This is a genomic window from Photorhabdus aegyptia (assembly GCF_000612035.1).
Lineage (GTDB): Bacteria > Pseudomonadota > Gammaproteobacteria > Enterobacterales > Enterobacteriaceae > Photorhabdus > Photorhabdus akhurstii.
Genome location: NZ_JFGV01000038.1, coordinates 1 through 50,954 on the forward strand (window position 1 = coordinate 1; position 50,954 = coordinate 50,954).

Here is a 50,954-nt window from a genome sequence, read left to right on the forward strand (position 1 = left end):
AACTATGTGACCGGGGTGAGCGAGTGCAGCCAACAAAGAGGCAACTTGAAAGATAACGGGTATATGAATATTGCTATCAAGGAGCCTGGTTAATGCTGGATATGATTATACAGTGGTATCGCCGTCGGTTTACTGATCCGCAAGTTATTGCGTTATTTGTCATCCTTTTAGCAGGGTTTTGCATTATTTATTTCTTACATGGCATTTTGGCGCCTTTGCTGGTAGCGATTGTTCTTGCCTACTTGCTGGAATGGCCAACGGCTAAACTTGAAAGATTGGGATGTTCGCGCACAGTGGCTGTTTGTATTGTGCTGATTATTTTTTCCGGTATTAGTTTGTTGGTTATCTTTATTGTAGCGCCAACCGCATGGCAGCAGGGGATTAATCTGTTGTCAGATATACCCAATATGCTTAATCGGTTTAATGAATATGCCCAAACATTACCGGCCCGTTATCCGGTTTTGGTTGATGCTGGCATCATTGATGTGATGGCTGAAAATCTGCGTAGTAAGATTTCAACTGCCGGGGAATCTGTGGTGAAGTTTTCGGTGGCTTCATTGATTGGTTTATTAACGCTGGCTATCTATCTGATTCTGGTGCCGTTGATGGCCTTTTTCTTGTTAAAAGATAAAACCCAGATGCTGCAAGCATTGCAACGGGTCCTGCCGCGTAACCGCATTTTGGCCGGGCAGGTATGGCGCGAGGTGAATCAACAAATTACTAACTATATTCGGGGTAAAGTCACCGAGATGGCGATCGTCGGTATTTGTACCTACGCGGTGTTTGCATTTCTTGGATTGGATTATTCATTGTTGCTTTCTGTTTTGGTCGGGCTATCAGTGTTAATTCCCTATGTGGGGGCGCTTATTGTCACGATTCCTGTTGTATTGGTCGCGCTATTTCAATGGGGAGTCGGGACAGATTTCTGGACCTTGATTATTGCTTATTTGGTCGTTCAGGGGCTGGATGGTAATTTGCTGGTGCCGATTTTATTCTCCGAAGCGGTGAACTTGCACCCTTTGGTAATCATTCTTTCTGTGATTACTTTTGGTGGTTTGTGGGGATTTTGGGGCGTATTTTTTGCTATTCCGCTGGCGACGCTGATTAAGGCGGTGATCCATGCATGGCCGGAAGAGATAGTTATAACAGAAGACGATGAAATAAAAGAGTAAATCTATTTTTAATGATACTGGTACCCGTATTAGAAGAAGCACGGGATGGGGATATCCCTCCCGTACTTGCCTTTGGCATCTTGAGCTGTTAAATGAGCGTGATTAAATTTTGAAGCATTTTCTATTTAAGGATGCTGTTTCAGATAATCCACCACGACTTGGTGGTGATCACTGGTCTTAAATTTATCAAAAACGTGCTCAATATTGCCGTTGGTATCGATCAGGAAACTGATACGGTGCATACCGTCATAGGTTTTTCCCATAAATTGTTTCTCGCCCCAGACACCAAACTGTTCAGCAACTTGATGATCCTCATCGGACAACAATGTGAAGTTCAGCATTTCTTTCTCCACAAAGCGTGACAATTTACTTGGGGTGTCTGTGCTGATGCCTAGCACTTCAACACCCGATGCCTTTAATGTATCCATTTCATCGCGCAGACCACAAGCTTGTACAGTACAACCAGGAGTCATTGCTTTAGGGTAAAAATAGACTAAAACACGCTGACCTTCGAAATCAGATAAATTGATTGTTTCTCCATCTTGGTCAGGAAGGCTGAACTGAGGGGCCTTATCACCGGCTTTCAGTGGGTTCATCCCGTATTCTCCGTTTAATCTTTCAACTAAAGTGGTTCAAGAATACTAATACTGCCTTGTGCATTTAGATCTGTACATAGCTTATTAAACGCCTGCTTAATAATTATGCCGTCATCCTCTAATAGACTATGGGCAGTAATCTGGATCTGCAACCGAGCAGGGATATTGCTTTCCGGTGGATGTGTTTTTGATACCAGTTCAGCAATATTAAAATCTTGTGTGGTAAATAGATTGGTAAACTGCTCGACAATGCCGGGTGAATCATCAACATCGACCTTAACGGAAACCGTGGAAGGAAATGTTGTATGGGCATCGCACTTTGTGCGTTTCATGACGATAAGAAGATCGAGCTCGGCTCCTTTCTGTGGCAGTGAAGATTCAATCATTGTGATAGCGTTCCAGCTACCGGAAAGCAGCATAATGAAGGTGAATTCCTCACCAAACATGGCTAAGCGGCTATCTTCAATGTTACAACCACACTCACTCACAAGACGAGTAATGGTGTTGACGATACCAGGACGGTCAGCGCCTAAAGCGGTTATAACGAGAAAATGTTGTTGTGATTGTGGCAAAGTCACTTTTCCTTCTCTGCTATGGTTTCGTTAAGGTAAACATAAAAAGGCTATACTGCCAAGGCCAATTGCACCAAAGTTGTTCTATTGTGTTCCCATATTGTGTTCCCATATTGTGTTCCCATTCACTGACATTGAATTTCAACAAATTACTTTGATTATCACTTCTTTTTAATGGGGGTTATCTGGTATTAACAAAATTCATTGAAATTCCGTGTTAAATAGTTTCCTTCTGGATGACTAAAAAGTACCATTGAGTTCTTGTTTGTATAGGGGGTAATGTAATGTCTAGCGGGAGATTTGAATTTACAGGTAGCATTGTTGCGCTGGTAACACCAATGGATGCAAATGGTCAGGTTGATAAGGTCAGTTTGAAAAAGTTAATCGATTACCATGTTGCTAGTGGGACATCAGCGATAGTCTCGGTCGGGACAACCGGAGAATCAGCCACATTGAGTCATGATGAGCACGGTGGTGTTGTTTTGACAACCGTAGAATTGGCGGATGGGCGTATTCCGGTTATTGCCGGAACAGGTGCAAATGCGACTGCTGAGGCAATATCCCTAACGAAACGTTTTGAAAACAGTGGTGTTGTTGGTTGCCTAACGGTAACGCCTTATTATAATAAGCCGTCGCAAGAAGGTTTATATCAGCATTTTAAAACGATTGCTGAAAATACGGATTTACCACAAATTCTGTATAATGTGCCTTCTCGTACCGGGTGTGATCTGCTGCCGTCAACTGTAGCGCGTTTGGCGAAAATTAAAAATATTGTCGCAATTAAAGAAGCTACAGGGAACTTAAATCGTGTCAGTCAAATCCAAGAATTGGTTAATGATGATAGTTTCATCTTATTGAGTGGTGATGATGCAAGTGGGTTGGATTTTATCCAACTTGGTGGTAAGGGGGTTATTTCTGTTACTGCAAACATTGCAGCGCCTGATGTTGCTAAGTTTTGTGAATTGGCATTAAACGGCCAGTTTGCAGAGGCGCGTAAGGTGAATAATCGCCTGATGGATTTACATCGTCAGCTATTTGTTGAACCTAATCCGATTCCAGTTAAATGGGGATGTTACAAATTGGGTTTGATTGCTGATGACACCGTGCGTTTGCCGATGACGCCATTGACAGATGCAGGAAAAGTCTCAGTTGAAAAAGCCTTGAAAACGGCCGGATTACTGTAAAATTTAGGGAATTTTAATGGCAATATTGTTGCAAAAATCGAAGGTGATAAAGGTTGCTGGTATGTCACTTGTCGTGTTACTGGCCGCCTGTTCTAATGACCAGAGCTATAAACGCCAAGTCAATGATGATGACACATATCTTGAAACACCTCCCCTGAAGGCGTTGAAAGTTCCTGCGGGTATGGCATTGCCATTGCAGAATGGTGAATATGATATTCCAGCAATAGCCTCTAAAGGGCAGGTTGGGAAAGCGCTTGATATTCGCCCGCCATCTCAAGCATTGGCCCTGTTGAGTGGTTCCCGTACTGAAAACAGTGCCAAGAGCAGTAAGTTGCTACTTGAAGACACGCCTGAGAATAGCCATTTGTGGTCACAGATTAACAATGTTTTGTTGAAAAAAGGTTATCAAGTTAGCCAACGCGATGATGCTAGCCAGACATTGACAACTGATTGGATCGATTGGCCGCGTGCAGATGAAAATGTTTCCTATCAGACTCGCCATCGTATTAGTGTTGCACGCCAGAGCTATCAAATTGAGTTATCCGTGACTAATGAAGGGCTGAGACAAGGTGATCAACAGGTCACTGATCCTATTGAAATCCAGCGTTATAACTCACTGATGCTCAATGAATTAATTGAAGGTGTAAACCAGCAGCGCGAACGCGTTAGCGATGATGCTGTGGCGCGTAGTCAAGGTCCATTGGATGTACAGAGTGGCGGTGATACTTCTGGATTACCTCAGATAATTGTTCGTGCGCCATATAATATTGTTTGGGATAGATTACCGGCAGCACTGGAAAAAATAGGCATGAAAGTGGGTAGCCGCAGCCGTTCAACAGGGGCTATCACTGTGACTTATAAAAGCCTCAGTTCATCTAGCTGGAAATCAATGGGTGTTAGTGAACCATCCATTAGTGAAAGTGATTACAAATTACAGGTTGGTGATTTGAATAACCGGAGCAGTTTACAGTTTATTAGTGATAAAGGTAAACCGTTGACCCAATCACAAAATGATGAATTAGTTGCAGCGTTGAAAGCCGCTTTTAGCCAGACAACGGGATTATAGGTTTAATAAAGGGGTGAAAAGCCCTCGGATTATTGACAAAGCGCTGGCTGTCTAGCTAGCGCTTTGATTTTATTGTAAATTTATATAAAAACGAGTTTGAAGTGCGATTAAGAAGAGCCTGGTGCAATTCTCACTGATGGTAATGGCAGGATAGGACGCCTCCACTATGCGCTGACAGAACTGAGAGCGGGTCAATTCATCCTCCTTGCTGTCAAGACAGAAAATGCTTTGCATGGAATCCATTGAAAAAATGCCTGCGTATGTATGCAGGCCAGCTTATTGACTTGGCGTTGTGTTAAGAATATTCCCTTCATGTAATTTCTTCCTGAAAGATTAGGAAATTCAAATTAATGTCGCTTACCACCGCTGATTACCATACTGCTAAGGTACTCGCGATATTTTGGCTTTGTAACTGCTTAGAAATGTAGAATCGATTAATTTTTTTATTAGCTTTACTTACCGGATGGCCTTTTGGGGTAAGTTTTTCGAAGGTCATCAGCTTGCTTTGGAACTGATTAGGGAAGGGGGAAAGTTTTTTAGCATGATGTTTGGCTGTTTTTTAGACTAACCAGATAACTATAGAAAAAATCAGCCCTTTGGACAGGATTTTATCGACAATCTGTTTTATTATTTATCTATGGTATTTATACAGTAGTAATATCTCTGGAGTATATAAGATGCAAAAAAAAGCTGAGTTGTATCGTGGAAAGGCAAAAACGGTGTACACCACGGATGATCCTGATTTGTTAGTGCTGGAGTTCCGTAATGATACATCAGCATTGGATGGCGAACGTATTGAACAGTTTGATCGTAAAGGGATGGTGAACAATAAATTTAACCATTTCATTATGAGCAAATTGGCAGAAGCAGGGATTCCGACACAAATGGAACGGCTGTTATCGGACACTGAGGTATTAGTTAAAAAGCTGGATATGGTGCCGGTTGAATGTGTTATTCGCAATCGGGCTGCGGGCTCATTAGTTAGACGCCTTGGTGTTGAAGAAGGTTTGGTATTGAATCCACCTCTGTTCGATCTGTTTCTGAAAAATGATGCTAAGCACGATCCAATGGTGAATGAGTCTTATTGTGAAACTTTTGGTTGGGTTAGCAAAGAACATCTGGCTGAAATGAAGGAATTGAGCTACAAGGCCAATGAAGTATTGAGCAAATTGTTTGATGATGCGGGTTTGATTTTGGTTGACTTCAAACTGGAATTTGGTTTGTTCAAAGGCCAGGTAGTTCTGGGGGATGAATTCTCTCCTGATGGTAGCCGTTTGTGGGACAAAGAGACTTTGAACAAAATGGATAAAGATCGCTTCCGCCAAAGCCTTGGTGGCCTGATTGAAGCGTATGAGGAAGTAGCGCGCCGTATCGGCGTTATTTTAGACTAATTGCGCAAACGATTACTTGGGCCGAAAGGCCCTTTTTATTGGCCTCTTATGGCCAAATCTCATCCGACTACTAAGTAGTTAATATGAATTAATCCAATTATAGAATAGACTAGCCCTTTGCAAGAGATAATTTGCTTAAACTTAGAACAATTTAAGGCATGTTAATATTGAATAGGAATTCATTTATATAATCGCTATATATTTTAAAATTACTATAATTCATTGTAATTATTGGTATTATTTATCCCATCTACGATTCTTCGTTTGGAATAAGTTACTTATTATTCATATTGGCGATATATTTTTCAATTAGTGCATTAAATAACCTAACAAAGGTATTGATATTGTCGGATAAAGTATCAATTTTATTTTTCGGCTATTTTCTTGTGATAGCGTTTATAAACATTTCAATCAGATCGTGATAAATGCGGGTATTTTGCGATAATTACATTTTGCTAAATGTGAACCAGATCTTGCTGTTGTGATCGATCTGTTATTAATAACCTTGATGTTGGCTGCATACACTGATGTTGCAAATAACATCGCTAATTTTGATGAGGTGCCATAACCTAAAGATGAAAAGCGTGATGTCAAAGAATTTAACTGTATGGCGGATATTGCTACAGAGTGCCATACCATTTAAGGGGACTGTTTTATGTGCGTTTTTGGCCTTAGCTGTTACATTATCGTGCGATCTAAGCGGTCCTTATATTATCAGGAATTACGTTGATAAGGCGACATCAGGGACGACTGTTGATCAACTTATCATGTTGGCAATCATTTATGTTTTTATTGCGTCGATTGGTGTTATCGGTAGTCTGGTAACCAGTTACATGAGCACCAAGGCCGGTTGGGGGATTGCTGATACTATTAGATATAAGCTATTTCGCCATGTGATGACAGTTTTACCTGTATTGGAAATAGAACGGCGATCGCAGGGGGAGTTGCTGGAAAATATCGAAGGTAATGCTGATATTATAGGAAAAACGATTTCTAAAGCAGGCTTCAAAGCCATTGCTAATTTAGCGCTGACATTAGGGACATTGATCATTATATTCAGCGTCATGCCTCAGGCAGGTATTGCCATAGCAATCGTCGTCATACTGGTGGCGTATGTGTTGATTCAGTTAACCAGACTTTCTGTTCGTCGTTGGCTAATTGCGAGAAATGAAAAAGCCAAAATCTTTGGTTTTGTTGGTGATTCATTACATGCAATGGATGATTTACAGCCATTGTCGCAGGCGCATTGGCCTGCCATTGCATTTCGTAAGATGCTGTCAATGTTGCTCAAATTTGAACGCAGTGCTTATATTGGCGGCAGGGTTTTTTGGCCAATTACCCAGATCTTCTTTGCACTCTGTTTCGGTATAGGTTTTGGTTTTGGGCTACAGTTACTTGGTGTGGGCAGCTTAAGCATCGGTACATTAACGATGGTTTATCTCTACGTTGATAAACTTCGGGAACCGGTGGAGGATATGTCATCAGAAATAGAGCTGATACAGAAATTATTTGCTGCTTTGTCACTTTCGGCAAAAATGTTAAATGAAGGTACCCCAGATAAATTATCGAATAATTTATTGCCTGATGGTCCTCTCTCTATCCATTTCGATAATGTTGATTTCAGTTATAACGGAGAAGAAACGCAAGTTTTGCATGGCGTTAATTTTTACGTCGCTCCGGGGAGCAAAATTGGCATTATTGGTAGAACGGGAGCGGGAAAAAGTACCATTCTTAATTTGATGTGTGGATTTGCGCGACCCGATTCAGGAAGAGTGACCATTGGCAATGTCGATGTCTCAACCATTCAGCCGGAAGAGTTTGCGAAAAAGATTGCTGTTCTTAGTCAACGTTCTCATCTGTTCTCCGCAACGTTGCGGGAAAATTTAACGCTTTTCAGTAATGAAATATCTGACGATCAAATTTGGGAGGTTCTTCAAGAATTAGATGCGCTTGAATGGGTTAGGGCACTGCCAGATGGCCTTGATACACAGGTTGGTACTAATGGTCTGATGCTATCAGCAGGAGAAATTCAAATGATAGCGGGCGCCAGAGTGATGTTACAGCATTGCTCGTTAGTGATTATTGATGAAGGAACTTCTCAGCTTGATCCCCGAACGGAAAAGAGTTGGCTGAAATTGCTTGAAAAGTTAAGCCGCAATTGCACCGTAGTGATGGTTGCACATCGCCTTCACACGCTTTCGGTCGTTGATGAAATTATCATTATCGATGATGGACGGATTCAACAACGAATCCCTGAAACAGAAGTCGCAATGTTAACGAGTAATCATGGGCTTATGGTATGACTATATCCAATGTATCAACTAAACTTAAAATGTTACCGGCTTTGACTGAGCTGATAAAAAAGTTTGCTCCTCTCTATTTCATTACCATGTTTGTGTGGACACTAATGCATGGTTTTCCTCTGTTGATTGGTTACCAAATCAGCAAATTACTCGATAGAGCGATGAATGAGCCAACTAACCCTATCGTCTGGTGGTTGCTGGCCTCTGCGATTGCGACTATGGTCTTGCGATCACTATTTCTATTCTTGGGATTAACCTTTGATTTTACGTTGATTTTTAAGGTCAGTGCTTACCTGAAAGAGCGAGTTTTGTGGGGAGTGAGCCATTGCTCCCATAATCAGAGACAGGCTTTTTCTCAAGGCGATATTCTGAACCGTATTCGTGATGATAGCGATGAAATTGCGGAATTTCTGAGTTGGACCTCTGATTTTATTTACCGTGCATTACTTTTAATTATCGCATTAGTTGTGCTTATCAACACTGACATAATAACCACACTTGCTCTTATGCCTATGATTGTGGGCCTTTGGGTCGGGGCGGTACTTAAACGCAAGGTAGGGAATTTACAGAAGAGTAAGCGTCAATCGCAAGGGGACATTGCCGGCAAGATTACTGATGTCTTAACGGGGATACGCGACTTGCGTCTTGGCAACAAAATGGAAGGGCAGATTGAGCGGTTATCGCAGAAATTTGTCAATCGACGGGCTATTCAAGCCAAACATCAGGTATTTACTGACCTTCTTTCTGGGCTGTTCAAAAATATTGTCATACTTGGGACGTCGGCTGTTTTATTGATAGTGAGTAAACGAATCGTCGATGGCAGTTTTACGGTAGGTAATCTGGCATTATTTTTGACTTATATCGGCTGGATCAGTGAACAAATACTTTTCTTTGGTCGGTCAGTTGCCTATTACAAAAATGCTGATGTGTGTTATGGCCGAATCAGGCAGTTTCTGGCAAATAGTAAAAAAGAAACCAAAGAATATGGGCAAGATGAAATCCTACATAAGCTAAGTGTTAATCATCTAGCTTACTCAAAAACTCAGCCTCCTGTTTCGTTTGAGGCAACGGCTAATCAGGTTATTGGCATTGTCGGTGATATTGGTTCGGGTAAAACCACCTTTTTGCGTTACCTGATTGGTCTGGAAAAATCCAGTTCCGGCAGTGTACTGTGGAATAACCGAGAGGTTCTGGGCAATGAAAACTGGTGGCGGAATCCACGTATCGGATATGCCAGACAGAAAGCGGGTTTTTTTGGTGGAACTGTAAGGCAAAACCTCGCGTTGGGTGATAAAGATATCGATGATGATGTCATGGTACGGGCGCTGGAGGCGGTAGGTTTGACGCCTGGTTCATATGAATTGCCGGAAGGGCTTGATACCGTTATTAATTCTGGCAGTGCTGGTCAATTATCTGGCGGCCAGCGTCAACGTTTGGCATTGGCCCGGATGTTATGTCGTCCCGCTGATGTTTATATTGTTGATAACTGCGATTCGTCATTAGATACGGATACGGCTCGTCGTTTATGGACTGTTTTACCTGAGCACTGGCCAGGTTTGTGGATTGTTGTCTCGCATAATGCCGATCTTCTCGCTAAAGCGGATCATATTGTCACCGTTCAACAACGGAGAGAGTTGGCATAATCCATTGGATATCCACTCCTGGCTAAGTCGGTAGGAGTGGATGTCAATAATGAAATGGTATATATTTTTTTATATCAAACGAGGAGGGGCTATGGGTAAACAAGCTGTTTTTACTATGAAACTTGAATCAGATCTGCGTGATCACTTTATGGCTGCTACGGCGGCAGAACACCTCCCAGCTTCTCAAGTTGTCCGTGAACTGATGCATGAATGTGTCCAGCGTCATAAAGGTACATACATCGCGGTTGTGGCCGTAAGAAGTTGAGTAATTGCATGCTTATTAAGAACTTAATTACCACATTGGAAGGTGAAATACAGATATTAATAACCACATTGCTTAATGAGCAATGGGAAGCAGCCAGGGAATTAATGAATGAATCATTGCGTATGGCGGCTGATGATTTAGCTTTAACTGTATTGGCAGACAATTTGTGTAACTCAGATATCGATATTATTTATCACCAGCAAGGTGCTTGTCATCTGCGGCTAAATACCCTCAATGGAAAGTTTAATCTTTATATTGGGATTAAAGATCGGCAAATTGATTCTCTCACGCTATCTCGATGCCCAATACCTGATGCGTATGCAAAACAGGGTATTTTTATCGAAAAAACGTTAAAGACGTTTGGTCTTGGAGATGTCCCGGATGGTTTGATATGTTTGCCATCACCACATAATGTCAAAGCAGTTGTACTATTGCTAGCGGGTTCTGGTCCGCATTCGATGGATTATGATGTTGGGCCTAATCCACTGTTTCGTATGTTGGCGCATGAATTAAGTCAATATGGGATTGCGAGTGTGCGTTTTGAAAAACGTTATTACCGCATCCGGCAGGGAAATATGAACTCTGAGGTTATCGATCTTAATACGGAAATTGTTGACGATGCTTGTAATATTCTGACCGGTTTGATGGGACATATTGAATTTTACGATGTGCCAGTATTTCTGGTTGGGCACAGTTTCGGCGGATATGTCAGCCCATTAATTGCAAAAAACTTACGGCAAAAATCGGGTTTAAATGTTGCGGGTATTGCGATGTTGGCGGCGCCTTTCCGTAATTTACTCCGGGTGATTTTATCCCAATTATCCAGTGGGAAAGAGAAAGATACAGTATCTCTTGAGAGCTTTTTGTCAGTGCCGGAGAGTTATCTCAAACAGATTGAGAATTATCATGCATTTGACTGCTTAAACAGCTTGCCTGCAATGCCGTTATTCTTTGCCCAGGGAGATCAGGATTTCCAGATTTTGCATAATGTTGATTTCACGATGTGGAAAAACGCACTGCAAAATAATAGGCAGGCAGAGTTCAAACTCTACACTGGATTGAATCATATTTTATTGCCCACAATGGGGTGCGATGGTGGCGAGGATTATCTGCAACCAGGTCAGATCCCGGTGCAGGTAATTGCAGATTTGGCTGCATGGATCATCCACCATTCGTCATGAAATAGACAGCGCTATTTATCTTTTGCGAGCAGTTTGATCCAATCGTTGATTGTCGGCCAGCGAGCTAAATCTGCAAAGTTGACTGGGTACCCTGCATAATTTAGCCGATCAACCAGCATCAGCATTTTTACCGAATCGAAACCGATATCGAAAAGATTTTCATCCTCCGGTATTGTCTCTACTTCTGGGTAAAGCGCTCTGATTTCTCGATGTAAAATTTCATAGATAAGCTGATTTTTCATTGTATCTCCAAAAAGTTTTATGAAACGGAACAAGCTACAATTCTCTGATACCTTCGATTGGCGCTGATGCGGCTGCGCGATGTGATGGATATACACCAAATACTACGGTGATAAAGCAGGCTGCGAAGGAAGCGAGTAAAAAGGAATATAAAGAGAAGCCAACCGCGATATCAAATAGTAATAAAATTCTGAAACCGATAAATGAGAATAACAATCCTAATAGTGTTCCCAATAGTGAAATCAAAAATGCTTCGGTAAGAAATTGGTAAAAAATATCGGAATAACTTGCTCCTACAGCAAGCCGTATACCAATCTCTCTTCTACGTTCTCTGACACTAATGAGAATGGTATTCATGACACTGACACCCGCGACAAAGAGGGTTACTGATGATATTGACAGCAGGAAAAGATTAATTTTTGATTGAGTTTCATGCAACGTTTTTAACAATTCCGTGGTATTACGTATCTCATAGCTTTGTTGATGTTTAAACCGTGATAATCGTTGTTCAACAGCGTATTTAACCGGCTCAATATGAGTGGCGTCTTTGGCTTTCAACACCATGCCGCTAGGAGGTGTGTGGCCGAACAGCCGTACCAGATAGCTGTTGCTTGGCAAAAATGCGGCATCATCGACACCGGCATCCATGCCTTCGCCTTTCTGTGTCAGGATACCGATAACTTGCATTGAGATGTCATTGATCTTGATGTTCTGCGCAAATGCGGTTTCTTTTTGTGGAAAAAGTCGTTCGGCCAGAGATGCTCCCAAAACAACGACATTTGCCAGAGCTGCATCGTCTTGTGGTGTATAAAAACGTCCACGATCAATCACCAGATTACGGATAATCGCGATATCTGCATTGGCGCCAATCAATTGAACATCAGCAGATCCTTGTGGAGAAACTATCGTTCCTGACGCGGTGTAAAACAGGGTGCTGTGACTAATATGGGGGTTATCTGCAAGTGACGTTATATCCTCTTGCGTCAGATAATTATTATGGGAATCGAAAGCGCCGTTTTTTTGTCCCTTGTATTTTACTGAAATGATATTGCTTCCCATTGAAGAAACCATCTTAACAATATGATGCTTGGTTTCTGTGCCAATTGCTTGCATGATCACAATCGAAGCTACCCCGATGGCAATGCATAATAGGGTCAAGAAGACTCGTGTTTTATGAGCGGTAAGAGAGCGTGCCGCCATTTTGAGATTGAACAGGATAACGGTTAAATACGCATTGAATTTTAAGGTTATTTTACTCATGCTCATTGAGTCACCAAACAACCATTATCCAGATACAACTTGCGTTTGGCGTATTCGGCGACAGCTTGATCATGTGTTACCAGAATGATACCGCGCCCGTTATGATGTAGTTCAGTAAAAAGCTGCATGAGATTGGTCGCATTAGTGCTATCTAACGCGCCGGTAGGTTCATCGGCAATAATAAACTTTGGATTGTTAATTAAAGCGCGAGCTACAGCAACCCGTTGCTGTTCTCCTCCTGACAGATGGCGCGGATATTTATCTAATAAATTATTAAGCTGGAGGCGATCAATTAAGTAATGGAAATGTTCTCTGTCATAATCGAAGTTTCTTTTTAAGTAATACATGGGCATCAAGATATTTTCATCAATACGGTAGTTTTCCAGCAGACTATAATTCTGAAAGACAAAGCCAAAATATTTCCGCCGTAAAAGCGCCAATGAGTGAATCTTTTGCTGAGTCACCGTGAGATCGTTAATAAGATATTCTCCCGCACTGGCGATATCCAAAAGCCCTATTATATTCAATAAAGTACTTTTCCCTGAGCCAGAACGACCAAGAATAGCAACATAATCATTCTGGTCTATGGTTAAGCAAATATCTTTCAGGACAAGATGCCGTTTACTCTCATTGCCGTAGGTTTTGCAGATATTATTTAGCGTCATCATTGTTACTACCCCCGAGATTATCTTGTTTAGCAAGTACAACGATTTGCTCATTATTCTGCAATCCACTGACAACGACTGAACGTCTTCCGTCGTTATGGCCGATCAGCAATTTTCTTACTACGATGTTTCCATCTTTCATCTCACGTAAAAAATAGGTAGTTAGATCATCGTTCAAAGGTTGATGCCGTTTATTATTCAGTATTTCGTTGGGTATGGTCACTACTCCGGTGCTTTCGTGGGTTACAATAGTGACATCCGCACTCATACTGGGTTTGAGCAGGAGATTATCATTAGGGACATCAAATAGCACTGTATAATAGACGGCATTATTAATGAGATCGGGTTTATACATAATCTTCTTAACATTGCCGTGCCATATATGTTGATTTGCACCATAGATCTTAAAGGCGGCTTTTTGCCCTGTCACAATTTGGTTAATATCTGCTTCGGAAACTTTTGCATAAACCGTCATATTTTTGAGGTCGGCAATTTGCATGAGAACCGGTGTCTGTTGATTGACATTCAGCGTTTGCCCCGGATCGACATGGATTGCAGTCACTACACCGGCAATGGGTGAATAGATTTGGGTATAACTGAGGCTGACTTCTTCGCTGTGTAAGATATGTTGATTCTGCCTGATATCTGCCTTGAGGCTTTCAATTCTTGCCTGGCTTTTTTTGACGCCAAAAGCCGCTTCATCCAGTAGTTGCTGACTGGTTGCGGAGCGCAGGTTAAGCTCTCTTTGGCGTTTTTCCGTGATGACCAGAAGTTGATAGGCGTATTGTTCCTCCTGCAACATGGCCCGCAATTTTTCTAGCCGTGCACGGCTGGCCTCAACTTTAGTGCGATAAAAAGTATCATCAATGCTGGCGACCAGTTTACCTGCTTCAACGATATCCCCGACCTCAACATATAACTTGGTTAGCTGGCCTGAGATTTGGCTGCCAACATTGACCTGTCTGGTTGGTTGTATAATGCCGGCGGCACTTACCGTCGTAATAACGTCACCTAATGTTCCGGTGACAATTTGTTCTGCCGTAACCGCAGACGTCTCTTTTTGGCGAGAGTTGTTATAAAGCACGGCAAGAAAAACGATCATGACGATAGTGATAACAACCCATTTCTTTTTCTTAACCAGCACAATCAGCATCCATTTTAATACTTGTTATCGTTCCGTATCGCCAGGCATCAGGTCATGCTGAGTGCCCATGCAATCCAATAAATCAATCAAAAATAGCCCCATATCACTGATGATATCTTCTGAGAAAATATCATCATCGTATAGCCATTCCAGACCTATCCCGGTTGGTAAATTGATCAGTTCGAGCGCAATATCTCCTTTAGGTTTGAGTCCCTTGATTTTTTCCTTGGTACAACGGGTTTCACCAAGATATAAACTGGTTTCAAATCCTATTTGAGAAGAAAAATAGTAGGTAATTTCCGGCAATTGCATACTGTGGTGGTGATGAAAGTGTTGTTTTAAATACGCCAGTGAGATATTGGAATGAGTATTCGCGTCTGCCAGAAAATCGCGGACATACCGGGATACGTTAATCAACGAAGTTTCCGTGGTAACGTAGGGCAGCAGTAGTGTTGTTGCGAAGCTACCAACACTGTCAAACGATATGGGAGGAACGCGGTTGGCACAAGGAATACCGACGATAATCTCATCTTTATTGAGTAATGAATTAATGGTCATCAGAAATGCGCCAATCACAATATGTTCCAGAGTCACCGCATATTTTTTCTGCGTGCTGGATAGTACGGTAATTAATTGAGGAGACAATGGCATTGAATAACGTCGTCCCCGGCTCCTCTGATGAGCTCCTGATGTATCATTACGTTGTCCGGCAGCCGAAAGTACATTGAACAATTTTTCTGTCCAAAAATTTAATGTTTCGTCTGACATGCGCTGATTGATGACATTAATACCTGTTTTCGTAGCGGCTTCAATCTTTGGTACATTATCGGCGTAAGCGGAAGATAATTTTTGCAGCACATGAGCAATCGACATCCCGTCACAAAATGCATGATGGAAATTTAATAAAAGGTAGTGCTCGTGCTCTGCTATTTTTAATAACTTAAAATATACCGGCGGATTATCTTGCAACGCCATCGGCTTAAATGCCATATCATTTAAGATTTTGCGTAATGAAATCTCAATATTAATGCCGGTAGCATGAGTTAAATCGATATATTCGAAAGGCAGATTCTCTTCGGCAGCAGGTGAGAAGGTTAAAGAGAGTTGCCCATCTGTTATGGTGACTCGTTGGCAGAGGGCAGGAAAATATTGCATGATATACAGCAAAGCGTAACGTAATTTCTTTAAATCAATCTCGCCGGTCAGATGATAATATAGCGGGATATTATGAGCGCCGGATCGATTAGAGATGGTATCGATAATCCAATAATATTGGTCGTGTTGCTCTGTCAGGCAAGTGCTATTTTTATCGGTTAAAACCGGTATTTGCCCTTGTTGAATGATAGATTGTAATAGATAACCTACTCTTGGGGCGTGATAGAAATCTTCCAGGTGGAGAGAACAATTAAAGCGTTGCTGGATCTTATTAATTAACAATAATGCTTTGAGAGAAGTACCGCCTGCGTCAAAGAAATTAGTCTCTTCATCAATAACGCTATCACTATCGCCAAAAACTTCCCGCCATAAAGTAAAAAATATTTCTCGTTTTTCCCCTTTAATCTGCGAAATATTATCTTTTTTATTCAACTCCGACACTAGAGCAACATCGTTGGATGCTGCTAATTCGACAATAAAAGGTACCTGCAATTTTGGATAACATCCACGCAAGAATGAGACGATTTCGTGGCGTGTAATTGAGTAGGAACCATCAGGTATAAATATATTAATATATTGGTACCCAGTCTCATTTTCTTTGATAGTTAAATGAATGTCATCAATATTAATTGCCGTTGTAAGTAATCTTTGCATTTCATCCAGATCAACACGTTTCCCGTCAATTTTACGCTCTTTATCCAGGCGGCCAATGAAATTTAAATTCCCTTGGTCATCGTAAAATCCACGGTCTCCGGTTAAATAATAGATTTCTCCATCGTTCAACGGTAAGAACTTACGTGAAGTTGACTGATTATCGTTAATATATCCAGTACAGATAGAATCGCCACGAATGCATATTTCTCCACTATTGCCACTAATGATCTTATCAGTTCCATATTCCCGAATAACGATAGTGCTATTTGTTAGCGCTTTACCAATGATATTGCCGGGTTGAAATTTATCATCTATGTTGTGACAGCTAGCTACAACGCAACATTCTGTTGGGCCGTAAGAATTAGTTAGGGAAATACCACATCCTACTTTTTCCAACCAATGATGAATGGCTTTATCCATTGCCAGATCGCCACCGATAATTGTCATTCTAATCGAAGGGGCGAGTTCTTTAATCGCTGCATGTAGGAAAAAGACAATTTGATGCCAATAATTGGTAGGAAAGTTAACTATAGTGACTGATTGTGCGTGGCAAAATGAAAATAGCGCATCAAGCTCAACGATCATGTGATCGTCGGCAATCGCCAATGTAGCGCCTTGATAAAAACAGCCGAACACCTCTTCAATATAAGCATCAAAAACCGGTGTGCTGAAATTGAGAATAACGTCATCTTGTTTAATACCATACTGCGTTGTCATCGCAGCTAAATAAGCATAAAGCCCCTTAAATGTTATTGGTACTGCTTTCGGTGCGCCAGTGGTGCCTGAGGTAAAAAAGATATAGGCTTCGTCCTCTTGAGTCGCGGGACGTTTTATATCGTTCCCCAGGAATATCTCGGAAGGACGAGTCTCTATATCTTCAATAAAGAGAAGATGCGTATTATTAATACTGTTTACTTTTTCATGATAACGTCGGGCAGTAATTAATAAAGAAATATTCAGGCCATCTAATATGCTGTTAATTTCCTCTTGACTGAATGTCATATTGATTGGGACAAAACATAATCCCGCAGTATGGATTGATAATATAGATAATAATGACTCTACCCCTCTGGGTAATAATACAGCTACCCTTCGGTTTTGTAGCGGGCAGGATAGTAGTAGTTGACTGAAAGTTAATAATTTGTGGTAAAGTTCGTGATAATTAAGGCAATGCACACTGCTTATTTCTGCTTGATTCCCATAAATGACTGATTTTTTATCCGGCGATATTTCAACGACTTGTGCTATTCTGGCAAGAATACTCTCTTTGATCGGATGATGAGTGAAAATATTTTCTGGGTTCCACAGGACGGAGGTAATATTATCTATTGGTTTAATTTCTTTATATTTTTTCCAATATGCCTCGACCGTTTCATTAATATTTTCTGCAATAATGCTATAAATACGTAAATAATCGTCGATCAGAACATCAGCGGCAAAATGACTGTACAATCGGCTCCCCACATCCAATTCAACTAATACTGATTTCTCATTAGGAGAAAACCGGATGTTAATACCATAATTATTGACTGCGCCGGAAGTCATACAACCGCGAATAGCGCGATTATCTTTCATGAGATCATGTTCAAGCTCATGCAGCAGATTAACATAAGGAGCGGCAGTGAATTGATCTGCTCGATTGATTGCCTCATCGTTTAAATCGTTTATATCAATACGGCTATGCTTGCTATGCAGACTCATTTGCGACTGCATTGCTACAAGGATCTGTTTTATTGTTGCCTGAGGAGTTAAAGAAACCATCAGAGGTAACGTGTTCATTGCCGGGCGATAATAACAGTATTCTCCTTTGTCGCGTCGGTTAGAGAAAGGTAAATTAATGATACTTGTTGATAAGCGACCTCGTTTGCTCATTTGCAGACATAAAGCCAGTATCATCATGAATTTATCATTAAAGGTAAAACTACCGTTGTTTGCAGTGAGCGGCCGGCTTACCTTAATTGCTTTTGAAGGAAATAGGCGTTTACGGGCGTAATCCTCTAATTTGGGCAGTTGGTTGAGATAATTATTCCAATACTCTTTGTTGTTGGCATAATGCGCGTTTGCTTTATATTTAACATCGTTAAGGTAAGCCTGATAGGTAAAAACAGGCGCTGATGTTGGGTGGAATGTTTGCCGTTCATAGCAAGACAAAACATCGTGAATCAACTGACCTATGCCCCAATAATCTGTGGCGATATGGTGAGCGATGATTCCCCAAAAACAGCACCCAACATCATTAAAGTAAAGATAATGTCTTATCGTCACCCCTTTTTCAGGCGCTAGCGGTTGAGTTGTTCTCTTTGCAAAATCAGCTTTTGCCGCTGGTTCTACTGCTGGATCTGACAGTTTTATTGGTATAACTTCGACCGGCGTAGCGCTCTTTTCCTGAAAAATATTGTGTTCGGCAATACGGTAACGTAAGGAAAAACCATCATTGAATTGGTGAATGGTAATAATGGCCTGCTTCAATTTTGCCAGGCTAATATTATCACTGAAGCTGACGAATTCACCGACATTAAAGACAGATTTATCGTCAGCAACAGTATTAGCGATAGCTAAGCGGAGCTGTGTATAATTCAACGGCCAATGATTGTCACGGTATTCCATTATCTTGTGGCTCCACGCTATATTTTATCTTGCAACTCGCCTTTTATTTTTTCAAAAATAGATTCATCTATGCATAATCCAATATTACCTTCTGAGTTAAAGCAAATCAGAGGGCGTTTGCTTACACGTAGAATGAAATATTTATTTTTTCCCTTGTGATAGTATCCAGACGAATAATGGATGATATGTATACCATTACTGCGACTGAAATCTTCCAGGGAAACGCCTTCTTCCCGGCGTAATGAGGAAATAACCCATTCGTGTGAATATACCCCGGACTTCATCAATAATTTTTCTTCCTTGACCACGGCTTTATTTGATAACAGTTGATAGCCTACAAATAAGGCAATGATGACAAAGAGAGTCGTCGCGATACTTGCCGCCAGCTTATTGGGATTATTGTTACTGAGCCAGTATGGTACAGGCAGAAAAACTAAAGCGATCAGGACGAGCATAGCGACATTCATTAATATGACTTTGAAGTCTGGATTTAATCCCACGATATTATTCATGCTGCTGCCATTCCTAAAGATAATTCGGTAAAGAGATGAATCACTTCTTTGCGTTCTTCACGTGTTGCGGGCAGATTGATATAACCACACTTTTGCGCTGCAAACAGGCAAGCGGTGATCTCCCTTCTGACAGCTTCTTTGACCAGTGTATCGACCATTTCTTGGTTGTTATAGAGTCTGGCAAGATGAAGAGAAGCCGTGCCGGTTGAAAGGTCGCTATGATCAATTTTGGGTAAATAATTTGCCATACATACAGTAACCGCTGTTTGTACCGCCAGGCTTAAGTAGGCTACTACGTTAACTGCCGCCGCCGCATTCACTGCTGCGACAACTCGGGTGCCGACAGCCACGTTGACCGCAGCGACGACATTGGCCCCTACCGCAAGGCGAGCAATCTCAATACTGGTGTCATCTGCATGGTTTAAGGGTTCCAGAATTTCCTTCAGCCGGATAAGAGGAGGACTGTTTGTATCTTGGAGCTGATAGGATTCGATGTTTTCTTTAAAATGTGCGAACAGGCTGGCATCTTGATTGAGATGGTGATTGATTCGGCTTCTCAGACTTGAGCCTCTTTCGTTTAAACCATAGGTTTTTAGGTGGGAAAAGAGCGCTTCATAGTCGTTGGTTTTTACCGCATTCATTAAATCTTTATCATAAGTGATGAATAGCAGTAATTCCTCCGCGGAGCCGGGGCTAACGATATCTTTGTCTATGCCAAATTCAGCCAACACTTTTTCCGGTGACTCCCGGTATTCTAATGCCAAATTGGGCTGCTGCTGTAGGGTTTCCCAGAATCGGTTATAGGTGATGATCTCTTCCCAAACTTCAACCGGAAGTTTAGCGTTTGACATTGACAACCTTAGCTTATTTTCTTCAACCTCTCCCGGAGAGAGTAATGAACGTGGCACGCCAAAGAGGCGGTTACTATCAGTGCGAGCGTTAACGGTGGGTATAACACTGCCAATAGCTGCGCCGGCAGCCACGCCAATAAATGTACGTCTTTTCATAATTCGTTCCTTTATAAGTTAACGGAATTCTTTTTTTATTGAGCGTTATATAAGATAAGATGTAACCTTTCCTTATTAAGTTTCTTCATTACTGAGATAATTTCATTAAATAATTATTTAACTGATATTTCTTACCTGCGATATTCATTGTGAGTATATATTATGATTACCATAACAGGATTTGGGTATCGTTCCTGATACTCAATGGAAAAACATTCAATAGGAAAACATAGAATAATTTACCCTCCGTTAGATTAAAGGTCAGACGATACTAACTATTGGCTGGATGGTGACATTTTGCAATAGCTTAGTGGATTAAATTTATATTTTGAGCGTTTAGACTAAATATATTTTGCGACAAAAGGTACTTATTTAGAGTCTGATCACAAAATAGTAAATAAAAATATTCCTAAAGAAGAATAAAGCCTTCCCTTGATTACCACCTCATTCAATAAAAATTTGCTAGCTGAAAAAGAGTTATTTTGCCGATATTCGTTAGTAATAACGTTAAAGTTTGGATTCGATCTTGTTGTATTTTTCATCAAACTATTCCTCAGTTAAGTTAATGGCATTTTTCTCTGCTGAGTAGTAGATGAGATCCAGCCTTTCTTTAGCATTAAATTTCTTCATCACGGGAATGATTTCTTTGTGATAATTATCTAATAGATTCCGGCGTGTGCCTTCGTCTTTATGCAAATGAGCACAGGCTTGGCAGGGGTGAACGATTTTTTCCAGATTAATGTTGCTATCCAGCGGGCGATATTTTTTTAGGATCTTATACGGTCCTTCTGTCCTTAACCATACTTTCATAAAGTCTTCTTCCTGACCTTTAAAAAGTTGAGATACATCGCCTCCTTGCAAACGACCAAGTTTCATTTCGGGAATATGCTCTAATGTCAGCCCACAACAAGCGGAAATTTCACCGTGTGGTGTTAGTACAATATTTTCAAAGACCTGATCGCACCCTTTTGCCAATTGCTGATCCCGGTTTGGCACATCTTTTCGTTCTTCACTGGTGTCATAGAACGGCATCCATGTATTTCGTTGTAAATTAATCTTGTTTTGTTCTTTCAGGCGCTTAATGACCGGGTTCTGTGTGATTTGCGTTGCAATGGCAGAATCAGCGGTATCCTGTTCTACTGTAATCAGTGTTGTAATGTTTTGTTCGGCTAATGCTTCTGCTGCTGCAACTACGTTGTCAAGAGGAATCCATTCACTGTGATCTTTCCCGGTGCTGATGTTCATCTCTGTGATGCCGGCATCTAGTAAATCTTGGGCGATCCTTTGCGCCTTCTCTCTATTTTTTCCCCAATAACCATTAGTCACGCAACGGGTTAATAAGCCATGATCTGAGGCAAAGCGAATAGCTTCAATCAGATCTTTACCCAGTAGGAAACATTCACCACCACTGAAAACGACGAGCTTTAGCCCCGGAAAATTCGCTTTTGAGTGTGTAATAAATTGTTTGATTTCATCCAAGCTTAAACGTGCTTTTACAGAGGGATTACATTCAAAACAACATTCTTTGCAAGCTGCATTGCAAGTATATGTTGTGATCACAGTGGCAGTATTCGGATATTGCTCCCAATACCCGGGAGGAAAGCATGACATAATTTACCCCTTTTAAATTAAAGGTTATACGTTACTAACTATTAGCAGTATAAGTTTATTTTGCAATATGTTGGGTAATATAAATTTGTATTTTGAGCGCTTGCACTAAGTATGACCTGTTACGAAATGTATTTATTTAGAAGCGGCTCACAAAATAGGGATCGAAATATTTCTAGTTGAGGATAAAGTAAATATGTATAAACAGTAATCGAAGACTGTTCAAGATATTGAATAATTATTGTGAGGAATAAAATCATGTCTATTGAATTTACGCCCTGGCCGGTTGAATTAGCAGAACGTTATCGTGAAAAGGGTTATTGGCTGGGTAAGCCATTAACTGACATACTTTATAAACAGTGTCAGATACAACCTGATGTGATTGCTATTATCTGTGGTGACCGTAAATTTAGTTATCATCAACTTGATCAACAATCATCTGCATTAGCCACAAATTTAACTTTAGCGGGAATAAAGCGAGGTGATACTGCTATCGTACAATTACCAAATATAGCTGAATTTTATATTACATTTTTTGCACTACTGAAAATGGGAGTAGTACCTATTAATGCATTATTTAGCCATAATAAATTAGAGTTACTTGCTTATGCACAACAAATTGAACCAAGTCTGATTGTACTTTCGTCAGAACATTCACTTTTGCAGAATAGTGATTTCCTGGAACAATTAAAAACAGATTGTCCACGGCTGAGAAATATCGTCGTTGATGGACGGAAAATACAATATACCAATGAATTATATATCAATGAATTAAAGCCGTGGTTAGAGTCAACAGATTTATCTTTGAATCTTGAGGCGACACGTTCAGATGAGGTCGCTTTTTTTCAACTTTCAGGTGGGAGTACAGGAACACCTAAATTAATTCCAAGGACGCATGACGATTACTATTATAGCGTTAGACGCAGTGTTGAAATTTGTGAGTTGACACAACAAACCCGTTATCTTTGTGCTTTGCCGGCGCAACATAATTATCCGTTGAGTTCTCCGGGAGCGCTTGGCGTATTTTACGCTGGCGGCTGTGTCATATTAGCAACAGATCCTGGGTCTACTACCTGCTTTCCACTAATACGTGAACATCAAGTCACAATGACCTCACTGGTGCCATCGGCTGTTGCGTTATGGATTCAGGCGATTAGGAAATACGAATATTCACTGGAAAGTCTTCAACTATTACAAGTCAGTGGAGCAAAGTTAAGTGAAAGTGTGGCGCGAGTGATACCGAAACTTTTTTCATGTAAGTTGCAACAGATTTTTGGTATGGCCGAAGGGTTAGTATGTTATACCCGGCTTAATGACGATGATGAACGTATATTTACCACTCAGGGGCGTCCAATGAGTGAAGATGATGAGGTGCGTATCGTTGATGATAACGGCAATATACAAGCGCCAGGTTCGACGGGTATGTTAATCGTTCGTGGGCCATATACATTCCGGGGATATTATAAAAGTCCAGAGCACAATGCGAAGGTATTCGACAAAGAAGGTTTTTATTATTGCGGTGATTTAGCCTATATGACTAAAGAGGGTTATGTATGTATTATCGGTCGTGAGAAAGATCAAATTAATCGCGGCGGTGAAAAAATTGCTGCGGAAGAAATTGAATCTTTGCTACTCAAACATGAAGGTGTTATCCATAGTGCTTTAGTTGCGATGCCTGATCCTTTGTTGGGGGAAAAAAGTTGTGCTTTTATCGTGGCGGCTGATCCGAATATAACCGGGTTGCAACTGCGGAAATATTTAAGGGGGTTAGGAATCGCTGAGTATAAATTGCCTGATCGTTTCGAGATGATTGATGTTATGCCTGTTACACCGGTTGGAAAGACCAATAAATTATTATTAAGAAAAATCATTCGAGATAAATTAGAAAATTAATTTAATGACATGAAGGTATTGAAATGACCATTCCATCATTGAAAAATTATAAACTACCTCAGCCGAAAGATTTTCCAGGCAATAAAGCCTCCTGGTTATTAGAACCCCATAAAGCAATCTTGCTTATTCATGATATGCAGGACTATTTCTTGCAATTTTTCGGTAATAATAGCCCTTTAGTGAATAAATTAATTGAAAATATTCATTTGTTGAAACTATTTTGTAAAGAAAAAGAGATTCCCATTATATATACAGCACAACCTAAAGTACAAAGTGATGAAGAGCGAGCATTACTTAATGATATATGGGGAGCTGGCTTAAATAGATCACCACATTTACAGCATATTAGCCATGCTTTAGCTCCTAATAACGATGATATTGTGATAGTTAAGTGGCGTTATAGTGCATTTCAACGTTCTTCGTTGGAAGAAAATATAAAAGAGTTAGGGAGAGATCAATTAATTATTTGCGGAGTGTACGGACATATTGGTTGCATGATTACTGCGGTTGATGCATTCATGAGAGATATAAAGCCTTTTTTAGTGGGTGATGCGATAGCGGATTTTACGCTTGAAGATCACCTTATGGCTTTAAAATATGTTGCTGAAAAATCAGGAATGGTTATGAGTACGAAAGAAATAATTTCATCAGTAAATTTCGATAAATAGAATTTATAAAAAATGCGTAATAAATCGCTATCAAAGAAGAAATAATATGAAAAATAAACAAAATTTACAGATGGATTTTAGCCATAAAACCGTCTGGGTAACGGGAGCGGCACGTGGCATTGGTGAGCAAATTGCCCGTGATTTTACCGCGCTTGGTGCTAATGTAATAGGTTTCGATCGCGTATTTGAGCAAGATGATTTGCCTTATCAATGTATACAACTCGATATTAGTGATCCAGAAAAGGTCGAAATGATTTGTTCCCAACAACTGTCTATCTCAGCCAAATTAGATATTTTGGTTAATGCTGCCGGTATATTGCAATTGGGAAATATTGATGAGCTAAATATTAGTGACTGGCATCGTTGTATTAATGTTAATGCTTCTGGGGCTTTTTATCTATTACGTGCCGTGGTTCCCCATTTTAAACGTCAGCGCAGTGGCGCTATTATCAGCATTAGCTCTAATGCGGCACATGTTCCACGTATGCGAATGGCGGCTTATTGTGCATCAAAATCAGCACTGACAAGTTTAACGCATTGTGTTGGGTTAGAACTCGCGCCGTTTGGTATACGTTGTAATGTTGTATCGCCGGGTTCGACGGATACGCCTATGCAGCGTTCCATGTGGAAAACCGATGATGATGAAAAAAATATGATTAACGGGTATCCTGAGCAATATAAATTGGGTATTCCCCTTGGTAAGATTGCAAGCGTTAATGAAATTTCACATACCGTACTCTTCTTGTCTTCTGATTTGGCAAGCCATATAACGCTACAGGATATTGTGGTTGATGGTGGTGCGACGTTAGCTTGTTAATTGTTTGAATTAATACGAAAATACCCGTTGTTTCTGTAATATAAGGAAAAATTGCCCTCGCCTAATAGGATTAGGCTGTTGTAGGGTATTGAAATCTATGAGTCATCTCGATCCTACTTTACTGGTGCTGCTAGTGTTGGCAGCACTGGGCATCATCAGCCACAACATGACCGTCACGCTTGCAATGCTGCTCTTGCTGGTTATTCGCATAACGCCACTAAATCATTTTTTCCCGTGGGTGGAAAAATATGGGTTGACTATTGGTGTACTTATTTTGACTGTGGGAGTAATGGCGCCTATCGCCAGTGGAAAAATTACGGTACAGGCTGTCCTTAACTCGTTTATGAATTGGAAATCGTTACTCGCGATAGTGATAGGTGTATTAGTGTCATGGTTAGGTAGTCGCGGTGTTTCACTCATGTCTAATCAACCATCGACAGTTGCGGGTTTGTTGGTCGGGACGGTATTAGGCGTTGCCCTGTTTAAAGGTGTTCCTGTGGGGCCGCTGATTGCCGCGGGGATTTTGTCATTGTTGATTGGTAAATCATAGCCGTTATGTTGTCAGAATTGAGTGTGATACAGGCGGAAATGCAGCAGCAAGGGTTTCGTCGTTTGCTGGTGTTGAGTGGAGATTATCATTGGTGCTATTTACAGGCTAATGAGTTAGAGCAGAGATTTACTGGTGATTGGTTATGGATCTCTCATCGTAAACAGAATGCTGTGTTGCCAGAAAAGGCGGTCAGTTTATTAGGTCAGGAATATCTACACGGAATATTTGACGCTACCGAAGGTTTTAATGCGGAAGCTCTGGCGATATTAGCAGGCACATTGAAAGCTGGAAGTTGGTTGGTGATGATGGTTCCATCTTGGCGCCAATGGCGTTATCAACCAGATAAGGATAGCGCACGTTGGAACGAACAGTTAGATGCTATTCCAACGCCGAATTTTGTTCAGCATATTCAGCAGCAAATTGTTAGCGATTCCCAAGTTTTGCTCTGGCGGCAAAATGATCCCTTATGCATCCCTGAATTTCCACAGTACAGCGCGTGGCAACTGCCTGATGGCAACCCAACTGTCAGCCAACATGCCATTTTGGTTCGACTTTTGCGGGCAAATCGGGGGGTATGGGTCATTACTGCGCCAAGAGGGCGAGGTAAATCGACACTTGCTGGTATGTTAATGCAGCAATGGCAGGGAAATTGCTGGTTAACCGCACCGGCGAAGGCGACAACCGAAGTTATCAGGTGCTATGCGGGGGACAAGGGAAAATTCTGGGCCGTAGATAGTTTGCTCAAATATTGTAGACAAAATAGCGTATCAGATATTGATTGGTTGCTTATCGATGAAGCTGCTGCTATTCCAATGCCGCAATTATCTGAGTTGATCAGCTATTTTCCCCGAATATTGTTGACCACAACAGTACAAGGATATGAAGGTACCGGGCGCGGATTTTTACTTAAATTTTGTGTTGGGATTCCTGATAGCCATATCCTGAACCTGACGGCCCCTGTGCGTTGGGCGGAAAATGATCCGCTGGAAAACTGGTTGGAAAACGCTTTACTGTTTGAGGATGCCATTCCTGCCAATAATTCTGATCAGGCGATCAGTTATCACCTCTATCATCAGCAACAATGGATTAAACAGCCTGAATTACTGAGGCAGTTTTACGGCATATTAACCAGCGCTCACTACAAAACTTCACCTTTGGATTTACGGCGTTTACTCGATGCCAAAGGGATGCAATTTGTTGCCGCTCTTAGAAATAATGCCTTGATGGGGGCTTTATGGATGGTTGAAGAAGGTGGGTTGTCGCTTGAGTTAGCCCATGAAATATGGGCTGGCAGGCGTCGTCCAAGGGGAAATCTGGTTGCGCAATCGTTAGCTGCCCATAGCGGTTTACCACAGGCGGCGGTGTTGAAATCTCAACGGATCAGTCGGGTTGCTGTACAGGCTAATAATCGCAGACAGGGTATTGCTCAGGGAATGATCGCGTATCAACGGGAAAGGGCAGAAAAACAAGGCGTGGATTTTATTTCCGTTAGCTTTGGTTATACCGCAGAGCTATGGGTATTGTGGCAGAAATGTGGCTTCCAATTAGTGCGAATGGGAACTCATCTGGAAGCCAGTAGCGGTTGTTATACGGCAATGGCTATTTTTCCCCTGAGTGAACAGGGAATTGTTCTGGGGATTCAAGCTCAGCAACAGCTTGCTCGCGATGCACATTGGCTAGAATCCCAGATTGGATTTAGCTTGCCTGTTGATTACCAGACTGACCATCATCTCAATCGGCATGATTGGCAGGAACTATCAGGTTTTGCATTTGCTCACCGGCCACTTTCCGCTTCATTGCCAGCCGTGCAACGATTGTTGCTGAACAGTGATTTGCCGTTGATTGCGCTGAGAAATCATCTCCAGCAGGAAATGAGTGTTGAGCAATGTGTCTCTGTATTGAGGTTGAGTGGTTACAAAGCATTAGTGCAACTCTGGCGGCGAGAAACCGCACAGGCGTTGTTAAGTCTCGATGAGAAACTTGCCAGAGACTGGCAAGAGTGGACTACGGCTTTTTCTGTGGCCAATCATCTTCATCATCCCACTTGTTATTGAGATCCCGATGAGGAGGCAGTTCCGGTTTGTTGTCCAGAAATTTTTTCACATCCAGGCGACGTAACTCTTTAATGGCATTGAGAAGAACGCCAACCAATAAAATTAAAATAATCCACCAGTAATCAGCTAACCATTGCATTAGGTTATCTCCTGCTCAACGTGGAGGTAATTTTCAAATATATAAGGTAAGTTAGCAGATAACCAGTCAATGCCTGCGATGTCATGTTGTTGCCATACATCCAGCAACATTTGTGGAGTCAGCAATTTTTCCAATTGCTTGGCTAATGGTTGGTAGCTGATATGCCACGGTTCATAAGCGATGTCGCTATTGTGACCGACAAAGGGACGGTAAAAACCGAAATGGGCCATATTCTCGGTTAACCAGTAAGTTAATGGTTCGAAATAACCGCCATTTTCATATTCCCAAGGTTCGAGTAATAACTTCTGGTTATCCGGTAGCATTGTTGGATCATAAATATCCAGCTCTGTTCCCCAGTGATGGCGGCTACCACCGGGCAAAGCGGACCAACGAAGAATTGCCTTACAGCGTTCTCCTTCTGATAATTGGGTGATATCCATTGGTTGGCTGTTTTCATCCAGCACCGGGCGTTCACCACGAAATTTTCCATTCCAGATAGCTTGCTGACGCTGAAAATCGCGGAATGTGCTGGCAGGTTGCAGATTAATGCCGGCCTTTTCAGCGGCTTGTTGCATGGCAAGAAAAGCATTGGCGGCTTCTGGTTGTAATCGGTGATTGCCGGAGAGAGAAATCAAGTGACCAGTAGCCAGGCCGGTTAACATATTTGCTGTGATCACTGGATTAGCTGCTCCATAACGCGTTGATAAATCCGGCTGAGTTGTTGCAGATCGGCGGCGCTAACAGACTCATTAACTTTATGAATTGTTGAATTTAGTGGTCCCAGTTCGACAACTTGAGCGCCCATTTGGGCGATAAATCGGCCATCGGAGGTACCACCACTGGTAGATAATTCAGGTTGGTAGCCACAATACTGGTCTATTGCCTGTATGACAGCATTGACTAACTCACCTTTGGCTGTCAGAAAGGGCTGGCCTGCCAGTATCCACTCAATCGTGTAATTCAGGTGGTGATTTTTTAGGATAGTTTCAACTTGTTCACGAATTTGGCTATCAGTCAGTTCTGTACTGAAACGGAAATTAAATTGAACTTGCACATTTCCAGGGATCACATTATGGCTGCCTGTTCCTGCGTGAATATTGGCAATTTGCATACTGGTCGCCGGGAAAAATTCGTTTCCTTCATCCCAGTGCGTATTGACCAGTGTCTGTAAAGCAGGAAGGACACGGTGGATTGGGTTATCAGCTAAATGCGGATAGGCAACGTGGCCTTGAATACCGTGGACGGTGAGATTCGCAGTCAGGGAACCGCGACGGCCATTTTTCACCATATCGCCAAGGCGATGCTGGCTAGAAGGCTCGCCGATCAGGCAATAATCCAATTGTTCACTGCGGGACATCAGAGCTTCAACCACTTTGACGGTGCCGTGGGTGGCTTTTGCTTCCTCGTCTGAAGTAATAAGGAAGGCCAGACGACCATTATGGTTGGGATAGGAGGCAACGAAACGTTCAGCAGCGACAATCATGGCAGCTAACGAGCCTTTCATATCTGCCGCTCCCCGGCCATATAACATGCCATTACGGATAGTTGGCTCAAATGGGGGATATTCCCACTGAGATTCATCGCCCGCCGGGACGACATCAGTGTGTCCGGCAAAGGCTAACGTCGGGCCTGTGCCGCGATAGGCCCAAAAATTGTTTGTATCGCCAAAGGGCATCCGTTCAACGGTAAAGCCAATTGCTTGCAAGTGGGCGATCATAATATCTTGGCAACCTCTATCGTCCGGGCTGACAGAGGGTTGCTTGATGAGTTGTTGTGCAAGTTCAATTACAGGACAAGTCATTTCAGAGTGCCTCAGCAAAAAATTGCTGATATTCATCCACTTTATAGCCTAATAGGCAATCACCTTTTGCAGAAATTAATAGTGGACGTTTGATAATAGCGGGTTGTTCCAACATCAACGCTTTTGCCGCGTCAGCATTATTAATTGTCGCTCGTTGTTGATCGGTCAGTTTACGCCAAGTTGTACCGCGGGTGTTAATCAATGATTCCCAACCCAGTTTGTCAATAAATGACTGCAAAAGCGCCGCATTTAGTCCATCAACACGATAATCATGAAACAGGTAAGTAATTTCCTGTTCTTCCAGCCAACGGCGGGCTTTTTTTATTGTGTCACAATTCTTAATCCCATAGAGAGTAAAAGCGGGTTGAGAAGATTTATCCAACATCATTTAACAGATCCTTAAAGAAAATTTAAATACCTAAACATAATGCTGGAAAATGCTAGTTTTATCCAGATGATATCCTGATTTTTATTACCGGAGATATCAAAACAGCGGGCCCAATTTTGTTGGCTCGTTTCATAGGATATATTGCTACATAACGTTTGCTACATAACATTTGCTACATAACAACAGTAAGAGCCGATCCTCGGTAATAAGCTCAAGGATCGGTTCGGGAGAAGTATTAGGCTACTCCATTTTTCCTATGTTGCAAATACATGATTGTTGCAGCCAGGCGGGAACGTACATTCAGTTTTTTTAACAAGTTTCTGATGTGTACCTTCACGGTCTCTTCAGAAATAAATAGGACATCCGCAACTTCTTTATTAGTCATGCCACTGGAAACTTCTTTTAATACATCTAACTCACGTTTGGTCAATTCAGATAAAGGATCAACATGTTTATGACGGTTAGCGAGATGTTGGTATATTTTTTCGCTAAATACAGTTTGTCCACGAGCAGCGTGGCGAATACTGCTTAATAACGAATCTAGATCGCTATCTTTAAGTAAGTAGCCATTGGCTCCAGCGTCAATAGCGGCGTAAACATCATTTCGATCATCTGAAACGGATAATACCAGTACATAGGAATTGATCCCTTTTCTACGGATAGATTTAATTGTGTCCACGCCTGAAAGACCATTCATATTGAGATCTATCATAATGACATCAGGTTTCAGCTTGCATGCAATATTTATTGCTTCTTCACCATTGTCAGCTTCTGCTGTCACGGTAAGCGCTCGATCGAGCTCTACAATCTGTTTCAAGCCATGGCGAATGAGAGGGTGGTCATCAACTATCATCACTGAATGGTTATACATTTTCCTTCTCCCTTAATAAGTAAAGCCACGAAATGCAGACTTTGAATTTGATTAAAAGGCAGTAATGAATGGGTCTGCCATAAATTAAATTGCTATGAAAAAATTTTACCAAAACCGATTGATTTACAGAATTGATAGCTCTGTAAGTCCAGAAAGCACATCCTGATATAAAAATATAAATAGCGCAAATTAGTTTGATAAGTAAAAAAAGAAGATGAGTAATTTTCACAAAAAACACATAACTTCCTGGCTTAAAATGATGTTAAAAATCAATAAATTAAATTTGTGATTATTAGATTTGTTTTCTTTTATAAAATTTATTTTAATTGAATTTATATTGAGAGTTTTTTTATGTGATAATTATTGTCGTTATTATAATTTTAGTGATATTGTATGAATGATAATGTTTCTCTCTTTATTTTCCTATATAAAGTAGGGTCGTTAGTGGATAACTTGGGTAGTGTTTTTTATGAGCAAATAAAGTGCTACTTTATTGATAAGGCGCTGTCAATGTTATGATTTGACACACAGTACCTATTATACTGCTCCCGCTCTTACTCCAGATTGTAGATTGTATATAAAGGATCCGACGATGGATGAAAAATTAAAACAGAGTGCATTGGATTTTCACCAGTTTCCACAACCAGGGAAAATCACGATTACTCCGACTAAGCCCCTGACAACTCAGCGAGATTTAGCCTTAGCTTATTCACCAGGTGTTGCCGCGCCTTGCCTGGAAATTGCAGAAGATCCATTAGCGGCTTATAAATATACGGCGCGTGGCAATCTTGTGGCCGTGATATCTAATGGTAGCGCGGTCTTAGGATTGGGGAATATTGGCGCACTGGCAGGTAAGCCAGTGATGGAGGGAAAAGGTGTCCTGTTTAAAAAATTCTCAGGTATTGATGTATTTGATATTGAAGTCGATGAGTCTGATCCTGATAAGTTGATTGATATCATTGCGGCGCTGGAGCCGACATTTGGGGGAATTAACCTCGAAGATATTAAAGCACCGGAGTGTTTCTATATTGAGAAAAAACTTCGGGAAAAAATGAACATTCCGGTATTCCATGATGACCAGCATGGTACAGCGATAATTTGTACCGCTGCTGTTTTGAATGGCTTGCGGATTATGAAAAAAGAGATTTCAGCGGTTCGCTTAGTTGTTTCTGGCGCCGGTGCTGCCTCAATTGCCTGTATGAATTTACTGGTTGCGCTTGGGTTGCAACGCAAAAATATTGTGGTATGCGACTCTAAAGGGGTGATTTATCGCGGTCGCGATAAAAATATGGAAGAGACTAAAGCTGCTTATGCGATTGAAGACAATGGCAGCCGCACATTAAGTGATGTTATCCCTGGTGCGGATATTTTCCTCGGATGTTCCGGCCCTGGCGTGTTGACTCAGGACATGGTGAAAACGATGGCCAAAGATCCACTCATCATGGCATTAGCAAACCCTGAACCGGAAATTTTGCCGCCATTGGCGAAACAAGTTCGCCCTGATGCCATCATTTGTACCGGTCGGTCTGATTATCCGAATCAGGTTAATAATGTGCTCTGTTTCCCGTTTATTTTCCGTGGCGCGCTGGATGTTGGCGCAACAACCATTAACGAGGAGATGAAGCTTGCTTGTGTTCATGCGATTGCTGATTTGGCGCTGGCGGAACAGAGTGAAGAAGTGGCTTCTGCTTATAATGATCAGGATCTGTTTTTTGGTCCTGAATATATTATTCCTAAACCATTTGATCCGCGCCTGATTGTGAAAATTGCCCCGGCAGTTGCCAAAGCGGCAATGGATTCCGGCGTGGCAACCCGTCCGATTAAAGACTTTGGCGCATATATTGAGAAGCTAAATGAGTTTGTCTATAAAACAAACTTGTTTATGAAACCTATTTTTTCGCAGGCTAAGAAAGCGAAAAAGCGTATCGTTTTGGCCGAAGGAGAGGAAGTACGTGTATTGCATGCGACTCAGGAATTGATCTCTCTTGGGCTGGCTTACCCGATTCTCATTGGTCGCCCTAGTGTTATCGAAATGCGTATTCAGAAACTGGGATTGCATATTGAAGCGGGTAAAGACTTTGAAGTCGTTAATAATGAGAATGATCCGCGCTTCAAAAAATACTGGCAGGAATACCATAATATTATGAAACGTCGAGGTGTTTCTGCTGAACAAGCTCGCCGGGCGGTTATCGGTAATCCAACCCTGATTGGGGCGATTATGGTGCTGCGTGGTGAAGCTGATGGTCTGATTTGTGGTACCGTTGGCAGTTACAGTGAACATTACGAGGTTGTGAGAAACGTATTTGGTTTCCGTGATGGGGTTCATACTGCCGGTGCAATGAATGCACTGATGTTGCCAAGCGGTAATACTTTTATTGCGGATACTTATGTCAATAATGATCCAACGCCTGAACAATTGGCCGAGATTACCCTTATGGCGGCAGAAACTATCCGCCGTTTCGGTATCGAACCAAAAGTTGCGCTGCTTTCTCATTCAAGTTTTGGTTCCACTGATTGCCTCTCAGCACGGAAAATGCGCCAGACGCTGGAGTTGGTGAATAAAATGTCACCTTCACTTGAAATTGATGGTGAAATGCATGGTGATGCTGCATTGGTTGAAAGTATTCGCCGTGACATCATGCCAGATAGCCCATTGAAAGGGGCGGCTAATCTGTTAATTATGCCGAATATGGAATCTGCCCGTATTAGTTATAACTTGCTACGTGTCACCAGTTCTGAAGGCGTTACCGTTGGTCCAGTTCTGATGGGGGTTTCCAAACCGGTACACATTTTGACACCAATTTCTTCTGTACGCCGTATCGTTAATATGGTTGCTCTGGCGGCAGTTGAAGCACAAACTCATCCGCTGTAATACTTATTGCCCCTGTTCCCTATATGGACATGGGCTGTTTGTTGTAAACGATTCTTATTATCTATACCTAATAGATTTCGAGTTGCAGCGCGGCGGCAAGTGAACGAATCCCCAGGAGCATAGATAACTATGTGACTGGGGTGAGTGAAAGCAGCCAACAAAGCAGCAGCTTGAAAGATGAAGGGTATATATGATGCGAAAAACATTAATATGGATAATGGACATGATAAAATTTCTCACGACTGTAAAATCTTTTCTGATTATCTGTGGTTTACTGATCTTATCTGGATGTGTATCTGTACAACAAAAACCAACTCTCCAAACGCTTTCACCGGAACTAACTCAGCAAGGGGCTATTATCGATCTTAAAACAGGTCACGCCCTGACCCCTGATGAATTGCTCAATCGATTGGCGCCACATCAGCGGATAGTAGTGGGTGAAAAACATGATAATCCATATCATCATCAGATCGAGCTTTGGCTGGTTCAGCAACTTCCGCGCAAAAGAGAACAGGGTTCGGTTCTGTTAGAGATGATTAACCCTGATCAGCAGCAAAAAGTGAATAAAGTTAAGAGTTGGTTGCAAACTAAGCCTATTGTGCGTGAAAGCCGTATAAAAGAGCTTCTTACATGGCGAGAGGGGTGGCCGTGGGAGTTGTATGGCGGATTGGTCATGGAGCTGATATCTCAGCCTTATCCGTTGCTGTCTGCAAACTTGGATCGCAGTGAAATTAAAGCGGCTTACAGTAACCCTCCGCTCCTCCAGGGGAATATTTCTGTTGCTGAAAATGTTAAAGCGCAGATTAAAGCGGTGATTGAAGATGTCCACGGTGGTGAAATAACGGAACAACAGTTATCTGCCATGACAACTATTCAGCAAATGCGGGATCGCAGAATGGCGGAACAGTTACTTAAAGCGCCGGTTCCCGCCACACTGATTGCGGGTGGATATCATGCAACGAAAGTAATGGGTGTTCCTCTACATGTTAAAGATTTATCGCCCCAAGAGGACCTTGTTGTGTTGATCATGGCTGAAAAAAGCAATCTACTGGATAGCCAATATGCTGATTATGTCTGGTATACGCCAGTAAAGAAACCATAGATATTTTAAACAAATATCCCCGTTATCTTTCAAGTTGTCTCTTTGTTGGCTGCACTCGCTCACCCCGGTCACATAGTTAGCTATGCTCCCGGGGATTCACTCCTTTGCCGTCGCGATACATCTTGAAATCCATAGGGTATAGTGGTCTTTTCCCTTATATAAAGGGCTTTGGCACAAGGATGTGCTCAAGTTAACGATACATGTAAAAATAATTTTCATTAGCATATGAAATTAATTATCATTACTAAATGATAATTAAAATTATGCGCTATCATCCATGTTGACGCTGACACACCCGGCCTTTCAAACGAGTCATTTTAAAAAAGGGCTCGTTTCTGCTATTGCTGCTCATCTCATTTTGGCTGGCTGGATTATCTACCAGCCAGAAGAAATTGCCGTTGATGAACTGATGCCACCGCCGGCGGTGATGATGGAGCTTTCATTGTTGACAGAAGCGACGCATCAGGTACAAAAACAACCTATTGGTATTGAACAGCAACTTTCTGTTGCCAGCCGACAGCAGGAAAGTGAGGTTAATGAGATTAAAACGCCTGAGCTTATGAAAGATGAACAGGCGCAGATTCTGGTGCATAAACCTAAAAAGCAGAAAAAGCGCCATGAAGAGATTAAAAAGACACCACTGGTGAAGCACCAGCAGGTAGAAGAACAAGAGAGTGAAAAATCTCAAAGTAGTGCTGCTATGGTAAGCAGTACTGCCACTTCCACTAATCTGACTTCGCGGGTTGCTGCTGCTTATGACAGTGATTCAAAGGCGGTTGCTGATGCGGATGCGCTATGGCGAGCGGAAGTTATCGGGCATTTAAATCGATATAAACGTTATCCAGAGGATGCACAGAGAAGAAACCGCACGGGTCGGCCTACAGTCAGATTCACGATTGATAAACAGGGCTATGTTACTCACAGTGACTTAGTTCGTCGTTCTGGAACTCATTCTTTAGACAGGGAAGCGAAGCAAGTTCTGGCAAGGGCGCAGCCGTTGCCAGCTCCCCCCAATACCGTTTTAAACGGTAATGAAATTACGATAGAACTTCCGATTGATTTTAGTTTAGTTAATTAATATTTTTGAACGATTTAAGGACAGCATATATGTTAAGGCAGCAAGCGCGATTTGCCCTGAAAACTAAAGGGCTGTTATTGATATTTTTATTGAGCGGCTGGTTGAATTCTGCCGCCGCAGAGGAAGAAATTATGCCACCAAAGGCGATGAAGCAACCACACCATATAACTATTCACGATGATACTCGTATAGATGATTATTACTGGATGCGGGATGATACTCGTAAGGATCAAAAAGTTATTGATTATCTGACCGCCGAAAATAAATATACCGAACAGGTGTTAAAACCCGGTGAACAGTTGCGGGATACGTTATACGAAGAAATGGTTGGCAGGATGAAGCAGGATGATCAATCAGTACCCTATACTTATAATGGGTATATTTATCGGGCAACTTATGAAACTGGCAAAGATTTCCCGATTTATCAGCGTAAACCTGCTGATGGCTCATCAGATTGGCAGGTGCTGGTCGATGGTAATGAGAGAGCCAAAGGGCATGAATATTATCAATTGAGTAATTTTGCGATTACTCCAGATAATAAACGTATTGCGATTGCTGAAGATACGCAGGGGCGCCGTAATTATCAGATCTCTTTTAAAGATATTGCTGACAAACAGTGGAATAACGATGTAATAAACAATACTTCTGGTAATATTGTTTGGGCGAATGATAACAATACGTTGTTTTATGTGCGCAAGCATTCACAAACATTGTTGCCATATCAGGTATTTCGTCATCAATATGGTACTAATACCAGCGAAGATCAGAAGATATATCAGGAAGAAGATGAGCGTTTTTATTTAGGCATATCTAAAAGCACTTCCCGTGATTATATTATGTTGTCGATAACCAGTAATTCGACTTCTGAATATTTGCTGATTGATGCAAACAAACCACAAGCGGAACTGCAACTCTTTTCTCCTCGTAAGGAAGGCCGAGAGTATTATATTGACCATTTCCGCGATCATTTCTACATCCGTTCAAATCATGAAAATGAAACCTATGGGCTTTATCAGACGGACGCCATCAATACGCCGTGGAAAATAGTCATTGCTCCGCAGCAGGATAGTGATCTTGAAGATTTCGATCTGTTTAATGACTGGTTAGTCGTACAGGAACGAACAAAAGGATTACCGACAATTCGTCAAATTAATTGGCAGACACAACAAGAAAAACAGATTAAGTTCGATGATCCAAGTTATATGGCATGGATTGATTACAACCCTGAACCCGATACTGATTTTGTCCGTTATGGTTATTCATCCATGACGACACCAAGCTCAACATTCCAATGGAATATGAAAACAGGTGAGCGGGAATTACTTAAGCAGCAAGAAGTAAAAGGTTTCGATAAACATCATTATGAGAGCCAGCGTATTTGGGTGAAGGCTCGTGATGGCGTTGAAGTTCCTGTCTCTCTGGTTTATCGAAAATCACTGTTTAAAAAAGGCCAAAACCCGATATTAATATATGGTTATGGAGCTTATGGTATCAGCATGGACCCTTCATTTAGCTCACCGCGATTGAGTTTATTAGGTCGGGGCTTTGTTTACGCATTAGTACATGTACGTGGTGGCGGAGAACTGGGTAAGAAATGGTATCTACAGGGTAAAGTCGAAAATAAAATGAATAGTTTTAATGACTTTATCGATGTGACTAAAGCACTGATTGCTCAGAAATATGGTGACAGCAAACGGGTTTATGCGATGGGAGGGAGTGCTGGTGGTTTGCTGATGGGTGCTGTGATTAATCAGGCACCGGAATTATATCGCGGCGTGGTTGCTCAAGTTCCCTTTGTTGATGCCGTGACAACCATGCTTGATCCTTCTATTCCTCTGACAGTAGGAGAATATGAGGAGTGGGGTAATCCTGAAAATAAAGAGGATTATTCCCGGATTAAATCATATAGTCCGTATGACAATATAAAACACCAACGTTACCCAAATTTATTGGTGACGAGTGGATTTTATGATTCCCAAGTGCAATATTGGGAACCGACTAAATGGGTAGCAAAATTACGGGATATGAAGGAAGGTAACTCTATTTTATTATTAGAAACTAATATGAGCGCCGGGCATGGTGGTAAATCAGGCCGATTTAATCGATTAAAAGATACTGCAATGGATTACAGTTTTATTTTGATGCTGGATGACGCTAAAAAGTATTTTCCGCAATTAAAAGATAACTGAAATAAATTATAAATAATATAAATTTGTTATTTGAAGCACTGATAATAATTTATCAGTGCTGAATATTTTTGTTTTCTGAATACTGGTATGTGAGCAAATATTGATTTGTATGCATTTAGGATAATTGAAATGAAAATAATGACAAAGATAGCAGGGGCTAGCGTGGTTTTAATTGGGCTGCAAGGGTTTGCTTATGGTGAGGAAAAGCAAGAGAGGAAATCAGATAAGGTAATGAAGTTCAGTAGCCTTAAGGTTTCTGGTTCGCAGGATGATGCGGAAGTGAGGGCAATGGAAAGGCCCGGTTCTTACAGTTCTAAAGGTGAAGATACAAAACTTCAATCAATGGATAGCATATTACGTAGTATGCCAGGGACTTATACCCAAATAGATCCGGGTCAAGGAACGGTGAGTGTGAATATTCGTGGATTAAGTGGATTTGGTCGAGTAAATATGATGGTTGATGGTGTTAGTCAGAGTTTTTATGGCACATCACCCACCAGCATAACCCACGGTAATAGCCTTCAGAGTCAGTTTGGTTCATTAATTGATCCTAACTTTATTGTCGGTGTGGATATTAGCCGGGGACAATCTGATGGATCTGATAGTGTCAACGCATTAGCAGGTAGTGCTAATTTCCGTACAATTGGTGTTGATGATGTGATATTCAGTGGTAATACACTGGGAATACGTACAAAAATGCTCTATGGCGATAATGGAATTGGTCATAATGGCATGATAGCCGTCGCCAGTAAAACTCAGGCTTTTAGTTCTGAAGGATCAATTGGCGCTATATTGGCCGCCAGTGGACATTCAATTGATGCAAATTATAAAAATGGGGATGGAATATCAAGTGATGAATTTGGTACTAATAAATATTTTAAACAGAAACCAAATTCGCAATTAATGAAATTAAATATTAAGCCAAATGAATTTCATGATATGGAATTAAATGGTCGCTTGTATCACAATAAATTTACCCATCGTCATATTGATAGCGAGGATTTTTATCTGAAATACAACTATAAGCCGTTCAGTGAATTGATTGATATGAAATTGTTGGTTAGCACTAGTGGAAGTGATCAAATATATAATACTGCACTTAATGCGTTAATAAAAAGTAAAACTAAAAATAAGTCAAACACTATTAATCTCAGTAACATCAGCCGTTTTAATTACGGAGATACAGATTTTGATCTGATATTCGGTGGTAAGTTGATGAAAACTGAATATAGTAAGACGACTGATAGTATTTACTCTGATATAGAAGAGGAAGAAAAAAAGAAGGAATATAAAAAGAAAGATAGTGAAGCAAAAGAAAATAATAGTTTCGCACCAAGTGGTAAACAAGATATTGCCAGTATTTATAGTGGATTGAAAATTACTCGTGATATTTACCAAGCTAATATTAATCTTAATTATATTGATTACAGTGTAAAGGGCCATAAACCAGCCTGTGAGCCACGAGTTAACTGTTTCCCTCAAGGTAAAGCCGAATTGAATTTGAAAGAGCGTGGATTTAATCCAAGCGTTCTGCTATCAGCGGAAATCATTCCTGAATTCCAGCCTTTTGTGAGTTATACTCATTCAATGAGAGCGCCGAACGTACAGGAAATCTTCTATGGCAATGAAGGTGGCGCATCAATTAATCCATTCCTGAAAGGAGAAAAAGCAGATACTTATCAAATCGGCTTTAATAGTTACCGTCCAGACATGATTGTAAAAGGAGATACTTTCCGTCTGAAAGCAGCCTGGTATCATACTAAGATAAAGAATTACATCAGTAGTGATTTATATGCTCTGTGTAAAGATGGTAGGGTATGCCAATCTTCGAAATTATCAGAAGAAGATTGGAAGCATGTTGACGCAAATTTTGGTATACATATTTATAGCAATAGCATAACTCCGGTAAGAATGCGCGGTTATGAAGTCTCTGCTGATTATGATGTCGGTGTATTTTATAGCAAGTTGGCTTATAGTCGACAAAAAACAAGCCAACCGACTTCTATTTCTACATCGATTTTTGGGGCAGATCCTGCATCACAATTACCTGAAAGTTTTATGACTTTGGATACAGGGGTTCGCTTATTAGGCGAAAAACTTCGTATTGGAGCGATAGTTAAATATACCGGTAATTCCTATAAGCTAGATTCAGATCCCTATAATCAGGATAGTGATGGGCGAACGGTGATGGAAAAGGAGAAAAAAATTCCAACCGTGGTCGATTTTTACAGTGATTATAAAATAAATAAAAATGTGCTACTTAAATTCTTGGTACAGAATTTGACAAACAGAAACTATTCTGAAGCACTTAATCGTATGAATAATACGGCTGCATTAATGAATGAATCCACTTCTGCTAATCAAACCGCTCGGGGCCGGACCTATATTGCCGGTGCAGAAATCCGTTTCTGACATAGGAAAAATAAGTGGCAAAGGAAGGCCACTATTTCAGATTTGCAGATCGTTTTTTCCGTTCTTTCTTGATTTTCAATACTTCACTTTCAATCCAGCCATCTTGTAAACGGGTTTTCATAGCATCACCAACATGTACCTGTTTGGTTTGTTTTAGTAATTCTCCATCCGGTGTTTGACTGATGCTGTAACCACGGGCCAGTGTTGCCAGAGGGCTAACTGCTTCCATCCGTGAACAGGAAATGGCAAATTTCTCTCTGGAACGGCTGATTTGCCTTTCAATCATTTGTCTTAACCGAAAATCTTGTTGCTGAATCTGTTGGCTATATTGGTGGATCTGCGGACTAGGTTCAGCGTACCAGAGCCGTTGCTGTAATTTCTTATAAGTCAGATCACTTTGTCTCAAATGTCGTTGCAAGCTGTCAGTGAGCCGCTGGCGTAAACTGACTAGTAAATTTTGTTGACGCGCTAGTCGTAAACGAGGATGTTGTTGTTGTAAACGATGAGAGACCAGACTGAAAACACGCTGTTTCTGGGCAAAGAAGTAGTCCATTGCCATTTCCAGCCGTTGTTGCTGCGACTGAATGTGACGTAACAATTCGAGCTGATTACGGCTGACTAACTCAGCCGCCGCTGATGGTGTCGGGGCGCGTAAATCTGCTACAAAGTCAGCAATGGTAACATCCGTTTCATGACCGACTGCACTGACTATCGGAATATCACTGTGAAAAATGGCTCTGGCGACGTGTTCGTCGTTGAAACTCCATAAGTCTTCTAAAGAGCCGCCTCCACGTCCGACAATCAGTACATCACACTCCTGCCGTTCATTGGCTAATTCAATAGCTCGGATAATCTGTAACGGTGCTTCTGTTCCCTGAACCGCTGTCGGATAAATGATGATGGGCAGTGATGGATCACGGCGCTTTAAAATATTCAAAATATCATGCAGGGCTGCGCCACTGGTTGAAGTAATTACACCAAGCTGTTGAGCCGGGGATGGCAATGGTTTTTTATGGCTTTGGTCAAATAACCCTTCTGTGCTGAGTTTTTGTTTCAATAGTTCAAACTGTTGCTGTAACAGACCATCACCGGCGGGTTGCATACTTTCAACAATAAGCTGATAGTCCCCTCTTGGCTCATAAAGCGTAATTGCCGCACGAACCAAAACTTGCTGACCATTTTGCGGCCTGAATGTTACCCGTTGATTGCTATTGCGAAACATCGCCGCTCGCACTTGGGCACGTTCATCTTTTAGCGTGAAATACCAGTGCCCGGAGGAGGGCTGAGAAAAATTGGATATTTCAGCGCTTAGCCAAATTCTGCCCATTTCCATTTCAAGCAGTTGCCGAACCGTCTGATTGAGACGGCTGACAGAAAAAATTCCAGTATTAAAAAGTAGTGACATGTGAGAAAGATCAAATTTCAAAACAATAACTTAATGTGCTGATACTAACCTGCATCATGAAGTAAGCAAGAAATTTTTTAATAAAATGCTGGAGGCAACCGATTACGTTCTGTATAATGCCGCGGCAATATTTTATCCCTTAAATTTTCAGCAGCTTGGTGAGATATTGCTTATGTTACGAATTAAAAAAGAAGCTTTAACCTTTGATGATGTTCTGTTAGTTCCTGCTCACTCTACTGTTCTACCTAACACTGCTGACCTGTCTACTCAACTGACCTCCACCATTCGTCTAAAAGTTCCAATGTTGTCTGCCGCTATGGATACTGTCACTGAATCCGGTTTGGCTATCGCATTGGCTCAAGAAGGTGGCATGGGTTTCATCCATAAAAATATGTCTATTGAGCGTCAGGCAGAAGAAGTTAGCCGAGTCAAAAAACATGAGAGTGGTGTTGTGACAGATCCAGTCACTGTGGCACCTGAAACAACGCTGCGTGAAGTTAAAGAATTGACAGAACGTAATGGTTTTGCGGGTTATCCGGTTGTCACTGGAGGAAATGAGTTGGTTGGTATTATTACTGGCCGTGATGTCCGTTTCGTTACCGATTTGGATCAGCCTGTTACTGCGGTAATGACGCCTAAAGAGCGTCTGGTGACAGTAAAAGAAGCTGAAGCCCGTGAAGTTGTGTTGCAGAAAATGCATGAAAAACGTGTTGAGAAAGCGTTGGTAGTTGATGAAAATTTCCATCTGCTCGGCATGATCACAGTTAAAGATTTTCAGAAAGCAGAACGTAAACCGAACGCCTGTAAGGATGAACGTGGTCGTTTACGTGTTGGTGCCGCGGTTGGCGCTGGTGCTGGCAATGAAGCGCGTATTGATGCATTGGTTGCCGCTGGTGTTGATGTTTTGCTTATTGATTCCTCGCATGGTCATTCAGAAGGGGTACTGCAACGTATCCGTGAAACTCGTGCTAAGTACCCAAATCTACAAATCATTGGTGGTAACGTGGCGACTGGGGAAGGCGCCAAAGCATTGGTAGAGGCTGGCGTCAATGCGGTTAAAGTCGGTATTGGTCCCGGTTCTATCTGTACTACCCGTATTGTTACCGGTGTAGGAGTGCCGCAAATTACCGCTATCTCTGATGCTGTTGAAGCGTTGGAAGGCACTGGTATTCCAGTTATTGCTGATGGCGGCATTCGTTTCTCTGGCGATATTGCCAAAGCTATCGCAGCGGGAGCGTCGTGCGTTATGGTGGGTTCTATGTTGGCAGGGACAGAAGAATCACCAGGAGAAATTGAGCTGTACCAAGGACGTTCATTTAAATCTTACCGTGGCATGGGATCATTAGGGGCGATGTCCAAAGGCTCTTCTGATCGATATTTCCAAACTGATAATGCCGCAGACAAACTGGTACCGGAAGGTATTGAAGGTCGTGTTGCCTACAAAGGCTTGCTGAAAAACATTGTCCATCAGCAAATGGGAGGCTTGCGCTCCTGCATGGGTCTGACTGGCTGTGCAACTATTGATGAATTGAGAACCAAAGCAGAATTTGTTCGCATTAGTGGTGCTGGCATTCAGGAAAGCCACGTTCACGATGTCACCATTATCAAAGAGTCTCCAAACTACCGGTTAGGTTTGTAATCCATATTTGTTGTGGCCCGTATAAGGGCCGCTTATCTTTATTTGTTACTTGTTTTTTTGGAATTCACCGCACATGACAACTAATATCCATCAGCACCGCATTCTTATCCTTGATTTTGGTTCGCAATACACTCAATTGGTTGCTCGCCGTATCCGTGAAATCGGGGTTTATTGTGAACTTTGGGCATGGGATGTCACTGAGGAGCAAATCCGCGAATTCAACCCAAGCGGTATTATTCTTTCCGGTGGTCCGGAAAGTACTACAGCACAAGGAAGTCCACGGGCTCCTGAATATGTTTTTAACGCGGGCGTTCCGGTTCTGGGCGTTTGCTATGGCATGCAAACGATGTCAGTACAATTCGGTGGTAAGGTAGAGGATTCTACTAAACGTGAATTTGGCTATGCTCAGGTTGAGATTAAAGCGGAAAGCGCATTATTCCGTGGAATTCAAGATTCATCAAATGAGCAAGGTAAACCATTATTGGATGTATGGATGAGTCACGGTGATAAAGTCACTTCAATTCCTGAGGACTTTATCACTATCGCCAGCACTGATACCTGTCCATTTGCCATTATAGCGAATGAAGAAAAACGTTTTTATGGCGTGCAATTCCACCCGGAAGTCACCCATACCCATCAGGGGCAGCGTATATTGGAACGTTTTGTACTGGATATATGCCAATGTGAAGCGTTGTGGACACCTGCTTCTATTATCGAAGATACCGTTGTGCGCTTGCGTGAACAAGTTGGTGAAGATCACGTTATTTTGGGGCTGTCCGGTGGTGTTGATTCCTCTGTCACCGCCTTATTACTGCATCGCGCAATTGGTAACCGCCTGACCTGTGTATTTGTTGATAACGGCTTACTGCGTTTGAATGAAGCTGATCAGGTGATGGAAATGTTTGCCGGCAAATTTGGACTGAATATTGTTCATGTTCCCGCAGAAGATCGTTTCCTTGCTGCATTGACTGGCATTCATGATCCGGAAGAGAAACGCAAAACGATTGGCCGTGTGTTTATTGAAGTCTTTGATGAAGAGGCAAGTAAACAGACTCAGGTTAAATGGCTGGCACAAGGCACTATTTACCCAGATGTCATCGAATCAGCGGCATCAGCGACAGGCAAAGCACACGTTATCAAATCTCATCATAACGTAGGTGGTTTGCCGGAAGAGATGAAATTGGGTCTGGTGGAACCGCTGAAAGAGCTGTTTAAAGATGAAGTACGCAAGATTGGTTTGGAATTGGGATTGCCTTATGACATGTTGAACCGTCATCCATTCCCAGGTCCAGGTTTGGGTGTTCGCGTATTGGGTGAAGTGAAGAAAGAGTACTGCGATCTGCTACGTCTGGCTGATGCTATTTTCATCGAAGAGCTGCACAAAGCTGATTTGTACAATAAAGTCAGTCAGGCGTTTACCGTATTCTTGCCGGTTCGCTCTGTGGGCGTGATGGGGGATGGCCGTAAATATGACTGGGTTGTTTCGTTACGGGCAGTAGAAACGATTGATTTTATGACCGCACATTGGGCGCATTTACCATACGATTTCCTGGGCCGGGTTTCTAACCGGATCATCAATGAAGTCAATGGGATATCGAGAGTTGTCTATGATGTCAGCGGTAAACCACCTGCGACGATTGAGTGGGAATGATCCCGAATCCGGCATAGACTGGCACTAAAGTGTTGTGGCGGCTGGATCGACTCGGGCGTAGCCTCGCCGATCTGATGCAGATCGTGGCTGACCTTGAGCAGCGCAGCGGGCAGATTGGTTTTCCATGTGTTCGCGGCACTGGCCGAGTTCGAGCGCGGCTTAATCCGGGAGCGGACGCAGGCCGGGCCTGTGGCTGCAAACCGAAGCTGGACGACCAGCAGGTGCGCGAGATCAAAGCCCTGTTGCGCGATCCCGATATTCAGGTGGCCGAGGTGGTCCGCCGTTATGGCGTGTCCCGAACCACACTTTACAAGCATGTCGGCGTCATCACGCCGCGCCAATGAGGATTTGGGATGACCCAACAACTAGACGCCGCAAACAGCGTGCGCAGCAAGGTTACTCCTAGAGCTGTTGCAGTGCCTGTATGTCCCGTCACGGCAGCGACTGAGGCTTTGGCGACAGAGGGCGGGCTCGAAGCCCGAGGGGCCATTTTCACGCGCTTTGAGGTGGTGGATTTCATTCTCGACTTGGTTGGTTACACAGAGGATCAACCGCTTCACGAAAAGCGTCTTTTGGAGCCGTCATTTGGTGGTGGCGACTTTCTGTTGCCGATCATTGAGCGGCTACTGAGTGCATGGCGGGCAGCAAGGCCGAGCGGTTCCGCGCTCGACGAACTAACCGATGCAATCCGGGCGGTGGAATTGCACCACGAGACCTTTAAGAGCACTAAAGCTGCCGTTGTCGCACTGCTCAGGCGGCAAGGGATCGCTGCGAATGCTGCGGTCACGTTGGCTAGTTACTGGCTGTCGCAAGGCGATTTCCTGCTGGCACCGCTGGAGGGGCAATTTGATTTTGTGGTTGGCAACCCACCCTATGTTCGTCAGGAGTTGATTCCGGCACCGCTGCTTGCAGAATATCGTAGTCGTTACCTGACGATGTATGACCGGGCAGATATCTACATTCCCTTCATTGAGCGGTCTCTGTCGGTTTTGTCGGATGGTGGCAGCCTAGGCTTCATCTGCGCTGATCGCTGGATGAAAAACCGCTATGGCGGGCCACTGCGCAGCCTCGTAGCCGAGCGGTTCCACCTGAAAGTCTATGTCGACATGGTGGATACACCTGCCTTCCACTCCGATGTGATTGCTTACCCAGCAATCACTATCATCAGCCGTGAAGTGCCGAGGCCAACGCGCATCGCTTACCGCCCGGCTATTGACCGTGCGACGCTGACCGCATTGGCAGGTTTGCTCAAAGCACCCTCGCTGCCGAAGGAAGTCGGCCCGGCGCGTGAACTTGCCCAAGTGACCAACGGTTCGGAGCCGTGGTTGCTGGAGTCATTCGACCAGATGGCGGTTATTCGCCGTCTGGAGGGGGACTTTCCCCTGCTGGAAGAGGCAGGGTGTAAGGTCGGGATCGGTGTTGCGACTGGCGCGGACAAAGCATTTATCGGGGATTTCGACGCGCTTAATGTTGAGCCAGACCGGAAGGTGCCGCTGGTAACAACCAAAGACATCATGACCGGCGAAGTGGAGTGGCGCGGTCTGGGTGTTATCAACCCCTTTGCTGAGCAGGGCGGACTGGTCGATCTTGACGAGTATCCCCGTCTGCGGCGCTACCTTGAGGCTCGACGAGAGGTGATCGCTGGGCGTCACTGTGCGCAGAAAGCTCCGGCCAACTGGTATCGCACAATTGACCGCATCACGCCGTCGTTGGCTGCGAGGCCAAAGCTCCTGATTCCAGATATCAAGGGACAGGCGCATATCGTCTATGAAAATGGTGAACTGTATCCTCACCACAACCTCTACTACGTCACGTCAGACGACTGGGATTTACGGGCCTTGCAGGCTGTCCTGCTATCCGCGGTCACTCGTCTGTTTGTGGCGACCTATTCAACGAAAATGCGGGGTGGATTCCTACGCTTCCAAGCTCAGTACCTGCGCCGCATTCGCATTCCGCACTGGGCTGAAGTGTCAGAACCGCTGCGCCGTGAGTTAGCCGAGGCTGCTATCAAACGGGACTTGCAAGCTTGCAACCGGGCTGTGTTCAGGCTCTACGACTTAAGCCAAGAAGAACGATCTGCCCTCGGGGGAAATGGAGAATAAATGGCGCTCGATCTCGTCGACTACGAACAGAAAGCCCGCGAAGCCGTGAAGGCGTTTTGGGGCAACCGCGAAGCAGCAAGACAAAAACAAATAGAGTCGGGCAAGGCCGACCAAGGTGAATGTGCCGGAGTCACCGCTGGCAAGAACATGGACGGGTTCTTGGCTTTGGTGCTCGACATCATCAAGGCCAATGGGCTAGCCCATGCTGAGATTCACCAGAACCGGGCGATGCTGACCCTGCCCGGATATTTTCGTCCGACTAAACTGTGGGATCTTTTGGTGCTCTACAAGGGACAATTAATCGCAGCCATCGAACTGAAAAGCCAAGTAGGCCCCTCGTTCGGAAACAACTTTAATAATCGAACTGAGGAAGCAATCGGGACGGCTCATGATTTATGGACAGCCTTCCGTGAAGAAGCGTTCGGCAAGCAACCGCGTCCATTTGTAGGGTGGATGATGATGGTTGAGGATGCGTCGGAGTCTCGTAAATCCGTCCGCGACTCGTCGCCACACTTTCCTGTGTTCGAGGAATTCAAGGGCGCGTCATATCTCAAGCGGTATGACCTGCTGTGTCAGCGACTGGTGCAGGAGCAGCTTTACACTACCGCTGCCGTCATCGCGGCGGAGCGCAGTGCAGTGAATACCGGCGATTTCGCGGAGCTGTCCTCAATGACCAGCCTCAAGACGTTCGTGGCAGCTTTGGCAGGCCACGTTGCGGCAGAAGCGGCACGATTGGGCTGAGATAGGAGCACCTATGTCCGATCTTAGCGGAAGTGAACGTCGGAAACTGGAAAGGCTGCTCGGAATGAGCGGCGGGTACGTCCTCAATTTTTCCGACCGAACCTTCGGCGACTTCTTCGACGAATACCGGGTGGAAATTGATGCTGAACGCTACCGAGCGCGCGGCACGTCGAAGGCTAACCGTATGCGCACCTTCTGGGAGTTGGAGGCGAACTATGTGGTGGGTCGAGTTATCGGCGGTTTGGTCGACTACGCCAGCGAAAAGCAGTGCTTTGGTGACAGCAACCCAGTGCTGATTGACGATTGCCGGAAGATCGCTCAGCGGCTTCTCAGTGACCAGCCGGTTGCTGAGCTAGATGCGCTGATAGCCATCGCGGATGAACGAGATTTCGAGGTGGTGGCGGAGCACGTTCGCGAAGCTATCGAGAAAAATCAACCTGAGGGCGGGTTAGACCGGCTTCATACGTTCGTCAACAAGTTTATCCGTGTAACATGTGCGCCTCACGGCATCACGATCACCCGTGGCAAACCGTTGCATAGCGTCTTTGGCGAGTATGTGAAGGCGTTACGTGATGGAGGTCATCTTGAGTCAGCGATGACCGAGCGTATCTTAAAGTCCAGCATCTCGGTGCTTGAAGCCTTTAACGATGTGCGGAACAACAAGAGCTTAGCTCACGACAACCCAATCCTGAATTATGAGGAAAGCCTGTTGATCTTCAATCACGTTGCGGCCTCGGTTCGGTTTATCAAGTCGCTAGAGGCGAGGATAAAAGCTAAAGTGACACAGGCGAAACACGGTGGTTGGGACGAAAGTATCCTTTTCTAGCCGCGATGGCATCGCACGGAACTTGGCTACCAAACCGTGCACTTTGAAAGGAGGGTGGCACCAAATGAAAGATAGATCGCATGATGAGGTCATGGCCGAGCACTTCCGCGCTGATCGACTTATGCAGCGGAGCTGCTTGCCGAAGTCCGTCGCGACGGTGACCCGGCCGAACTGGCCATTCTGTTGCGGCAGATGGCCTCGGAGCAGGATGCGAGGCAAGATGCAACCGATGTAGGGCGCAAACTAACCCCCTGATTAGAACGTGGTATCTTCATGGTCTTGTGAGTTCCTGTTGTTGCAATGTGCTGATTTATATGTATTTTTATTCGTAATTTATAAGAGTGGAAAGTTCCCAGAGTCTATAGACATCGATTGAAGCCTAAACTAAAAACACCAATAAAACTAAAGCGTTTTTTGATGTTTTTGTTTGTGGTATACACTGTGGATATTCACTTTAGCTTATTGTTAAAACTTGGTTTTTTCAGCTTTATTTTGTCTAAAATTTGGATTAGGTTTAGTGACAACAAATGGGTTATGCGCACAAATTCCACGACATCTATACCCGTCATCTTTCAAGTTGCCTCTTTGTTGGCTGTACTCGCTCACCCCGGTCACATAGTTTGCTATGCTCCCGGGGATTCACTCCCTTGCCGCCGCGATGCATCTTAAAATCCATAGGGTATAGTCTCTTCTTTCACCATTTTCAACTTTGGCTATAAATGATTGAGGACGGCCAAATGCTTGTGCCAGTTTTTCCTGTGTAATGCCTTTTTCCAAGAGTGTTTCGCGTAATAATCGGATAACATGCTGATATTCTTCTGAATAAATTGAGCTCATTCGTTTTGCCTTAATAAAAAATCCTAAGATAGAATATCTCTCATTTGTAAAAATATTCAAAAGTAAGAAAAAATAAATTTTACTGGCTAAATTATCAAAAATTTCAGGTTTGAAGTCTTTATGGCAGCAATAAAAGCACATAAAATAAAGACATTAAACTGGTTTTATAATTAGCTCACAGTTGGAAAGAACAACATGATAAATGAACAGTTTACTCGTTGGGATTCAGCAGAATACCTGAAAACCAAAGTAGATATGGCTGCGTATTTGAATGCCTGTATTGAAGAAGCGGGTGATGATCCTGCCTTTATTGTGCGTGCGTTAGGTACAATTGCGCGTGCGCATGGTATGACTCAGGTGGCAAAAGATGCCGGTCTGTCTCGTGAGAGTTTATATCGGGCGTTATCTGGTGACGGAGACCCTGAGTTTGGCACTATTCTGAAAGTCGTTAAAGCATTAGGTTTGAAACTCCATGTGACAGAGGAATAATATTGATCATAGTAATGAATAACCTGCTATTTGCCCGCTTGTTGTGGAAAGGGGAAAACTAAAAGGAGTGAACTATACTGGTTACAGAACAGGTTCACTCACTACTTTAGGCAGGGCGGGATTCCACTTTGTATTTAATTTAATCAAAGATAAGTTGACTACGGAATTCCCCTGACCAAATGGCTCTTCGACGTTTAGCCGCCTG

General features: G+C 42.7%; 40 protein-coding genes and 2 pseudogenes. 25 read left to right on the top strand and 17 right to left on the bottom strand.

Annotation, left to right across the window (positions count from 1 at the left end; all coding sequences use genetic code 11):
* Positions 1 to 92: 92 nt before the first annotated feature.
* Positions 93 to 1,172: an AI-2E family transporter gene (locus BA1DRAFT_RS12750; protein ID WP_036779716.1), complete on the top strand. Its 1,080-nt coding sequence runs from the start codon at positions 93 to 95 to the stop codon at positions 1,170 to 1,172.
* A gap of 125 nt (positions 1,173 to 1,297) precedes the next feature.
* Here BA1DRAFT_RS12750 and bcp read toward each other — a convergent pair whose 3' ends face one another.
* Together bcp and BA1DRAFT_RS12760 are read right to left on the bottom strand one after the other, a co-directional pair.
* Positions 1,298 to 1,768, bottom strand: a complete 471-nt coding sequence (gene bcp, locus BA1DRAFT_RS12755; protein WP_036779718.1) for a thioredoxin-dependent thiol peroxidase — start codon at positions 1,766 to 1,768, stop codon at positions 1,298 to 1,300.
* Between the two features lie 26 nt (positions 1,769 to 1,794).
* Positions 1,795 to 2,340 (bottom strand): glycine cleavage system transcriptional repressor, encoded by a 546-nt coding sequence (locus BA1DRAFT_RS12760; protein WP_036779720.1) that lies wholly within the window; start codon positions 2,338 to 2,340, stop codon positions 1,795 to 1,797.
* A 284-nt stretch (positions 2,341 to 2,624) separates the two neighbouring features.
* On the opposite strand from BA1DRAFT_RS12760, the gene dapA reads away from it, so the two are divergent.
* The 7 genes from dapA (at position 2,625) to BA1DRAFT_RS12795 (ending at position 11,373) form a co-directional block, all read left to right on the top strand.
* Positions 2,625 to 3,524 carry a 4-hydroxy-tetrahydrodipicolinate synthase gene (gene dapA, locus BA1DRAFT_RS12765; RefSeq protein ID WP_036779722.1) on the top strand — a complete coding sequence of 300 codons (900 nt, stop codon included), beginning with the start codon at positions 2,625 to 2,627 and terminating at the stop codon, positions 3,522 to 3,524.
* Between the two features lie 16 nt (positions 3,525 to 3,540).
* On the top strand, positions 3,541 to 4,590 hold the full coding sequence (bamC, locus tag BA1DRAFT_RS12770) for an outer membrane protein assembly factor BamC (protein ID WP_036779725.1): 1,050 nt from the start codon (positions 3,541 to 3,543) through the stop codon (positions 4,588 to 4,590).
* A gap of 677 nt (positions 4,591 to 5,267) precedes the next feature.
* Positions 5,268 to 5,981, top strand: coding sequence for a phosphoribosylaminoimidazolesuccinocarboxamide synthase (gene purC, locus BA1DRAFT_RS12775; protein ID WP_036779728.1), 714 nt, complete (start codon positions 5,268 to 5,270; stop codon positions 5,979 to 5,981).
* A gap of 587 nt (positions 5,982 to 6,568) precedes the next feature.
* Positions 6,569 to 8,284 carry an ABC transporter ATP-binding protein gene (locus BA1DRAFT_RS12780; protein WP_235201084.1) on the top strand — a complete coding sequence of 572 codons (1,716 nt, stop codon included), beginning with the start codon at positions 6,569 to 6,571 and terminating at the stop codon, positions 8,282 to 8,284.
* Entirely contained in the window at positions 8,281 to 9,927 is a 1,647-nt protein-coding gene (locus BA1DRAFT_RS12785) for an ATP-binding cassette domain-containing protein (protein ID WP_036779733.1), read from the top strand. The genes BA1DRAFT_RS12780 and BA1DRAFT_RS12785 overlap by 4 nt, the downstream gene beginning before the upstream one ends.
* Positions 9,928 to 10,018: 91 nt before the next feature.
* Entirely contained in the window at positions 10,019 to 10,192 is a 174-nt protein-coding gene (locus BA1DRAFT_RS12790; RefSeq protein WP_200868783.1) for a hypothetical protein, read from the top strand.
* A gap of 8 nt (positions 10,193 to 10,200) precedes the next feature.
* The gene (locus BA1DRAFT_RS12795; protein ID WP_036779735.1) at positions 10,201 to 11,373 is read left to right on the top strand and encodes an alpha/beta hydrolase; all 1,173 of its coding nucleotides are present in this window, start codon (positions 10,201 to 10,203) and stop codon (positions 11,371 to 11,373) included.
* An 11-nt stretch (positions 11,374 to 11,384) separates the two neighbouring features.
* Here the strand turns inward: BA1DRAFT_RS12795 and BA1DRAFT_RS12800 are convergent, their stop codons facing one another.
* From BA1DRAFT_RS12800 to BA1DRAFT_RS12835, 8 genes are all read right to left on the bottom strand, one after another.
* Positions 11,385 to 11,615 carry a phosphopantetheine-binding protein gene (locus BA1DRAFT_RS12800; protein ID WP_036779738.1) on the bottom strand — a complete coding sequence of 77 codons (231 nt, stop codon included), beginning with the start codon at positions 11,613 to 11,615 and terminating at the stop codon, positions 11,385 to 11,387.
* 34 nt (positions 11,616 to 11,649) lie between these two features.
* Positions 11,650 to 12,873, bottom strand: coding sequence for an ABC transporter permease (locus BA1DRAFT_RS12805; protein ID WP_036779786.1), 1,224 nt, complete (start codon positions 12,871 to 12,873; stop codon positions 11,650 to 11,652).
* A gap of 2 nt (positions 12,874 to 12,875) precedes the next feature.
* Positions 12,876 to 13,541 (bottom strand): ABC transporter ATP-binding protein, encoded by a 666-nt coding sequence (locus BA1DRAFT_RS12810; protein WP_036779740.1) that lies wholly within the window; start codon positions 13,539 to 13,541, stop codon positions 12,876 to 12,878.
* Complete coding sequence (locus tag BA1DRAFT_RS12815) at positions 13,525 to 14,682, bottom strand: efflux RND transporter periplasmic adaptor subunit (protein ID WP_036779788.1); 1,158 nt, start codon at positions 14,680 to 14,682, stop codon at positions 13,525 to 13,527. Before BA1DRAFT_RS12815 ends, BA1DRAFT_RS12810 begins: the two co-directional genes overlap by 17 nt.
* Before the next feature lie 24 nt (positions 14,683 to 14,706).
* Entirely contained in the window at positions 14,707 to 19,098 is a 4,392-nt protein-coding gene (locus BA1DRAFT_RS12820) for a condensation domain-containing protein (protein WP_036779742.1), read from the bottom strand.
* Positions 19,099 to 19,115: 17 nt separating this feature from the next.
* On the bottom strand, positions 19,116 to 19,610 hold the full coding sequence (locus tag BA1DRAFT_RS12825) for a hypothetical protein (protein ID WP_036779744.1): 495 nt from the start codon (positions 19,608 to 19,610) through the stop codon (positions 19,116 to 19,118).
* Positions 19,607 to 20,617, bottom strand: a complete 1,011-nt coding sequence (locus BA1DRAFT_RS12830) for a hypothetical protein (RefSeq protein WP_036779746.1) — start codon at positions 20,615 to 20,617, stop codon at positions 19,607 to 19,609. The genes BA1DRAFT_RS12825 and BA1DRAFT_RS12830 overlap by 4 nt, the downstream gene beginning before the upstream one ends.
* Positions 20,618 to 21,163: 546 nt before the next feature.
* Positions 21,164 to 22,228 (bottom strand): radical SAM protein, encoded by a 1,065-nt coding sequence (locus BA1DRAFT_RS12835; protein WP_036779748.1) that lies wholly within the window; start codon positions 22,226 to 22,228, stop codon positions 21,164 to 21,166.
* 255 nt (positions 22,229 to 22,483) lie between these two features.
* Between BA1DRAFT_RS12835 and BA1DRAFT_RS12840 the strand changes: the two genes are divergently transcribed.
* The 5 genes and pseudogenes from BA1DRAFT_RS12840 to BA1DRAFT_RS12860 all read left to right on the top strand — a co-directional run bounded on the left by BA1DRAFT_RS12840 (position 22,484) and on the right by BA1DRAFT_RS12860 (position 28,207).
* A complete protein-coding gene (locus BA1DRAFT_RS12840; protein WP_036779750.1) occupies positions 22,484 to 24,118 on the top strand; it encodes a (2,3-dihydroxybenzoyl)adenylate synthase in 1,635 nt (544 codons plus the stop codon).
* A 23-nt stretch (positions 24,119 to 24,141) separates the two neighbouring features.
* Positions 24,142 to 24,762 (top strand): annotated as a pseudogene (locus BA1DRAFT_RS12845) (isochorismatase family protein); the annotation flags it as partial.
* 70 nt (positions 24,763 to 24,832) lie between these two features.
* Positions 24,833 to 25,603: a 2,3-dihydro-2,3-dihydroxybenzoate dehydrogenase gene (gene dhbA / locus BA1DRAFT_RS12850; protein WP_036779753.1), complete on the top strand. Its 771-nt coding sequence runs from the start codon at positions 24,833 to 24,835 to the stop codon at positions 25,601 to 25,603.
* 97 nt (positions 25,604 to 25,700) lie between these two features.
* Positions 25,701 to 26,153 carry a DUF441 domain-containing protein gene (locus BA1DRAFT_RS12855; protein ID WP_011146947.1) on the top strand — a complete coding sequence of 151 codons (453 nt, stop codon included), beginning with the start codon at positions 25,701 to 25,703 and terminating at the stop codon, positions 26,151 to 26,153.
* A gap of 5 nt (positions 26,154 to 26,158) precedes the next feature.
* Positions 26,159 to 28,207 (top strand): tRNA(Met) cytidine acetyltransferase TmcA, encoded by a 2,049-nt coding sequence (locus BA1DRAFT_RS12860; RefSeq protein WP_036779756.1) that lies wholly within the window; start codon positions 26,159 to 26,161, stop codon positions 28,205 to 28,207.
* On the opposite strand, the gene BA1DRAFT_RS12865 is transcribed toward BA1DRAFT_RS12860, so the two are convergent.
* The 5 genes from BA1DRAFT_RS12865 to BA1DRAFT_RS12885 form a co-directional block, all read right to left on the bottom strand.
* A complete protein-coding gene (locus BA1DRAFT_RS12865) occupies positions 28,158 to 28,346 on the bottom strand; it encodes a YpfN family protein (RefSeq protein ID WP_036779759.1) in 189 nt (62 codons plus the stop codon). The genes BA1DRAFT_RS12860 and BA1DRAFT_RS12865 overlap by 50 nt on opposite strands.
* Positions 28,346 to 29,008 (bottom strand): M15 family metallopeptidase, encoded by a 663-nt coding sequence (locus tag BA1DRAFT_RS12870; protein ID WP_338049292.1) that lies wholly within the window; start codon positions 29,006 to 29,008, stop codon positions 28,346 to 28,348. The genes BA1DRAFT_RS12865 and BA1DRAFT_RS12870 overlap by 1 nt, the downstream gene beginning before the upstream one ends.
* Before the next feature lie 11 nt (positions 29,009 to 29,019).
* Positions 29,020 to 30,147, bottom strand: a complete 1,128-nt coding sequence (dapE, locus tag BA1DRAFT_RS12875) for a succinyl-diaminopimelate desuccinylase (RefSeq protein ID WP_036779763.1) — start codon at positions 30,145 to 30,147, stop codon at positions 29,020 to 29,022.
* A gap of 1 nt (position 30,148) precedes the next feature.
* Complete coding sequence (locus BA1DRAFT_RS12880) at positions 30,149 to 30,532, bottom strand: ArsC family reductase (RefSeq protein WP_036779792.1); 384 nt, start codon at positions 30,530 to 30,532, stop codon at positions 30,149 to 30,151.
* A 238-nt stretch (positions 30,533 to 30,770) separates the two neighbouring features.
* Complete coding sequence (locus BA1DRAFT_RS12885) at positions 30,771 to 31,406, bottom strand: response regulator (RefSeq protein ID WP_011146941.1); 636 nt, start codon at positions 31,404 to 31,406, stop codon at positions 30,771 to 30,773.
* A gap of 592 nt (positions 31,407 to 31,998) precedes the next feature.
* Between BA1DRAFT_RS12885 and maeB the strand changes: the two genes are divergently transcribed.
* From maeB to BA1DRAFT_RS12910, 5 genes are all read left to right on the top strand, one after another.
* On the top strand, positions 31,999 to 34,278 hold the full coding sequence (gene maeB / locus BA1DRAFT_RS12890) for an NADP-dependent oxaloacetate-decarboxylating malate dehydrogenase (RefSeq protein ID WP_036779765.1): 2,280 nt from the start codon (positions 31,999 to 32,001) through the stop codon (positions 34,276 to 34,278).
* Positions 34,279 to 34,501: 223 nt separating this feature from the next.
* On the top strand, positions 34,502 to 35,380 hold the full coding sequence (locus BA1DRAFT_RS12895; RefSeq protein ID WP_420865143.1) for a ChaN family lipoprotein: 879 nt from the start codon (positions 34,502 to 34,504) through the stop codon (positions 35,378 to 35,380).
* A 277-nt stretch (positions 35,381 to 35,657) separates the two neighbouring features.
* Complete coding sequence (locus tag BA1DRAFT_RS12900) at positions 35,658 to 36,458, top strand: energy transducer TonB (protein WP_036779768.1); 801 nt, start codon at positions 35,658 to 35,660, stop codon at positions 36,456 to 36,458.
* A gap of 131 nt (positions 36,459 to 36,589) precedes the next feature.
* A complete protein-coding gene (locus BA1DRAFT_RS12905; RefSeq protein ID WP_036779796.1) occupies positions 36,590 to 38,647 on the top strand; it encodes a S9 family peptidase in 2,058 nt (685 codons plus the stop codon).
* Positions 38,648 to 38,776: 129 nt separating this feature from the next.
* Positions 38,777 to 41,059 carry a TonB-dependent receptor domain-containing protein gene (locus BA1DRAFT_RS12910; protein ID WP_036779770.1) on the top strand — a complete coding sequence of 761 codons (2,283 nt, stop codon included), beginning with the start codon at positions 38,777 to 38,779 and terminating at the stop codon, positions 41,057 to 41,059.
* Positions 41,060 to 41,090: 31 nt separating this feature from the next.
* Here BA1DRAFT_RS12910 and xseA read toward each other — a convergent pair whose 3' ends face one another.
* Positions 41,091 to 42,464, bottom strand: a complete 1,374-nt coding sequence (gene xseA / locus BA1DRAFT_RS12915) for an exodeoxyribonuclease VII large subunit (RefSeq protein ID WP_036779773.1) — start codon at positions 42,462 to 42,464, stop codon at positions 41,091 to 41,093.
* Between the two features lie 172 nt (positions 42,465 to 42,636).
* Between xseA and guaB the strand changes: the two genes are divergently transcribed.
* The 6 genes from guaB (at position 42,637) to BA1DRAFT_RS12945 (ending at position 49,423) form a co-directional block, all read left to right on the top strand.
* Positions 42,637 to 44,103: an IMP dehydrogenase gene (guaB, locus tag BA1DRAFT_RS12920; protein WP_036779798.1), complete on the top strand. Its 1,467-nt coding sequence runs from the start codon at positions 42,637 to 42,639 to the stop codon at positions 44,101 to 44,103.
* 73 nt (positions 44,104 to 44,176) lie between these two features.
* Positions 44,177 to 45,754: a glutamine-hydrolyzing GMP synthase gene (guaA, locus tag BA1DRAFT_RS12925; RefSeq protein WP_036779775.1), complete on the top strand. Its 1,578-nt coding sequence runs from the start codon at positions 44,177 to 44,179 to the stop codon at positions 45,752 to 45,754.
* Between the two features lie 221 nt (positions 45,755 to 45,975).
* Positions 45,976 to 46,098, top strand: a complete 123-nt coding sequence (locus BA1DRAFT_RS24080) for a helix-turn-helix domain-containing protein (RefSeq protein WP_235201091.1) — start codon at positions 45,976 to 45,978, stop codon at positions 46,096 to 46,098.
* Positions 46,099 to 46,107: 9 nt separating this feature from the next.
* A complete protein-coding gene (locus BA1DRAFT_RS12935; protein WP_235201086.1) occupies positions 46,108 to 47,856 on the top strand; it encodes an Eco57I restriction-modification methylase domain-containing protein in 1,749 nt (582 codons plus the stop codon).
* Positions 47,857 to 48,597, top strand: a complete 741-nt coding sequence (locus tag BA1DRAFT_RS12940) for a PaeR7I family type II restriction endonuclease (RefSeq protein WP_036779777.1) — start codon at positions 47,857 to 47,859, stop codon at positions 48,595 to 48,597.
* A 13-nt stretch (positions 48,598 to 48,610) separates the two neighbouring features.
* Entirely contained in the window at positions 48,611 to 49,423 is an 813-nt protein-coding gene (locus BA1DRAFT_RS12945; protein ID WP_036779779.1) for an abortive infection family protein, read from the top strand.
* Positions 49,424 to 50,110: 687 nt separating this feature from the next.
* Here BA1DRAFT_RS12945 and BA1DRAFT_RS12950 read toward each other — a convergent pair.
* Positions 50,111 to 50,260, bottom strand: a pseudogene (locus BA1DRAFT_RS12950) (helix-turn-helix domain-containing protein); the annotation flags it as partial.
* A gap of 195 nt (positions 50,261 to 50,455) precedes the next feature.
* On the opposite strand from BA1DRAFT_RS12950, the gene BA1DRAFT_RS12955 reads away from it, so the two are divergent.
* Positions 50,456 to 50,749 (top strand): addiction module antidote protein, encoded by a 294-nt coding sequence (locus BA1DRAFT_RS12955; RefSeq protein ID WP_011146928.1) that lies wholly within the window; start codon positions 50,456 to 50,458, stop codon positions 50,747 to 50,749.
* The last annotated feature ends 205 nt before the right edge of the window (positions 50,750 to 50,954 follow it).

Coding starts and splice junctions, on each gene's coding strand:
- BA1DRAFT_RS12750 (WP_036779716.1), top strand. CDS start 93: ATGCTGGATATGATTATACAGTGGTATCGCCGTCGGTTTACTGATCCG.
- bcp (WP_036779718.1), bottom strand. CDS start 1,768: ATGAACCCACTGAAAGCCGGTGATAAGGCCCCTCAGTTCAGCCTTCCT.
- dapA (WP_036779722.1), top strand. CDS start 2,625: ATGTCTAGCGGGAGATTTGAATTTACAGGTAGCATTGTTGCGCTGGTA.
- bamC (WP_036779725.1), top strand. CDS start 3,541: ATGGCAATATTGTTGCAAAAATCGAAGGTGATAAAGGTTGCTGGTATG.
- purC (WP_036779728.1), top strand. CDS start 5,268: ATGCAAAAAAAAGCTGAGTTGTATCGTGGAAAGGCAAAAACGGTGTAC.
- BA1DRAFT_RS12780 (WP_235201084.1), top strand. CDS start 6,569: ATGTCAAAGAATTTAACTGTATGGCGGATATTGCTACAGAGTGCCATA.
- BA1DRAFT_RS12785 (WP_036779733.1), top strand. CDS start 8,281: ATGACTATATCCAATGTATCAACTAAACTTAAAATGTTACCGGCTTTG.
- BA1DRAFT_RS12790 (WP_200868783.1), top strand. CDS start 10,019: ATGGGTAAACAAGCTGTTTTTACTATGAAACTTGAATCAGATCTGCGT.
- BA1DRAFT_RS12795 (WP_036779735.1), top strand. CDS start 10,201: ATGCTTATTAAGAACTTAATTACCACATTGGAAGGTGAAATACAGATA.
- BA1DRAFT_RS12800 (WP_036779738.1), bottom strand. CDS start 11,615: ATGAAAAATCAGCTTATCTATGAAATTTTACATCGAGAAATCAGAGCG.
- BA1DRAFT_RS12805 (WP_036779786.1), bottom strand. CDS start 12,873: ATGAGTAAAATAACCTTAAAATTCAATGCGTATTTAACCGTTATCCTG.
- BA1DRAFT_RS12810 (WP_036779740.1), bottom strand. CDS start 13,541: ATGATGACGCTAAATAATATCTGCAAAACCTACGGCAATGAGAGTAAA.
- BA1DRAFT_RS12820 (WP_036779742.1), bottom strand. CDS start 19,098: ATGGAATACCGTGACAATCATTGGCCGTTGAATTATACACAGCTCCGC.
- BA1DRAFT_RS12825 (WP_036779744.1), bottom strand. CDS start 19,610: ATGAATAATATCGTGGGATTAAATCCAGACTTCAAAGTCATATTAATG.
- BA1DRAFT_RS12830 (WP_036779746.1), bottom strand. CDS start 20,617: ATGAAAAGACGTACATTTATTGGCGTGGCTGCCGGCGCAGCTATTGGC.
- BA1DRAFT_RS12835 (WP_036779748.1), bottom strand. CDS start 22,228: ATGTCATGCTTTCCTCCCGGGTATTGGGAGCAATATCCGAATACTGCC.
- BA1DRAFT_RS12840 (WP_036779750.1), top strand. CDS start 22,484: ATGTCTATTGAATTTACGCCCTGGCCGGTTGAATTAGCAGAACGTTAT.
- dhbA (WP_036779753.1), top strand. CDS start 24,833: ATGAAAAATAAACAAAATTTACAGATGGATTTTAGCCATAAAACCGTC.
- BA1DRAFT_RS12855 (WP_011146947.1), top strand. CDS start 25,701: ATGAGTCATCTCGATCCTACTTTACTGGTGCTGCTAGTGTTGGCAGCA.
- BA1DRAFT_RS12860 (WP_036779756.1), top strand. CDS start 26,159: ATGTTGTCAGAATTGAGTGTGATACAGGCGGAAATGCAGCAGCAAGGG.
- BA1DRAFT_RS12865 (WP_036779759.1), bottom strand. CDS start 28,346: ATGCAATGGTTAGCTGATTACTGGTGGATTATTTTAATTTTATTGGTT.
- BA1DRAFT_RS12870 (WP_338049292.1), bottom strand. CDS start 29,008: ATGTTAACCGGCCTGGCTACTGGTCACTTGATTTCTCTCTCCGGCAAT.
- dapE (WP_036779763.1), bottom strand. CDS start 30,147: ATGACTTGTCCTGTAATTGAACTTGCACAACAACTCATCAAGCAACCC.
- BA1DRAFT_RS12880 (WP_036779792.1), bottom strand. CDS start 30,532: ATGTTGGATAAATCTTCTCAACCCGCTTTTACTCTCTATGGGATTAAG.
- BA1DRAFT_RS12885 (WP_011146941.1), bottom strand. CDS start 31,406: ATGTATAACCATTCAGTGATGATAGTTGATGACCACCCTCTCATTCGC.
- maeB (WP_036779765.1), top strand. CDS start 31,999: ATGGATGAAAAATTAAAACAGAGTGCATTGGATTTTCACCAGTTTCCA.
- BA1DRAFT_RS12895 (WP_420865143.1), top strand. CDS start 34,502: ATGATAAAATTTCTCACGACTGTAAAATCTTTTCTGATTATCTGTGGT.
- BA1DRAFT_RS12900 (WP_036779768.1), top strand. CDS start 35,658: ATGTTGACGCTGACACACCCGGCCTTTCAAACGAGTCATTTTAAAAAA.
- BA1DRAFT_RS12905 (WP_036779796.1), top strand. CDS start 36,590: ATGCCACCAAAGGCGATGAAGCAACCACACCATATAACTATTCACGAT.
- BA1DRAFT_RS12910 (WP_036779770.1), top strand. CDS start 38,777: ATGAAAATAATGACAAAGATAGCAGGGGCTAGCGTGGTTTTAATTGGG.
- xseA (WP_036779773.1), bottom strand. CDS start 42,464: ATGTCACTACTTTTTAATACTGGAATTTTTTCTGTCAGCCGTCTCAAT.
- guaB (WP_036779798.1), top strand. CDS start 42,637: ATGTTACGAATTAAAAAAGAAGCTTTAACCTTTGATGATGTTCTGTTA.
- guaA (WP_036779775.1), top strand. CDS start 44,177: ATGACAACTAATATCCATCAGCACCGCATTCTTATCCTTGATTTTGGT.
- BA1DRAFT_RS12935 (WP_235201086.1), top strand. CDS start 46,108: ATGACCCAACAACTAGACGCCGCAAACAGCGTGCGCAGCAAGGTTACT.
- BA1DRAFT_RS12940 (WP_036779777.1), top strand. CDS start 47,857: ATGGCGCTCGATCTCGTCGACTACGAACAGAAAGCCCGCGAAGCCGTG.
- BA1DRAFT_RS12945 (WP_036779779.1), top strand. CDS start 48,611: ATGTCCGATCTTAGCGGAAGTGAACGTCGGAAACTGGAAAGGCTGCTC.
- BA1DRAFT_RS12955 (WP_011146928.1), top strand. CDS start 50,456: ATGATAAATGAACAGTTTACTCGTTGGGATTCAGCAGAATACCTGAAA.